This window comes from Cupriavidus pauculus, from assembly GCF_008801835.1.
Taxonomy (GTDB): Bacteria; Pseudomonadota; Gammaproteobacteria; order Burkholderiales; family Burkholderiaceae; genus Cupriavidus; species Cupriavidus pauculus.
The window spans coordinates 1-56577 of record NZ_VZOW01000036.1; the positions used below are offsets into that span (position 1 = coordinate 1).

At 62.8% G+C, this 56577-nt stretch carries 54 protein-coding genes and 2 pseudogenes (1 of these 56 only partly in view); 27 read left to right on the plus strand and 29 right to left on the minus strand.

Features of this window, described 5'->3' with window-relative positions:
- The first annotated feature begins 726 nt into the window (after positions 1-726).
- The 7 genes from F7R19_RS24695 (at position 727) to F7R19_RS24725 (ending at position 8538) form a co-directional block, all read left to right on the plus strand.
- Positions 727-924 carry a type II toxin-antitoxin system VapB family antitoxin gene (locus tag F7R19_RS24695; RefSeq protein ID WP_150982336.1) on the plus strand — a complete coding sequence of 66 codons (198 nt, stop codon included), beginning with the start codon at positions 727-729 and terminating at the stop codon, positions 922-924.
- A gap of 604 nt (positions 925-1528) precedes the next feature.
- On the plus strand, positions 1529-2383 hold the full coding sequence (locus tag F7R19_RS24700) for a hypothetical protein (RefSeq protein ID WP_150982337.1): 855 nt from the start codon (positions 1529-1531) through the stop codon (positions 2381-2383).
- Between the two features lie 401 nt (positions 2384-2784).
- Positions 2785-3840 (plus strand): hypothetical protein, encoded by a 1056-nt coding sequence (locus tag F7R19_RS24705; RefSeq protein WP_150982338.1) that lies wholly within the window; start codon positions 2785-2787, stop codon positions 3838-3840.
- Positions 3841-4153: 313 nt separating this feature from the next.
- Complete coding sequence (locus F7R19_RS24710) at positions 4154-4684, plus strand: hypothetical protein (protein WP_150982339.1); 531 nt, start codon at positions 4154-4156, stop codon at positions 4682-4684.
- Between the two features lie 366 nt (positions 4685-5050).
- Positions 5051-5953 carry an IS21 family transposase gene (gene istA, locus F7R19_RS24715; RefSeq protein ID WP_170292648.1) on the plus strand — a complete coding sequence of 301 codons (903 nt, stop codon included), beginning with the start codon at positions 5051-5053 and terminating at the stop codon, positions 5951-5953.
- Positions 5954-6064: 111 nt separating this feature from the next.
- Positions 6065-6880: an IS21-like element helper ATPase IstB gene (gene istB, locus F7R19_RS24720; RefSeq protein WP_211922787.1), complete on the plus strand. Its 816-nt coding sequence runs from the start codon at positions 6065-6067 to the stop codon at positions 6878-6880.
- Between the two features lie 1208 nt (positions 6881-8088).
- Positions 8089-8538: a hypothetical protein gene (locus F7R19_RS24725; protein ID WP_150982341.1), complete on the plus strand. Its 450-nt coding sequence runs from the start codon at positions 8089-8091 to the stop codon at positions 8536-8538.
- 103 nt (positions 8539-8641) lie between these two features.
- Here F7R19_RS24725 and F7R19_RS24730 read toward each other — a convergent pair whose 3' ends face one another.
- Positions 8642-9046: a hypothetical protein gene (locus F7R19_RS24730; RefSeq protein WP_150982342.1), complete on the minus strand. Its 405-nt coding sequence runs from the start codon at positions 9044-9046 to the stop codon at positions 8642-8644.
- Positions 9047-9527: 481 nt separating this feature from the next.
- Between F7R19_RS24730 and F7R19_RS24735 the strand changes: the two genes are divergently transcribed.
- The 3 genes from F7R19_RS24735 (at position 9528) to F7R19_RS24745 (ending at position 14445) form a co-directional block, all read left to right on the plus strand.
- Positions 9528-10058 (plus strand): DUF4760 domain-containing protein, encoded by a 531-nt coding sequence (locus tag F7R19_RS24735; protein ID WP_150982343.1) that lies wholly within the window; start codon positions 9528-9530, stop codon positions 10056-10058.
- Positions 10059-10408: 350 nt separating this feature from the next.
- Positions 10409-12433: an ATP-dependent nuclease gene (locus F7R19_RS24740; RefSeq protein WP_150982344.1), complete on the plus strand. Its 2025-nt coding sequence runs from the start codon at positions 10409-10411 to the stop codon at positions 12431-12433.
- Positions 12430-14445: a UvrD-helicase domain-containing protein gene (locus F7R19_RS24745; RefSeq protein ID WP_170292649.1), complete on the plus strand. Its 2016-nt coding sequence runs from the start codon at positions 12430-12432 to the stop codon at positions 14443-14445. The genes F7R19_RS24740 and F7R19_RS24745 overlap by 4 nt, the downstream gene beginning before the upstream one ends.
- A 421-nt stretch (positions 14446-14866) precedes the next feature.
- Here F7R19_RS24745 and F7R19_RS24750 read toward each other — a convergent pair whose 3' ends face one another.
- Positions 14867-15169 carry a helix-turn-helix domain-containing protein gene (locus F7R19_RS24750; RefSeq protein ID WP_170292650.1) on the minus strand — a complete coding sequence of 101 codons (303 nt, stop codon included), beginning with the start codon at positions 15167-15169 and terminating at the stop codon, positions 14867-14869.
- 75 nt (positions 15170-15244) lie between these two features.
- Here F7R19_RS24750 and F7R19_RS24755 point away from each other — a divergent pair, with 75 nt between their 5' ends.
- Both F7R19_RS24755 and F7R19_RS24760 read left to right on the plus strand, forming a co-directional pair.
- A complete protein-coding gene (locus F7R19_RS24755; RefSeq protein WP_150982347.1) occupies positions 15245-15691 on the plus strand; it encodes a hypothetical protein in 447 nt (148 codons plus the stop codon).
- A 152-nt stretch (positions 15692-15843) separates the two neighbouring features.
- Positions 15844-16089 (plus strand): hypothetical protein, encoded by a 246-nt coding sequence (locus tag F7R19_RS24760; RefSeq protein WP_223506019.1) that lies wholly within the window; start codon positions 15844-15846, stop codon positions 16087-16089.
- A gap of 628 nt (positions 16090-16717) precedes the next feature.
- Here the strand turns inward: F7R19_RS24760 and flgL are convergent.
- The 11 genes from flgL to flgB form a co-directional block, all read right to left on the minus strand.
- Positions 16718-17959: a flagellar hook-associated protein FlgL gene (gene flgL / locus F7R19_RS24770; RefSeq protein ID WP_150982350.1), complete on the minus strand. Its 1242-nt coding sequence runs from the start codon at positions 17957-17959 to the stop codon at positions 16718-16720.
- A 46-nt stretch (positions 17960-18005) separates the two neighbouring features.
- Positions 18006-19925: a flagellar hook-associated protein FlgK gene (flgK, locus tag F7R19_RS24775; RefSeq protein WP_061957362.1), complete on the minus strand. Its 1920-nt coding sequence runs from the start codon at positions 19923-19925 to the stop codon at positions 18006-18008.
- Positions 19926-20146: 221 nt separating this feature from the next.
- A complete protein-coding gene (gene flgJ / locus F7R19_RS24780; protein ID WP_150982351.1) occupies positions 20147-21169 on the minus strand; it encodes a flagellar assembly peptidoglycan hydrolase FlgJ in 1023 nt (340 codons plus the stop codon).
- On the minus strand, positions 21169-22365 hold the full coding sequence (locus F7R19_RS24785) for a flagellar basal body P-ring protein FlgI (protein ID WP_061957360.1): 1197 nt from the start codon (positions 22363-22365) through the stop codon (positions 21169-21171). The genes flgJ and F7R19_RS24785 overlap by 1 nt, the downstream gene beginning before the upstream one ends.
- Positions 22366-22372: 7 nt before the next feature.
- Positions 22373-23077, minus strand: a complete 705-nt coding sequence (gene flgH / locus F7R19_RS24790) for a flagellar basal body L-ring protein FlgH (RefSeq protein WP_061957359.1) — start codon at positions 23075-23077, stop codon at positions 22373-22375.
- A gap of 8 nt (positions 23078-23085) precedes the next feature.
- Entirely contained in the window at positions 23086-23871 is a 786-nt protein-coding gene (gene flgG, locus F7R19_RS24795) for a flagellar basal-body rod protein FlgG (RefSeq protein WP_150982352.1), read from the minus strand.
- Between the two features lie 54 nt (positions 23872-23925).
- Positions 23926-24669: a flagellar basal-body rod protein FlgF gene (flgF, locus tag F7R19_RS24800; RefSeq protein ID WP_061957357.1), complete on the minus strand. Its 744-nt coding sequence runs from the start codon at positions 24667-24669 to the stop codon at positions 23926-23928.
- A 25-nt stretch (positions 24670-24694) separates the two neighbouring features.
- Positions 24695-25921 (minus strand): flagellar hook protein FlgE, encoded by a 1227-nt coding sequence (flgE, locus tag F7R19_RS24805; RefSeq protein ID WP_061957356.1) that lies wholly within the window; start codon positions 25919-25921, stop codon positions 24695-24697.
- Positions 25922-26015: 94 nt separating this feature from the next.
- On the minus strand, positions 26016-26687 hold the full coding sequence (locus tag F7R19_RS24810; protein WP_150982353.1) for a flagellar hook assembly protein FlgD: 672 nt from the start codon (positions 26685-26687) through the stop codon (positions 26016-26018).
- A 51-nt stretch (positions 26688-26738) separates the two neighbouring features.
- The gene (gene flgC, locus F7R19_RS24815; RefSeq protein WP_061957354.1) at positions 26739-27146 is read right to left on the minus strand and encodes a flagellar basal body rod protein FlgC; all 408 of its coding nucleotides are present in this window, start codon (positions 27144-27146) and stop codon (positions 26739-26741) included.
- Between the two features lie 12 nt (positions 27147-27158).
- Positions 27159-27575 (minus strand): flagellar basal body rod protein FlgB, encoded by a 417-nt coding sequence (flgB, locus tag F7R19_RS24820; RefSeq protein WP_061957401.1) that lies wholly within the window; start codon positions 27573-27575, stop codon positions 27159-27161.
- Between the two features lie 402 nt (positions 27576-27977).
- Between flgB and flgA the strand changes: the two genes are divergently transcribed.
- From flgA to F7R19_RS24840, 5 genes are all read left to right on the plus strand, one after another.
- On the plus strand, positions 27978-28745 hold the full coding sequence (gene flgA, locus F7R19_RS24825; RefSeq protein ID WP_061957353.1) for a flagellar basal body P-ring formation chaperone FlgA: 768 nt from the start codon (positions 27978-27980) through the stop codon (positions 28743-28745).
- Positions 28746-28973: 228 nt separating this feature from the next.
- Positions 28974-29291: a flagellar biosynthesis anti-sigma factor FlgM gene (flgM, locus tag F7R19_RS24830; protein ID WP_061957352.1), complete on the plus strand. Its 318-nt coding sequence runs from the start codon at positions 28974-28976 to the stop codon at positions 29289-29291.
- 7 nt (positions 29292-29298) lie between these two features.
- Positions 29299-29763 (plus strand): flagella synthesis protein FlgN, encoded by a 465-nt coding sequence (locus F7R19_RS24835; protein ID WP_061957351.1) that lies wholly within the window; start codon positions 29299-29301, stop codon positions 29761-29763.
- Positions 29764-29993: 230 nt separating this feature from the next.
- Positions 29994-30164, plus strand: a complete 171-nt coding sequence (locus tag F7R19_RS29910; protein WP_061957350.1) for a hypothetical protein — start codon at positions 29994-29996, stop codon at positions 30162-30164.
- A 144-nt stretch (positions 30165-30308) separates the two neighbouring features.
- Positions 30309-31349, plus strand: coding sequence for an FUSC family protein (locus F7R19_RS24840; RefSeq protein ID WP_061957400.1), 1041 nt, complete (start codon positions 30309-30311; stop codon positions 31347-31349).
- A gap of 18 nt (positions 31350-31367) precedes the next feature.
- Here F7R19_RS24840 and F7R19_RS24845 read toward each other — a convergent pair.
- Positions 31368-32000 (minus strand): annotated as a pseudogene (locus F7R19_RS24845) (LysE family translocator).
- A gap of 196 nt (positions 32001-32196) precedes the next feature.
- On the opposite strand from F7R19_RS24845, the gene F7R19_RS24850 reads away from it, so the two are divergent.
- Together F7R19_RS24850 and F7R19_RS24855 are read left to right on the plus strand one after the other, a co-directional pair.
- Positions 32197-33096 carry a YihY/virulence factor BrkB family protein gene (locus F7R19_RS24850; protein WP_061957348.1) on the plus strand — a complete coding sequence of 300 codons (900 nt, stop codon included), beginning with the start codon at positions 32197-32199 and terminating at the stop codon, positions 33094-33096.
- 259 nt (positions 33097-33355) lie between these two features.
- Positions 33356-35599 carry an NADP-dependent isocitrate dehydrogenase gene (locus tag F7R19_RS24855; protein WP_061957347.1) on the plus strand — a complete coding sequence of 748 codons (2244 nt, stop codon included), beginning with the start codon at positions 33356-33358 and terminating at the stop codon, positions 35597-35599.
- A gap of 116 nt (positions 35600-35715) precedes the next feature.
- On the opposite strand, the gene F7R19_RS24860 is transcribed toward F7R19_RS24855, so the two are convergent.
- From F7R19_RS24860 to F7R19_RS24870, 3 genes are all read right to left on the minus strand, one after another.
- Positions 35716-36240: a carboxymuconolactone decarboxylase family protein gene (locus tag F7R19_RS24860; protein WP_150982354.1), complete on the minus strand. Its 525-nt coding sequence runs from the start codon at positions 36238-36240 to the stop codon at positions 35716-35718.
- A gap of 51 nt (positions 36241-36291) precedes the next feature.
- On the minus strand, positions 36292-37266 hold the full coding sequence (locus F7R19_RS24865) for a Bug family tripartite tricarboxylate transporter substrate binding protein (RefSeq protein WP_211922788.1): 975 nt from the start codon (positions 37264-37266) through the stop codon (positions 36292-36294).
- Positions 37267-37343: 77 nt separating this feature from the next.
- Positions 37344-38138, minus strand: a complete 795-nt coding sequence (locus F7R19_RS24870) for an SDR family NAD(P)-dependent oxidoreductase (protein WP_061957345.1) — start codon at positions 38136-38138, stop codon at positions 37344-37346.
- Between the two features lie 136 nt (positions 38139-38274).
- Between F7R19_RS24870 and F7R19_RS24875 the strand changes: the two genes are divergently transcribed.
- Complete coding sequence (locus F7R19_RS24875; protein WP_061957344.1) at positions 38275-39213, plus strand: LysR family transcriptional regulator; 939 nt, start codon at positions 38275-38277, stop codon at positions 39211-39213.
- A 41-nt stretch (positions 39214-39254) separates the two neighbouring features.
- On the opposite strand, the gene F7R19_RS24880 is transcribed toward F7R19_RS24875, so the two are convergent.
- Both F7R19_RS24880 and F7R19_RS24885 read right to left on the minus strand, forming a co-directional pair.
- Entirely contained in the window at positions 39255-39818 is a 564-nt protein-coding gene (locus F7R19_RS24880; RefSeq protein ID WP_150982355.1) for a GNAT family N-acetyltransferase, read from the minus strand.
- Positions 39815-40864, minus strand: a pseudogene (locus F7R19_RS24885) (sensor domain-containing diguanylate cyclase). Before F7R19_RS24885 ends, F7R19_RS24880 begins: the two are co-directional and overlap by 4 nt.
- A gap of 97 nt (positions 40865-40961) precedes the next feature.
- Between F7R19_RS24885 and F7R19_RS24890 the strand changes: the two are divergent.
- Positions 40962-41270: a DUF1272 domain-containing protein gene (locus F7R19_RS24890; protein WP_150982356.1), complete on the plus strand. Its 309-nt coding sequence runs from the start codon at positions 40962-40964 to the stop codon at positions 41268-41270.
- Between the two features lie 61 nt (positions 41271-41331).
- Complete coding sequence (locus F7R19_RS24895) at positions 41332-43026, plus strand: IlvD/Edd family dehydratase (protein ID WP_150982357.1); 1695 nt, start codon at positions 41332-41334, stop codon at positions 43024-43026.
- A 54-nt stretch (positions 43027-43080) separates the two neighbouring features.
- Here F7R19_RS24895 and F7R19_RS30530 read toward each other — a convergent pair whose 3' ends face one another.
- From F7R19_RS30530 to F7R19_RS24915, 4 genes are all read right to left on the minus strand, one after another.
- Positions 43081-43509 (minus strand): rubredoxin, encoded by a 429-nt coding sequence (locus F7R19_RS30530; RefSeq protein WP_150982358.1) that lies wholly within the window; start codon positions 43507-43509, stop codon positions 43081-43083.
- Positions 43510-43627: 118 nt separating this feature from the next.
- Positions 43628-44062: a VOC family protein gene (locus tag F7R19_RS24905; RefSeq protein WP_150982359.1), complete on the minus strand. Its 435-nt coding sequence runs from the start codon at positions 44060-44062 to the stop codon at positions 43628-43630.
- A complete protein-coding gene (locus F7R19_RS24910; protein WP_061958714.1) occupies positions 44059-45021 on the minus strand; it encodes an isopenicillin N synthase family dioxygenase in 963 nt (320 codons plus the stop codon). The genes F7R19_RS24905 and F7R19_RS24910 overlap by 4 nt, the downstream gene beginning before the upstream one ends.
- Positions 45022-45032: 11 nt before the next feature.
- The gene (locus tag F7R19_RS24915) at positions 45033-46070 is read right to left on the minus strand and encodes an ABC transporter substrate-binding protein (protein WP_150982360.1); all 1038 of its coding nucleotides are present in this window, start codon (positions 46068-46070) and stop codon (positions 45033-45035) included.
- Positions 46071-46299: 229 nt separating this feature from the next.
- Between F7R19_RS24915 and F7R19_RS24920 the strand changes: the two genes are divergently transcribed.
- The 5 genes from F7R19_RS24920 to F7R19_RS24940 all read left to right on the plus strand — a co-directional run bounded on the left by F7R19_RS24920 (position 46300) and on the right by F7R19_RS24940 (position 51120).
- Positions 46300-47523, plus strand: a complete 1224-nt coding sequence (locus tag F7R19_RS24920) for an NAD(P)/FAD-dependent oxidoreductase (protein ID WP_150982361.1) — start codon at positions 46300-46302, stop codon at positions 47521-47523.
- Between the two features lie 133 nt (positions 47524-47656).
- Positions 47657-48919: a flavin-dependent oxidoreductase gene (locus F7R19_RS24925; RefSeq protein ID WP_150982362.1), complete on the plus strand. Its 1263-nt coding sequence runs from the start codon at positions 47657-47659 to the stop codon at positions 48917-48919.
- A gap of 66 nt (positions 48920-48985) precedes the next feature.
- Positions 48986-50134: an ABC transporter substrate-binding protein gene (locus F7R19_RS24930; RefSeq protein WP_150982363.1), complete on the plus strand. Its 1149-nt coding sequence runs from the start codon at positions 48986-48988 to the stop codon at positions 50132-50134.
- On the plus strand, positions 50131-50616 hold the full coding sequence (locus F7R19_RS24935; RefSeq protein ID WP_061958710.1) for a DUF3237 domain-containing protein: 486 nt from the start codon (positions 50131-50133) through the stop codon (positions 50614-50616). Before F7R19_RS24930 ends, F7R19_RS24935 begins: the two co-directional genes overlap by 4 nt.
- Positions 50617-50622: 6 nt before the next feature.
- The gene (locus F7R19_RS24940; RefSeq protein WP_150982364.1) at positions 50623-51120 is read left to right on the plus strand and encodes a MarR family winged helix-turn-helix transcriptional regulator; all 498 of its coding nucleotides are present in this window, start codon (positions 50623-50625) and stop codon (positions 51118-51120) included.
- Between the two features lie 34 nt (positions 51121-51154).
- Here F7R19_RS24940 and paoC read toward each other — a convergent pair whose 3' ends face one another.
- From paoC to F7R19_RS24970, 6 genes are all read right to left on the minus strand, one after another.
- The gene (paoC, locus tag F7R19_RS24945) at positions 51155-53347 is read right to left on the minus strand and encodes an aldehyde oxidoreductase molybdenum-binding subunit PaoC (protein WP_150982365.1); all 2193 of its coding nucleotides are present in this window, start codon (positions 53345-53347) and stop codon (positions 51155-51157) included.
- Positions 53344-54303: an FAD binding domain-containing protein gene (locus F7R19_RS24950; RefSeq protein WP_061958707.1), complete on the minus strand. Its 960-nt coding sequence runs from the start codon at positions 54301-54303 to the stop codon at positions 53344-53346. The genes paoC and F7R19_RS24950 overlap by 4 nt, the downstream gene beginning before the upstream one ends.
- Positions 54300-54959, minus strand: coding sequence for an aldehyde dehydrogenase iron-sulfur subunit PaoA (gene paoA / locus F7R19_RS24955; protein ID WP_150982366.1), 660 nt, complete (start codon positions 54957-54959; stop codon positions 54300-54302). The genes F7R19_RS24950 and paoA overlap by 4 nt, the downstream gene beginning before the upstream one ends.
- Before the next feature lie 216 nt (positions 54960-55175).
- Positions 55176-55634 carry a flagellar protein FlhE gene (locus F7R19_RS24960; RefSeq protein WP_061958705.1) on the minus strand — a complete coding sequence of 153 codons (459 nt, stop codon included), beginning with the start codon at positions 55632-55634 and terminating at the stop codon, positions 55176-55178.
- Positions 55634-56350, minus strand: a complete 717-nt coding sequence (locus F7R19_RS24965) for an RNA polymerase sigma factor FliA (protein WP_061958704.1) — start codon at positions 56348-56350, stop codon at positions 55634-55636. The genes F7R19_RS24960 and F7R19_RS24965 overlap by 1 nt, the downstream gene beginning before the upstream one ends.
- Positions 56351-56459: 109 nt before the next feature.
- Positions 56460-56577, minus strand: part of the annotated coding region (locus tag F7R19_RS24970; RefSeq protein ID WP_150982367.1) for a MinD/ParA family ATP-binding protein (this coding region is incomplete at its 5' end). Its footprint extends 497 nt past the window's final position; 118 of its 615 annotated nt are in view.

The window sequence follows — 56577 nt, forward strand, 5'->3', positions numbered from 1 at the left end:
AGCCGACTCCACTCGACGCTGGGCTACGTCAGCCCCATGACGTTCGAGAAAAACTGGTCCGCAGCTCAGCAACACCGGGCTGCCTAATTCCCTCGGTTATGGGATTCGTGGAACAGGGGCAAGGTCACACAGTGTCCCGATATCTGGTATTGAGCCCGTCACGAGACGCCGACGCGACAGGGTTCGCCCAATTTTTTGCGACCAGCGGAGGCCAAATCCCACTCGCTTGGCCTCATGGCAGCTACGGCGCCGCGTTGGATTCCCCGAGAACTGTCCTCCGACACACCGTCCGGGCCAATTGAATCCGATCGTATCGATCATCGCTGAGGGCGCTCAGACGCCCGGATTGTTTGACGGCAGATTCATCTCCGACCTTCCGTCAATTCCGCGCACGACGTCGATGCCGACACTCGAATAGAACTTGGAAATATCTTCCGTGATGACGGTCCGGGCACCTGCGTGAATCTTCACACTATCCGTGTAGTCCTTTTCCGGGACGCCACCGGTCAAGTAAGGGGGATAGAGGACCTTACGTGTTCACTGATGCGTTGAAGCACCGCTTTCAGCGGCTGGCGCGTGTCATACAGAACCCCACGCGAAATGTAGGTTCTTGCTAAAAAAATTCCCGGAATGTGGTGACAAAACGCCCGCGTTCCGAATGACAAGGCGCACCATCTTAGGCATCAACAGATGCTATAAGTCACACTTGTACTTGCGGAGGCTCCCATGCGTACGACTATTGCGCTTGACGACGAACTGTTGGCCAAGGCCCAGGGCTATACGGGCTTGAAGGGGAAAACGGCAATTGTGCGCGAAGCGCTAAAGGCCTTGATCCAACGTGAAGCTGCCAAACGACTCGCGAACCTTGGCGGAAGCCAACTCGGTATCCAAGGGGCGGCGCGTCGCCGGCAGGACATCGAATGATTCTTGTCGACAGTTCAGTGTGGATTGATCACATCAACACACACCCCGTAGAAGGGCAAAGTCCCTCGGTGCAGGCGAGGGCGCGTGACGCGCGGCAGGGACGGTGCATCGGACGACGAATCGATGGCGACCATGGCAGGCACTTCGGCGGACAATGGCCGGGAAGCGCCTCTTCACTGTAGTGCGCGCCGGCATTTGAGAGCCATCAGCACACCGCCACCCGGGGATGGGCACGGCCGCCCGCGCCGCGCAGCCCAATCAGTCGGCGGCGAAGCGCCCAGACCCGAACAGGTGAAGTGGAAGAACGGAAGGGTTCCGTCAGAGGCTTCGTGCGCTGGCGAGGGAAGGAACTCGCCGACATGTCAAAACAAACGTCGCGCCTCAAGCGAATGGATGCGCCCTCAGCTGGCCTTTGATCTGTGCTGCACGAGGAACTTAGGCGGCAGCCCCCACCATCGGTGGCCCATGCATCACACGCGCTCTGGAGGCAGCCTTCGCGCCAGCGATCACCGCTCGCGTCGCCGTGCTCGAACCTCAACACTATTCGGCTGGTACGAGTTGCAAGCTCTTAAAGAGTTCGCTCGCTTGGAGTCCGGCCATACGCATGTTGCTGATGGCCATTGTCCCCCTGGCGGGCGCCAGTGCCCTCGGCGTCCTGAGCGAATATGCCACCTATAACTATGCCATTCACTATGGATTTCGCCCCGCATTTGAAGGCGTCCCGTACCTGAAGGCAACCGTCACACTAATCAGTTTTCTAATTCTATTATTCGGGGCGCTTGTTTTCACAGGCATCGTTTTTCTGATTAATTATTTTGTGACGCAATTTTCGATCGCAGAGAGGCTGGCGGACCGTATCGCCGCACGATTATTGACCTCCGACGAAGGTAAGCGGATCTTGGCGACAAATCCAGGAATTCGTACAGTGCTCCGAGTCACAGCAAACTATCTGTTGACGAAACCATCCCGGGCAATTTCCGGTGTTTTCTGGGGCTATTGGGCAATCGCAACCTCTTCCTTTTACTTGCTGATTTCCCACTCCAACCCAGAAATGGAGATCGAAAATAGGATAATAATTAGTATTTGTCTCGCTCTCTTTGTATTCGCTGTAGTGTCTTGCCTTATCTGGGAGAAATTGATCTGGTTGTATGCCACCATGGGTGCAGTCACCACGGTTGTCGCGACCGTCGTCCTCATGTTCAACGCCCCGGTGTATGCTGAGTTCCTCAGGTTGGTCGGGTACGGTGGGGGCATACCAATACAGATCTCCGAAAAGATGGAAGGCGACACGAGATCTCTCATACACGGATATCTCATGCTCAGAACCACCGACTCCCTTCTGCTGTACAACAGCAATACCAACCTCATATCGGAGTACTCCCGATCCGCGGCGACAGAAGTCGCTCACGCCGCTGGGGGACTGCGCCGCTTGCCATTCGCCTTGCCGCAGGCCCAGTAGTCGTCGGAGGCACATGCCACCTGTGCCTCCGACCGTGCCCTCCATACCGCCATCTGTCGCGCGCTGTGTAATCTTCAAACTTTTCCCGGACCCTCACGGCGCTTGCCAGTTCCAGGTAGGAGGCGGGAGGCGCTATGGTTAGTGGGATCAGGCGGTGTGGCCAGTCATAAATCGAAACGGAAACAAGCACGCCATTCCACTTGGAATTCCAGTGCGCGCCCCGGCCAGCCCAGCCCACCATCCATCGGGCAGACTGATCCGAAGAAGGGTAACTCCACAACTCACCCCTAAGAGTTCACCGGCATTTTACCGATATACAGGTGGGCACGATCCCCCGAAAGGTTCGCGGAAATATGGCTACGATCTGCGAACCAATCAACACGACTGTCGGAGAACCTAAGATGAGCTACAAGAGAACAATGTCGGTTGCCGCCATCGCGCTAGCTATGATGGCCACTTGTCAAGCGCATGGCGCGGAACCAGCGGATGGCCAGGCTGAATGTAACGCATTTCCCGCGATTAACGGAACCGACATAACGGCCGGAGGCAGCGTCGCAATAGGCGGTTTCGGCAAACTAGCAGGTGGAGAGATAAAAGGGGACTTCAGTAAGAAGGACAAGCGGCTCCTTCCAGACGCCCCCGATACCAACCGAACTGCAGCTGTCATGGCACTCCTGGCCTACCACTGTCGGAGCGCGAAAGGACTCTCAGCGCCAGAGCGCGAGCGTCAGGACAGAATATTTTACGAGATGGTGCAGGCGCTGTATGGGCAAGCTACTGAACGCAAGTTAGTACGCCCCAAGGAAACGCCGCGAGCGTTAAACGTGCCGGAAAGAGCCAAAGACGACAAGGCAGTCGTTCCGCCATCCGTTAAGCAGGCTTCTGCACTACTTCGCGACGCAGCGCAAACGTACAAGAGCGCGCTTAAGCCGCCGTATCAGGCTGCATTGGGAGGGTCCTACATCCCCCTGATGCCGTATGAATTAATGACTGACAGTTTCATGCTGTCAAAGGCGTCCCAACAAGACTTAATGGAACCAGTTCCCAATGTCATAACCGTCCCAGAAGACGCCACTATCTCACTTGGCTACGGTATGTGTCAGGGTATTCGGCATGGAGACGAGCAGGTCGATAGCGCCATGACACGCTATAGCGCCAAGATTCCAGAATCACTGTACTCGGATATCGGCAAGATTCGCGCCACAACTGTTTACCGCTATTTCAGTGGTTTCGCAGCCGGAAGCAAGTGTGATGTGTTTCTCGGGAAGATAAGGAATCGGTTGGATGCAAAGCGGGGCCTCACCTCAGAGGGTCAAATCGTCGCTCTCCACCCGATTCCAGTGCGCCTACCAAGTTTTTCTGCCGATGACTATCGCGAGTACATTGGTGCCGTCCAGGCACTCGATCGCAACGCAACATTGGGGTCTGGTGACGGCGGAACAAGAAAACGAGAATGACGTCGAAGCCTTCGCTGACACTGGCCACGTCGGATGAAGTGGGTGCAGAGTTTTTACCCTTCCCTAGACGGAGCGCTGAGCAAAAAAATAAAGTTCTTACGAAACCTCTGGCTGACCTTTGATCTGTGTGTGCCGCATGAGGAATTTAGGCGGCAGTTCCCACCATCGGCCACAGGCCCAACTTCTGCCTGAGCATCAAAAAAACTATCTCGCACAAAAGGTACTCAAACGCCACACTTCCATGGTTGCCGGAATTGCTGATCACCCGTAAATTGGCTGCGAATCGATAAAGGCACACCGTGCAGGAGCAAAAATGGAAGATGTCGCCGGCAAGCAACCGAAACCGTTGTTTGTGGATGGGGTTTGGCGCCCGATGTCCGAGGAGCCAGTTCACAACGGCCTGTATGAACTTGAAGCCGCACAGCCTGCCCCAGGCGAGGCTGCCAAACTTCAGTTGGTCAAGTGGAAGAACGGGAAATGGAAGGGTTCCATCAAAAGCTTCGTGCGTTGGCGTGGCCGGGAACTCGCGGAAATGTCGAAACACACGTCTCGCCGCACGCGAATGGAGGCATTCCGCCTGGAGAAGCGGAATACGCACGAGCCGGCAGCTCAGGCTGCCTGGATTCTGGCCAGGCGTGCTATCTCGCTAGGCCTGGATTCGGCAGCGGCGTATCGGTACTACCTCATTGCGCACGGCATAGCGGGCAAGACCCTCAAGCGAGCAGATTTGGAATGGGTCGCACAGTTCAGCCAGCAAAACGGGGGGCGTGCACACACACAGAAGGAACTGGCCGATCGGTTCTTCGCCGAACGCAACGGCCGCCCCTCGGTCGTCACCACCTGATTTGACAAGGCTTGATCAACAACGTAGCAGCGGGTGGGCTTCTTCAATCGTTCCTGCGAACGCTTAAGAAGCTCCTCGACATCAAGCGCCAGAAGACCCCAAGACATCTTGGAGTCCTCCGCGGTCAGCCCAAGCTACCGCCTGATGGCACATGTAGCTGGATCACCCTAGTCCAGTACCAGACCCAGACCCGAATCAGGCGCCGGTCACTCGTGCACATCACCTCCCTCTTCATCGCTGGATTCACCGAGCTGTGGGCAGCGGACGTAAATTGCACAGAACTGGCGGACGAAATTTGCACGCTCGGGCAAGGTGGCAGCTCCGAAAGAGCCTTTGGAGCCGCCTATGTACGGGAGGGAACAACGCGTGTTGCTACGTCACTATCTGGAGCAAGGCCTGTCCAAAACGGAGATCGCGCGGCAACTGGGCGTGAGCCTGCGCACCCTCTACTACTGGATTGACACAGGACAACTCGATCGCGCACGGGATAACGAGTCACTGCGGTACCGGTGTCGTCCACCGGTCCCACACAAGATTGATAAGTTCCGCGGCATTATCACGGCACGCCTGGCGGAATACCCGAGGCTGATCGCGATGCGGCTGTTCGAGGAGATCTGCGCTGCCGGCTACAAGGGCGGCTATTCGCAGGTCAAGGAGTTCGTGCGACAAATTCGCCCAGGTGCGGTCCCAGAGCCAGTCGTGCGTTTGGAGACGCCGCCTGGACGGCAGGCGCAAGTTGAGTTCGCCGAGTTTCGGCTGCCATGGGGCAAGCGGTACGCCTTGTTCGTGGTGCTGAGCTATTCGCGACGCATGTGGCTTCAGTTTTACCCGCGTCAAAGCATGGAGGTGCTCATGCAAGGCCTGGAAGAGGCCTTTGCCTTCCATGGTGGCGTTCCCTTGGAGCTACTGTTCGATCAAATGAAGGCCGTTGTGGTCGACGATCAGCGTGGTGCCGGCGGCAGGGTGCTGGAAAACGTCGAGTTCTCGCGCTTTGCTCGCCGTTGGGACTTTCGCATCCGCGCTTGTCGCCCGTACCGGGCTCGGACCAAAGGCAAGGTGGAGCGGCCTATCAGATATGTCCGACAGAGCTTCTTCTACGGTCGGGAATTCCTCAATGATGCGGATCTGAATACCCAGGCGTTGTCGTGGGTCATGCGCCAAGCCAACCAGGGCAAACATCGGACCACTGGAGAGGCGCCCGATGCCCGCTTTCTACGCGACGAGTTGGCCTTACTTCAGCCGTTAGCACGAGCACCGTATAGAGGCTAGAGGCGTGGCAACCCTGTCAGACAGCCCGACTTGCCGGATACCGGCCGCGGCCTTGCCCAGGGTGGAGAGGCGCTCGCTGAGCGAATACGGCAGACTGGCGGGAGACCAACGATGAGCGCCGCCCGATCACCCCGCGAGGCCATCCGCGATATGCTGGCGGATCTTAAGATGCCAGGTTCGCTCGAGGCGATCGACCAGATCCTCAGCGCGGTCGACAGCGGTCAACTAACGGCGTCTGAAGCAATTCAGCGCCTCCTCGGAGCGCAGATAAAGCTGCGTAACAACCGCCGTCTGATGGCGGCAATGCACTCTTCCCGGCTTCCAGCTATCAAGACCCTGGAGGATTTCGATTTCGCCTTTCAGCCATCGATCAAGCGCGAACAAATCGAGAGCTTGCACGAGCTCGGCTTTGTCGAGCGCAAGGAGAACGTCGTCCTGCTCGGCCCGCCTGGCGTTGGCAAAAGCCACCTCGCGATCAGCCTGGCCGTCGCAGCAGCCAAGCGGGGCCGCCGCGTCTACTACGGGACCTTGATCGACTTGATTTCGTCACTTGAGGAAGCGCAGGCGACGGGACAACTGCTTCGTCGTCTCACGGTGCTAACCCATCCAGCCTTGCTAGTCGTCGACGAGATTGGCTACCTGCCGATCACCCACGGCGGCGCTGTGCTTTTTTTCCAGCTTATCAGCCGACGCTATGAACACGCTTCTACCGTACTGACTTCCAACAAGGGATTCGAAGAATGGGGAGCTGTCTTCGGGGATGAAGTGATGGCTGCCACGCTCATCGACCGAGTGCTCCATCACTGCCATCTCGTGAACATCAAGGGGAACAGCTATCGCATGCGTGAGCACGCAGAACTCTCGCGGGAGCTTAACCGTGAGTCACGCGCCCGACGCACACGCGCGGAAACAACGAGCACCGCATAGTCCCGAATTCGTTTGAACTGCTATCGCCTCGAATCGGCGGTTACCGACCCTTAGCGGACCATCGCGTTTCCCAAAAGCGGACGATCCCGCGTTACCTCCGTCCATTGCCAAGAAATTTCTTGAAAGCCCGTGCGTCTTTATATGCGCTCGATCGTATAAGGCTCGATCTCACACCCCCATCCACCGAAGTGCCCGCATCCACCCGGCCCTCGTGGGCCGTAGGCGATTCCAGTAATTCTGACGCGCTTCCCGTTCCATCGCGAAAGTGCCTGCTCGTTCGGTCGCATACTTCCTGACCCAAACGTGATCCAGACGCTCGACTGGTAGAGCGGCGGTCTCGAACTCGAACGTAAGCAACCCGACAACTTCGACAGGCTTGCCGTGAAGGTCATGAATACTATCGACTAGCTTGTTCACGCTGAGCGATGTGCTTTCCATCATTGGAATCTCATCATGGCGTTCAGCACCGGCCGGTATGAGCCGGTGCTTACGGTAGTGTTAGTGTGCCAAGGTGCCATGAAACAGGAGGTAAGAATCGACCCGTTGTAGTCCTTCGATATCCCGAACTTACCGCCCGAAAGCGGACGTCACACTATCTACGCCTGGCGGCGCGTTGCATAGCGTCCACTGCAGTCCAAAATGACGGTGAAGTGCCTTCGTCCAATGGTCCGGAATCGATCAGCGCTCTCGAAATAGTTGCGATCTCGCGCTCTTGCGCGATCTCGGTCGAAAGTGTGCTGGCCGCTTCCATACGAACGGCAATCATCTCGAGCCAATCTGAGCTCCGTCCCGGGCCTAGGACGTGCCGTCTGATTTCCTGCGCACCTTGCGTGAGAAGTGTCCGGTAGATTGTCATCTAGTGCCCTCGATTTTTAGCATATATTGTCAACTGTCGTCGGCTTAGTAAGTGTGCTTCGCCGGTTAGGCAGTTTAATCTTTACCAGCCCACCCGAAAGCTGTCGCTCGTCCGCAACCGCAATTAGCCGAACGCGACCAGTGGTTTTCGGCACGCCAACGCCGAGCCCTCAACGCCGCAGTTCTAAGAACATCAAGGATGCCCCACCAAGGTTCCTTTTCGGGATCGGGCATCGGGTTGTGGCGGTTGTACTGCCGTTAGTCGATGGAGAGCGCCCCCGACGCACGGAAATAAAGCGTTCTAGCTTGATATTATGCGCTGAGATTCCGCCGCAACTTCTACAACCTGCACCATGAAGAGAATTGAGCTGCCACGCATTTCCGAGCGCATTCGAGGCTTCACTTTGCCAGTGGGCAACGTGCTGCACGTCTTCGACTATGACGAAGTGTTTAGGATCGATCTCCAGAAGCATTCTGTCGAGGTTCTCGCGCTCGATCCGTATGCGTTTGATGCAGAGCATCCAGAGGCGCTCGGGGTTTCCGAGAATCAACCGCTGCTTCGCACAGGTAGTTTCGAAATTTCGTACTCCTTCGCCCCCGATAAGAGCTCTCAAACTGTAAAAGTCATCGCAAAGAACGAGATCCACGAACTGTCATTCCCGACCTTATCCGGCGACTGGTTCATCGCGACCCTGACCGCCGACGAGCGATACCTTCTCATGGCAGAGCCCTATCTTTTGGCGATCTACGCCTTGAATTCGGATATCCTCGACCAATTGTCGATAGTGTCGGAACCCTGTTAGCACGCTGTGTTGCGTGCAATCTAGACGTAAATGTCGAGTGACCGCTTCTGGCCGGACTCGGACGGGTATTCATCGCCAGGCAAAGTTGTTTCTGTCCGCCTGGTTACGGTCGTGAAGCTGCACGCCACACCAATATAGGCTCTTCGAATGCTGCATTGGCATGCGCATGCCTGATCGACGAGGCAACGTCAAAGCCCGGTAAGACCGACTCCAAACGGGCGAGAACGACGGCCGCCCCTATCTCTCGGCCCAAGAAGCCTACGGAATCTGTACTCTTTCCTCGTAGCAGCCAGCAGTCATCAGCCGGAGCGACGTCGTAAAGCGGTGCGATGGATATTTCGGTGATGTCTTTCCAGGCAAGCTTCTTCGCTTTCCGGCGACCCCTGCCGACGTAGACAAATTGCTCGTCAGATCGTACCGCCTCCAGCCTGGAACTTCGATGCAGCCACCAAGTAAGGGCGCAGACAAAGGCGGCAGCGCCGATCAACGCAATGCTCAGGGCAGTCATGAATTTGTGTGAAAGTTCTGACTGGAATTGTCCACAAAGTAGGGCCGGATGTCGATTGGCCGCTTCTGGCCGGTCTCGGCCTACAGCGCGACGGCCTACAGCGCGACGGCCTTCATGGCCGGCCGGCTCTGACCGACCCTAAGCGGTCAATGGGGAAAAAGGATTCAGCGTCGATGATGCCTGATGTTTCTGCTAAATTCTGCAGTCCAATCTTGGAGCGGCAACGGTGCTATGAATCGTGAGCGTGTTAGAAGACCTGCCGGTGACGAACACCGGCTCTCGATGTCGCGAAAGGTCGCCGTGTTCCTCATTGGTGGCACGATGTGCCTCAGCGCTTCAGCGAGAGCGGGAGGCGAGGACAGGCGTTACGAGACCGTCCGGCTTGCCTTGGTGCATGACCTGGAGACGTGGCACTGCAGTATGCGAATGAGTCTTAAGGTCACCGTTGAGAACGCTAACCGCCTTAGTTCGCGCGGCCACCATGCCGGCAATCTTCCTCACTATCGGATTTCTCGCGGGTCTTCTTTGGTTTGCCGCACGCCTTTACAGTGCTGCTGGTACTGAGCAGTTCTGGTCCGCAGCGAGTGCCGTCGGAACAATTGCGGGATCACTAATTGCTGGTTTCAGCTTCGCGGTCGCAGCCTTTAGTTTTCGGTCTCAATCAAAGCAGAACCGAATCTCGCTGGCGACCGATATGCTGATGAAGCTGACGGACGATTTCGAAGGTCGGAGAATGCACAGGGCACGGGGCATGGCCTCGGAGTTTTTGCTTAACAAGAGTGACCAATCGAACGCCAGCGTAGACGCGGTCCTCGACTTCTTTGAACAAGTGGCCTTGCTCGAGAAGCGTGGCGCAATCGACATCGAGTTTGTTTGGCACGCGTTCTACTACTGGTTGTTCCACTACTATTATTTGACACAGCACTACCGTGCGGCGGCTCGTTCAGATGACCCTACTGTGTGGAGCGATCTGCAGATCGCTATATCAACGCGTAATGGATCAGCAACATAAGGCAAATGGCAATGCTGGACGGACGCCTACACCGCGAGAGGTGCAAGAGTTCATCGCCGACGAGATGAAGCTTCGACCGAATGGCGCGTCTAATTTGCCCGGTTAGTATCGCCATCGTAGCATTCGGCGCGAGGTCGATGCCGGTCTCCGCCAGCTCGAGAGTTCGGTCCGCTGTGCCAGGCCGTCCGTGGACAGTTGGTGTACGCGAATAGGGCCCCTACTGCAGAACGATGGCGAGGCATTCAGCAATGGATTAAATTTCCCTGAATCCACCAGTTGATCATCTGGACGCCCCCCTAATATTGCTCTGACGAGTGGGGCGCCCCGCGACCAAAAGTCCGAATCGCAAAATGTATCTGTCTGAAATCCGTATCGAGAATTTCCGCCAGTTTGACGCGGCTGAGCCCCGTTTCTCTATCGAATTCCAACCAGGCGTGACCGCCCTAATCGGGGAGAATGATGCGGGCAAGACCACCGTCATCGACGCGATCCGGTACGCTCTGACCACACGTGACATGGAGTATCTTCGACTTGCTCCCGAGGATTTCCATATTGACGCGAACGGGCAGCCTGCAACAGACATCACGATCCGGTGCAGGCTCGCGGCGCTGACGGCGCCCGAGAAAGGTGCCTTTGCGGAATACCTCACCTACGAGGCGGAATCAGTTGCGCTCTACGTCGTTTGGACGGCGCGCCGCAACGGCGAGCCTTTTGGTAGTCGTCGCTGGCTGGATGTTGCCGTGCGTAGCGGCCCAGACGGAACGGGCCCAAGCCTGGATGCTGGCGCACGACAACTGCTCGCCTCGGCCTATCTGCGCCCACTGCGGGACGCGGAACGCGAGATGTCGCCCGGGCGGGGCTCTCGCCTGTCTCAGATCCTGAGCAATTTCGCAGAAATCCGCAGCGGAGCGTCATTTGACGGCGCAGCACCGCCCGCCACGACGGCCGAAGCGCAATCGCTGAGCATTGTTGGGCTTTCGGATTACCTCCGTCACTTAGTCAATCTGCACCCAGGTGTCACAACCGCGCAGACACTGATCAACGACAACTATCTGGCCCCTCTCTCACTCACGGGCGAACATCTGCAAAGCAGCATTAGCTTTGCCGAGAGCGGCAGTGAAGCGGCACGCCTGCGCCAAATCCTCGAGCGGCTGGAACTCTCGCTACTGCAGGGCCCTGACGGCCGCTCGCGCGGGTCATACGGACTGGGTTCCAACAACTTGCTATATATGGCCTGCGAGTTGCTTCTCCTTGGTCAGGAGGGCGACGGCCTGCCGCTGCTCATGATCGAGGAGCCGGAGGCTCATCTTCACCCGCAGCGTCAGCTCCGATTGGTGGAGTTTCTCGAGGCCTCGACACAGCCGGCAGATGATTCCAGCCGCCGGCCCGTACAGGTGATCGTGACCAGCCACAGTCCCAACTTGAGTTCCAAGATCCCGTTGAAGAACCTGGTGCTGTTGCACGGCAAGCGCGCGTTCTCCCTTGCGCAAGGGAAGACCAAACTCACTGCGGGCGATTATCGGTTCCTGCAACGCTTCCTTGACGTCACCAAAGCCAATCTGTTTTTCGCACGCGGCCTGCTTATTGTGGAGGGGGATGGCGAAGCGATACTCTTGCCAACGCTCGCCGCGTTGTTGGGCCGGGACCTCACACAGCATGGTGTGTCCGTGGTGAATGTCGGTGGAACGGGCCTGCGACGCTACGCACGGATTCTTCAACGAGAAGATGCCACCAGAGGCCTGCTTCCGCTGCCGGCGGCTTGCCTGGCGGATATGGATGTAATGCCGGACTGTGCACCCGCTATCCTTGGCCTGGTAGAGAATGATGCCGACCCGAAATGGACGAGTTCTCGCCGGCAGTGGCGAGCGAAAAGGGATTTTGGAGCCAACCTAGCGGATCAACAGACTGCACTTGAAGCAAAGCGCGCCAAGCTCTGCGGTGGCGACGGACAAAACGTGCGTACCTTCGTCGCCGATGAATGGACGCTCGAGTACGATCTGGCCTACGCGGGGCTCGCGGAGGAAGTCTACGTCGCGGCGAAGCTCGCGGCCAACGATGATCCGCTGAACGAGGCAAAGAAGCTCTACGAGGACGTGCTTACCGAAGCCGGCGTCGAATTTGCCGGACTCACAACCCTCGCGGCCGGCGACCAGGCCAGACTTTGCGCCCATGTCTACGAGATGTTCAGCAGCAAGCGTGCTTCCAAGGCGATCGCGGCACAGTATCTGGCCGAGCTACTGGATTCGCGAACGACCCGAGGAAAGATTGATCGAGCATGGCTCGCGGCGCGTACGCCCGCCTATGTCATGGCCGCCATTCAGTATGCCACCACCCCGCTCCCGCAGCCTCGCCCCGCAGCTGGAACCATCGCATGAACACACCCGCGGATCTGATCTCCCCCGTCACAGACGCGGACATCGACTGGGTAAGCCAGTTGATGAAGCTCCGCCCGCTGGACCAATCGCGTCGCACCTTTCTGACCGCCCTGACCACCCAAGACGTCTCCGCCTGCCCGGGTAGCGGCAAGACCACCATCACCGTCGCGAAGTTGGCGATCCTGGCGCGGAAATGGAGCCGGAATGCACGAGGCATTTGTGTTCTCTCTCATACCAACGTGGCGCGGGAGGAGATCGAGCATCGGCTCGGCGGCAGTGCGGTTGGCAAGCAATTACTGAGTTACCCGCATTTCATTGGCACGATCCATGGCTTCATTAGTCGGTTCCTGGCCATGCCTTGGCTGTTCTCGAATGGGTGCAGCCTCACGGCAATCGATGATGACCTCACCGCCCGGGTACGTCGGCGTGTGCTTGGCGAAAAGGATTTCGGGCGCCTCAATTTCTATCTGGAACAGAAAAACCAGCGATTTGCCGATCTCAGACTGGGTTCGGCGAACTTTCAAACTCCGATTGCGGATGGGGCATTCCCAAGTGGTCCACAGAGCGAGATGTACCAGCTCGCAGCGCGCGCAATGCGTCATGCGGCCGAGCAGGGATACTTCTGCTATGACGAGATCTTCGTGTTGGCCGAGGCCATGCTGGCGCAGCAGCCAGAATTGCCGGCGATTCTTCAGCAACGCTTTCCGTTTGTGTTCGTGGACGAAATGCAGGACACGACCGAGCAGCAGAATCACTTCCTAGGCCGGCTTTTCCCCCGGAACATCGAGTCGGTCTGCATTCAGCGGATCGGCGACCCCAACCAGGCGATATTCGAAGGTGGCGTCAAGCCAATCGCCGAGGCGTTTCCGGAACCTCAACGATGCATTGTCATTGCCGACAGCTTCCGCCTGCCTGCCTCTATTGCCGGCTTGGCGAGTCCGTTCGCGTACGTGCCCGTTCCACCGCAAGGGTTGATCGGGATAGGCAGCCCCGACACCCCTCGCGGCGCATCCCCGCACACAGTCTTTGTGTTTCCGGACAATGATCCGTCCATGGTCCTGAACGCTTACGGTCAGCATGTATTGGGCACGCTTGCCGATGCGCAGCTCGGCCCGGGCTCGGTAAGGGCTGTCGGCGCGGTGCATAAGGCCTTTGATGACATCCCACCAGGGCACAAGCACTTTCCCAAGACGGTCTCCCACTACTGGGCAGACTATCGATCTCAAAGCGCTCACCTCAGACATCGTCCGCGGACCCTCATCGAGTACGTGCGACTCGCGCAAGTCTCGGCGAAAGGAGGCGTCCCGCTGTCGCAGTGTGTGGATACCATCGCGTTCGGCATCGGTCAGCTTGCAAATCTCATGGCCGGGACGGCGAGAATCCCAACGCGGGCGCGCCAGCATCTCTACACTGAGCGCCTGCTTCAAGATACCCCCGCAGCGCTGTCCACCTATCGCGGCGTGATCACACGATTTTTGATCGACCGAGAGTCTTTGACCGAGCCTGCGTGGACCAAGTTGTCGTCCAGCATTCAGGCACTCGGCGCGACGTTGGGCCAGGTGAGCGACGCCGGCGCGCCTGTGGCCAATTTTATTGCCTGGCAGAATGACCAGTCCGATCCATCAGTTGGAGGCGCCCCCACCAACTCCGAGACATGTCCACCGAACTGCGTTCGCTACAGCGAGAATGGGAGGAGCGTGGACATTCATCTGAGTTCCATTCACGTAGTCAAGGGCCAGACGCACGCGGCCACGCTGATACTGGAAACATATAATCGCGCCCACATACTTGACAGCCTAATGCCCTGGCTTCTGGGCAAGCATTCCAACGGAAAGAAGTGTGCCACGGACACGGCAGCGCAACGCCTGATGCAGGTTTACGTTGCCATGACCCGCCCGACCCACCTCCTTTGCCTTGCTATGCGCAGCAGCTCCCTTGGCGCTGGCGCCGACCGCGAGCGCCGCCAAGACGCACTTCGCCAGCGCGGCTGGAGTATCCAGTTGCTTCAATAGTCCACACTGGGCATCGCGCGAGGCAGCCCGTCCCTTCATCGTTGGCTCGCCTCAACGTGGGAACGCTCGGCCACGCGCGTCGCACGTGCCTTGCAACGCCCACCCCGCCGCATGTTCCAGTTCGGCGCCTGGACACAATTGGAATTGCTGAGGACTACGAGCCTGTCCTCCCGGCCCCAATCACATCGCCTCCACCACTGGTATGTCAGGGTCCGTCATGACAGGAACAATCGGTCGCCGCAGCCACTCGGCCAGTCAAACCTTTTCTAGAAGCGCCCTCTGGCTACATCCGCGCTGGCAGGCATTCCTGAATCTGGAATCGCTTGGAAATTTCTACGGGTTGCATGATTTCCGGTTGCTCACGATAGGTACTCAATGGACTGGGGGCTGGAAGCTCCGGTAGCAAGCGGAGCATCTCGATTCAGTCTCGCGCTTCTGCCTCGACCTTCGACAGTTCTTCAAGTTGCGATTCGACCTGCGCCAAGATGGCCTGTCGCTCAGATCGCGTGCATGATTTCAAGTAAGTGAGCGCCAACAACGAAAGAGGGTGCACGTTGAGCGCATTGGCAAGAGAATCAATTTTGTCGAGCGTCGGACTCTTCAGTCCGCGCTCCAGACTACTGATATAAGTTCGACTGGAAGCCACGTCCAGCGCCTCTTGTGGAACCTTACGGAGTCGCCGCACAGTGCGCAGTGCATCACCAAAATTCTCTCTGAGCGTCATGGGAAGAGCAAAAGCAAATCCCACAATCTCGTCTCGATGAACACTATAGAGCTACAATCTATAGTGTTCATTCATATGGAGAAGATTGTGTTTTTAACGCAGGAAGCGTGGCGTCATCCCAACCCCTCATTGCAAGCGCTGGTCGCGCCCGCCCAAGCCTGGCAATGCGTTAGCGTTGACGAAATGCGCCCCAGTCTTCTGTTGGAGGTGAAACACCTCGACCCCAGCGAACTGCCAAATTGGATCCTGTCCTCGTCAATGGAGGACTTGGTCGATATGCTCACCCATGCACCAGAGCGCATCGGCGCCGTTCAAGCACTGGTGCCAGGTAGTCTGAATAAAACTGGCAGTTGGCATTTGGAGCCGGTAGTTGGCATTGACGAATGGGTTCTGGGAAATCGCATCGGGCTTGAATGCCATACGGAATCGGGCGAGCGATACGCATTTGTGCCGAGGCCAGCGAACTCGCATACGCGCCGTCAATGGAAGCTTCCGTCCGGTGCGATCAAAGCGATGGCATGACAACCTGAGCGGCCGCCTTGCCCCGCTACCTGCCAACCGGCGTGACTGGACATCAATACACTGCACCCGTTAGCGCATACAGCCTCGCGTAGCTTAGCAACCGTTGTTGGGCAACGATGCAGCTTTGCAAACAAAATGGGAGTATCCAACACATGCGGATGGTGTTCCTGCTGGATCAGGAAGCAAGCCTGCTACTTCAGCGCTGCGTACCTATTGGCAAGGATCACCTTGGCGAATTTGTCGCGATTGCCTCCATTCCGCAACCGTACAACAAAGAACTACTGCAGTTGATTCAGCGGGAGATGGTCCCAGTCTTTCGCCACCACTCGGCTGGTGACTGCATATATCCCTGGGATTGGTACGCGTGGCTGGAGGGGGCACTCTTTTGTCCATTTTGAACGCGAGAGAATCTACCACTGCTGATATGGCTAACACTAGCAAGCCGAGTAAAAAGCTGCGGGCAGAGGTTGTTGCCATGCAAAAGCGAAGTGTTCAGGTTTTGCTGACCCGCTTCGAGAGTTCGGGCAACGTCAAGTCGCACAAGCCTGTACGCAGTGCCTACACGGGAAAACTCCGTGTATCACTGACGGAGTTCTACGCGACCGTTGAACCTTGACCACTGCAGCCAGCATATGGCAAAAGATCCGTGACGTGCGCCCGTCACAGCTCAAGCGCTGGAGCGTCGAAACCGCCACAACTCATTGCGATCGCAATTCGCCGGCAGCGACGACGATAGGAATTTAAAGCGGCGAGTGACCGACACGCCCAACACCGTTCCCAACATCATCGGATCGTGATGAGGCCAGGCAAACATCGCAACCTGTGCCAAAAATGAAAGATAATTTTTTTGGCGCTCTTGCCACTATCGCTGGCATATCGGGCCGCGAGCAAAATTGCAGAAAGTCGGTACGGACGGCCTGCCACAAGGCTTTCCGGGCAATGGGGAGCCGGGCGTACCAACTTTAGTCTCACCGCGTACCAACTCTAATCTCGCGTACCAAACGGCTCCAGAGCCGTCCGTACTGCTTAACGCAAATACTGGAACAGATTCATCCCCTGCACTTGCATGAACGATTGCTGCGCGCCCTGCAGCGCGGTCTGGCGCTGGTAGTACTCGGTGATGGCCGAGGCGTAGTCCAGGTCTTGCAGGCCGGACAGTGTCTGCGCGTTGGTCAGGTCACGGTTGGAGCCGATCGTGTCGAGCGCGTCGATTTCGTCCATGCGCGAGCCTACCGACGAGCGCACGGTCAGCACGTTGTCCAGCGAATTGCTGAACTGGCGGATGCCGGTGGCGATGACGTTCTGCAGGTTAGCCGTGACGGTGTCCTGCGACGCGCCGGTATTGATCGGCTGCTTGAGGGCGTCGATGATGCCTTTCAGGTTGGCAAACATGTCCGCGCCCGCCTGTTGCGCGGGATCGGCCGAGAACGAATCGCCGTCGGCCGGCGTGCCCTTGATCGAGAACGATACGCCGCCAATGTTGATGGCCGCGCCATCGGTGTAGTTGGTGGGCGTGCCGATTGCCGCGCCGCCGTTGGACATGTCAGCCACGACGTATTGCTTCGCGCCCGTCGTGACGTCGGTCTGGAACGTCACGCGCAGCGAATGCCCGTACAGTGCGTTGGTCGGATCGGTGACCGAGACGGTGCCGAAGGTGCCCGTGCCCTGGTTGTTGGCGTTGCCCTTGACCACATAGCCCGAATTGTTGGTCACGGACTGGAACACTTCCGCGCCGGTATTGCCGGCGGCCATCTGGCGCGCCACATCGACCTGCAGCAGTTGATGGCCGGTGTCGCCCTGATAGGTCAGGTTGCCCGCGGCATCGGTCACGAACGGCGCCGAGCCGGTCTTCAGTCCGCCGAACAGGTAGTTGCCGTTGCCGTCGTCGGCATTGGCCAGTCCCAGCAACTGGTCGTACTGGCCTTGCAGCGCGGTGGCCAGCGAAGCACGGTCGTTGTCGCTCAGCGTGCCGTTGCCGGCGTTCACCAGCAGCGTCTGGATGTTCTGCACCGTGGTAGTCACCGTCGACAGCGTGTTCTCGGTGATCCCCAGCGACGCGGTGGCCTGCTTGCGCGATGCGGTGTACTGGCCGTTCACCGCGCTGGCCTGGGAAACGGCGAGCGCGCGCGTGGCCGCGACGGGATCGTCCGACGGCGTCAGCACGCGGCGGCCCGTGCCCAGCTGCTGCTGCACGTGCAGCAGGCTGGCCTGCTGGTTGTTCATCGAGGCAAGGCCCTGGTGATACAGGGTGGAGGTGGCGACGCGCATGGCGTGATTCCTTCTTGTCCGGTGTGGTTGTCTGGGATTGCCGCGATCAGCCGATGCTGATGAGCGTGTCGAAGATCGAGCTGGCCGTCTGGATGACCTTGGCGTTGGCCTGGTACAGCTGCTGGAATTTCAGCAAGTTGACGGTTTCCTCGTCCATGTTCACACCGGACACCGATTGCTGCGCCGTGTAGATCTGGTTCGTGATGCTGTCCTGCGACGTCGACGCGATGCTGATCGACTTGGCTTTGCTGCCGACATCGTTCACCAGCTGCGCGTACGCATCGTTGAAGCTCGACGTGCCGTTGATGGTCTTGGCGGTCTGCAGCTTGGCCAGCGCCAGCGCATTGCCGTTGTCGGCCACCGAACCGGTATTGTTGGCCAGCGTGAACGTGTCGCCATTCTTCGGCGTGCCGGTGAAGCTGAACGTCATGCCGTTGATCGTGTAGTCGACCCCATTGGCCGTGGCGGTCGCCGTGGGCTGGGTGGCCAGCGGCGTGCCGGTGGCGTCGGAGAACACGTAGGTCGAGGTGGTGGAATCGTACTTGGCCGTCAGATTGCCGGCCAGCAGCGAGAAGCCGGGCGCCACGTTGGTGAGCTTGGCCGCGCCCGTGCCGCTGTTCTGCGTGCTGGCATCCACGCGCGCCGGCGATGCGGCGGCGATCTTGGCCGGGTCGGTGATCAACGAGCCGAAACCCGCCGCGGCGTTGCGGGTGGGCTGGATATCGAACGATTCGTTCGGATTCAGCGCCTTGTCGACGCTGACCGAAAAGCCGTCGGCCGCCATCACCAGCGGCACCGGCGCGGTCGCGCCGGCCTGGGTGGCCACGACCGTGTTGTCGGACTTGCGCGTCAGCGTGTAGTTGGTGCCGTCGAACTTGAGCGTGTAGTCGCTGGTGGTCAGGTTGCCGGCCGCGGTGATCGTCGCCGTGGCCACGGCGCCCGACGTATTCTTGCTGTTGGCATAGACGGTGGCCTTGCCCAGCGAGAACACATCCGTGCCGATGGCGCCGTTCAGGTCGATGCCGAGCTTGTGCTGGTCGTTGAAGCTCTCGCCGATGGCCAGCGACAGGCGACCGATCGCGTTCTGCGCGCTATCGAGCGTTTCGCTGCGGAAACGCAGCATGCCGCCGATCGATCCGCCCGTCACGGCACCCGGCTCCGATTCCACCACATTGCCGTTGGGCAGCGTGTAGGCGATCGTGGTGCGACTCGGATCCGACGACGACGGCACGGCCTTGACGTCGTACGAATCGCTGCCCATCACCAGCGGCTGGCCATTGCCAACGAACACGTTGTACGTGCCGCCATCCTGCACCACCACTTTCGCACCGACCAGTTCGGTCAGCTTGGACACCGCCTGGTCGCGCTGGTCCAGCAGGTCGTTCGGTGCCTGCCCGCCCGATGCCGCGGTCATGCGCGTGATTTCCTGGTTCAGCTTGGCGATCTGCTTGGTGTAGTCGTTCACCTGCGTGATCGACGACTGCAACTGCGTGTTGATGCCGTCCTGCAACTGCTTCAAGTAATCGCTCGATGACTGCACCTGGCCGGCCAGCGCCTGCGCGGCGGAGATCATGCCCTGGCGCGCGGCGGGGTCGGCCGGCGTGTCCGACACGGCCTGCACGGCGGCGAAGAACTTCTGCATCAGCGGTGCCAGGCCGCCCTTTTGGTCAGCCAGCAGGTTGTCGATCTGCGCGATCTGGTCCGAGTACGTCGACAGTTCCGCGCTGCTCGACGTCGCGCCGCGCAGCTGTCCCGTCAGGAAGCTGTCATAGACGCGCTGCACGGTGATCGTGTTGGAGCCCTGGCCGTAGAACCCCGCGCTGGTGGCCAAACCGCCAGCCGACGCAATGATCGTGTTCTGGCGCGTATAGCCCGCGGTGGCGGCATTGCTGAAGTTATGGCCGACCGTGGTGAGCGCGTTCTGCGCCACGTTCAGGCCCGACAGACCGATATTAAACAGAGACATGTTTGTCTGACTCCGGATCGAATGGCAAGCCAGCGGCACACGGCCGACGGCGGTGGATGTGTTGGATAACGGCCGGAACGTGGCGCGACTTTAGCGCCGCAATCCCTGCAAATTCACCGGGCTTGTAAGCGAACACTCTCGCGCCAGGCCGCAGCACAAACGCAAACAGCGTGGCCGTTGAGGGCCACGCCTGGGTCGATCCGGAGCGCGCTCGCGCCGCGTCAGGTCGACACTTTTTTCATGATCCGCACCAGCTTCTCGCCATATGCGGGATCGGTCGCGTATCCGGCGCGCTGCAGGCCGTGGGCGGCTTCCTCCGCGTTCGATGCCGTCACCACGTTGGCGTAGCGCGGGTTGTTGCTGATCAGGCGCGCGTAGTCGTTGCACGCCTCTTCGTACGATCCATAGGCGCGGAACTTCGCGCGCACCTTTTGCGGCTGGCCGTCGACGTACTCGGTGGTCAGGATCTCGGTGGTCGGGCCCTTCCAGTTGGCGCCGGCCTTGATGCCGAACACGTTGAAGGTGGTCGAGCCATCGGGATTGCGGATTTCGCGGCGACCCCAGCCCGATTCCAGCGCGGCCTGGCCGACGATCAGCTTGGCCGGCACGCCGGAGGCGCGCGACGCCGCCATCGCCGGTTCGGCCATGCGGTTGACGAAATTGCTGATGTGCTCGGGCGAATCGTCGGGCAACTGGCCCAGTTGCGACTGCCCGGCGCCCTGCCAGTCGGCCTGGTTCTGATACTGGCGCACGCCGGCCGTGGGGTTCCACGCGCTGCCCGGCAACGTCGTGCCGATCGGCGGCGGACCGTCGGCGTCGGTGGCGCCGCGGCTGTCCAGCAGTTGCGCCATCTGCGCGTCGCGCACGCTGGCGCCGGTGATGCCTCCCGCGGCGGCCGTACCCTGCGGCAATGGCGTGCCCGTGGCGCGCGCGAGCTGGCGGATCATCACGTCGGCGAGGCCAATGCCGCGCGACGAAAGCTGCTGCGACAGCTGCTGGTCCATCATCGACATGTAGAGCTTGGTCTGCTCGTTGTCGAACAGGCCGTCGGACGGCGTGGCGTCGCGCATGCTCTTGAGCACCATCTGCGTGAAGACCGCCTCGAACTGCTTGGCGGCGGCCTGCAACGTAGTGTTGTTGTTGCCGGCGCGCGCCTGGCCCTTCAGCGCCTCGAAACCCTGCGTATCCAGCGCAAAGCGCTGCGATACGTCGGCCTGCGCGCTGACAGTCGTACCGGCCGTCATCAGATGATCTCCAGTTCGGCGCGCAGCGCACCGGCGGCGCGCATCGCCTCCAGAATGGTCTGCAGGTCGGCCGGCGTGGCACCCAGTGCGTTCAGGCCCTTGACCACCGCGGCCAGCGATGCGCCCGCCTTGACGATCTGCAGCGATCCGCCATCGCGCTTGAGGTCGATCTGCGACACCGGTGCCACCACGGTCTGCCCCTGGCTGAACGGCGCGGGCTGGCTGATCACCGGCTGCGTATTGATGACCACCGACAGGTTGCCATGCGCAATCGCGCAATCCTCCACGGTCACGGCCTGGTTCATCACGATCGATCCGGTGCGCGCATTCAGGATGACCTTGGCGGCGGCCTTGGCGCGCGTGACGTCGATATTCTCGATGCGCGCGATGAAACCGACGCGGGCCTGCGGCGCCTGCGGCGTGCGCACCTGCACCACGCGCCCGTCCATCGCCGCGGCAGTGCCGGGGCCCAGGTTGCGGTTGATCGCTTCAACGACGCGCTCGGCGGTGCCGAAATCCGTGTCCTTCAGTTCCAGGTTCATGTAGCCGCCGTCGGGCTGGAAGGCCGCCACGGCGCGCTCGACGATCGCGCCATTGGCAATGCGCCCGACCGCAAGCTGGTTGATCTGTACCTTGCTGCCGTTGGCCGACGCGCCCGCACCGCCCACCAGCATGTTGCCCTGCGCGATCGCGTAGACCTGCCCGTCGGCGCCCTTGAGCGGCGTCATCAGCAACGTGCCGCCGCGCAGGCTCTTGGCATTGCCCATCGACGACACCACCACGTCGATCTGGCTGCCCGGCTGCGCGTAGGGCGGCAGCGTGGCGGTGACCATCACGGCCGCCACGTTCTTGAGCTGCATGTTCTTGCCGGCCGGCAGCGTCACGCCCAGTTGCGAGAGCATGTTGCTCAAGCTCTGCGTGGTGAACGGCGTCTGCATGGTCTGGTCGCCTGTGTTGTCCAGACCTACGACCAGGCCGTAACCGACCAGCGGGTTGTCGCGCATGCCCTGGAACGTCGCCAGGTTTTTCAGGCGCTCGGCGTGCGCCGCTCCGGCGCCAAGCGCCAGGCACAGCGCGGCCAGCATCGACAGCAGCGCACGGGCAAAAGAGACCGCGCGACCTGAGCGGGAACGGGGGCCGGGCGGGGTGCCAATAAACGAGCCTGGCTTGTGGAAAGGCATCGGAGGCAGAAACATGGCGGGATCAGAACGGTAAGACATTGAGGAAGAAGCGCTGCAGCCAGCCCATGTTCTGCGCTTCGTCGATATACCCCTTGGCGGTGTATTCGATGCGCGCGTCCGCCACCTGCGTGGACGGCACTGCGTTGTCGCCAGTGATCGTGCGCGGATTGACCACGCCCGAGAAGCGAATGAATTCCGCACCCTGGTTGATGGCCATCTGCTTTTCTCCGGACACCACCAGGTTGCCGTTGGGCAGCACCTCCAGCACCGTGACGGTGATGGTGCCGTTGAAGGTGTTGGCCGCCGTGGCGCCACCGCCGGCCTTCAGCGAATTGGCACCGTTCACGTCGGCATTCTGGCTGCTGCTGAACAGTCCGCCCAGCGCGCGCGGCACCGCGGTGAACGACAGCGTGGTGCTGCCGGTGCGGCTGGCGTTGGTGGCGGAATTCTTGCTCGCGTTGACGTTTTCGCTGATCACGATGGTCAGGATGTCGCCAACGTTGCGTGGCCGCCGATCCTCGAACAGCGGATTGCCCGCGTACGAGGATGCATAGATGGAACCGGTGGCGGGGCCCATCGGGCGCGGTTCGGCGCGCGCCGTGGTGGGCAGTTGCACGAGCGGCTCCTTGGGCATCATCGCACAACCGCCCGTGGCCAACGCGGCCAGGCCGACGATGGCGTAGAGGACGAACGCACCGATGCGATACTGCGTGGCGGCCATGATCATTCCCGTTCTTAACCCATCTGGGTCAGACGTTGCAGCATCTGGTCGGACGTCTGCACCGCCTTGCTGTTGATTTCGTAAGCGCGCTGGGTCTGGATCATGCTGACCAGTTCTTCCACCACGTTCACGTTCGACGCTTCCACGTAGTTGTTCTGCAGCGTGCCCGCGCCGTTCAGGCCCGGCACCGTGGTGTTGGGCGCGCCCGAGGCGTCGGTCTGCACGTACAGGTTCTCGCCCAGGCTTTCCAGGCCGGCCGGGTTCGGGAACGTGGCCAGCTGGATCTGGCCGACCGTGGCGGCGTTGGTCGAGCCCGGCTGCATTACGGTCACCGTGCCGTCGCGCGCGATGTTCACCGACGTGTAGTTGGCCGGCAGCGTGATGGCCGGGTTGATCACGAAGCCGCTCGACGTCACGAGCTGGCCGTTCGGATCGACCTGGAACGAGCCGTCGCGCGTGTACGACGTGGTGCCGTCCGGCATCGTCACCTGGAAAAAGCCCTGGCCGATGATCGCCACGTCCTTGGCATTGCCGGTTTGCTGCGGATTGCCTTGCGTGTGGATGCGTTCGGTCGCCACGGGGCGCACGCCGGTACCCAGCTGCATGCCCGACGGCAGCACGGTCTGGTCCGACGACAGCGCGCCGGGCTGGCGGATGGTCTGGTACATCAGTTCCTCGAACACCGCGCGGCTGCGCTTGAAGCCCGTGGTCGACACGTTGGCCAGGTTGTTCGAGATCACGTCCATCTGCGTCTGCTGCGCATCGAGGCCGGTCTTGGCAATCCAGAGAGAGCGGATCATGGTGTTCCTAGTTCGCTTGTTCGTAATGCGTGCGTGCCGTTGCCGCGCGCGTCGTCAGTTGTTCGATAGCAGCGCGTTGGCGCGCTGGTCGTTGGTGTCGGCGCCGGAGATCATCTTCATCTGCATCTCGAAGCGGCGCGCGTTGGCAATCATGTCGACCATGGCTTCCACCGGGTTGACGTTGCTGCCTTCGATTGCGCCGGAGATCACGCGCACATTGGGGTCCTGCTGCAGCGGATCCACGCCGGGACGCAGGCGGAAATAGCCGTCGTCGCCACGCGCCAGCCCTTCGGGCGGCGGCGTGACTACGCGCAGCTTGCCAACCTGCGCCAGGCCGTTAGCGGCCTCGCCCGGGCCGCGCGCCACGACGCTGCCATCCGAGCCGATCGACACCGTCGATCCGGGCGGCACGGCGATCGGACCGCCATCGCCCATCACCGGGCGACCGGCAGAAGTCTGCAGCTGGCCGTCGGCCGACACCTGCAGCGAACCCGCGCGGGTGTAGGCCTCCGAGCCGTCCGGCATCTGCACCGCCAGCCAGCCGTTGCCCTGCAGGGCGACGTCGAGATCGCGCCCGGTGTAGGTCAGCGGGCCGGCCTTCATGTCGGCGCCCGGCGTCGACGCGAGCGTGAAGGCGCGCGTCTGCGTTTCCTGGCCCTGCACCGGCACGGCGCGATACAGGTTCACCTGCGCCTTGAATGCGGGCGTGGATGCGTTGGCCAGGTTGTTCGATACCGCGGCCTGTTGGTCGAGTATCTGCTTGGCGCCCGACAGGGCGGTGTAGATCATGCGGTCCATGGCGCTTTCAGTTCAGTGCCATCGATCAGATGTTCACCAGGGTCTGCAGGACGGTGTCCTGCGCCTTGATGGTCTGCGCGTTGGCCTGGTAGTTGCGCTGCGCGACGATCAGGTTGACCAGCTGGCCCGACAGGTCGACGTTCGATTCTTCCACCGCGTTGGACTTCAGCGTGCCCATCGCGCCGCCGGCCACGCCGAGCAGTTCCTGGCCCGATGCACCCGTGGCGGACCACACGTTGTCGCCCTGCGGCTTCAGGCCTTCGACGTTGCCGAACGACGCCATCGCGATCTGGCCCAGCGACAGCGTCTGCTCGTTCGAGTACGACCCAAGGATCGTGCCGTCTTCCTGCACCGCGTAGCCCACCAGCGCGCCGGAGGCGAAGCCGTTCTGCACGATGCTCTTCGGATCGTTGTCCGAGCCGAACTGCGTCGAGCCGGTGAGGTTCACGGCGGCGGTCATCGCGGCGGCGCCGTTGGCGGCCGGCAGCGTCACGGTGGGATTGGCGGGCGTGGTGCCCGTCATCGTGCCATTGGCGTTGAACGAAATGGTGATCGTGCTGAGGATATTTCCCGCGGCATCGGTCACGTTCATGTTCCAGTCGTTGCCGCCGCCGGCGTTGGTGGTGCCGGTCTTGCCGAAATATGCGGTCAGCTGCTGCTTGTTGCCCAGCGAGTCATACACGGTCATGGCCGTGCTGTAGCTGAACATCGTCGAATCGGGCACGGTCGGCGGAACGGTGGCCGGATTGCTGGCAAACGCGTTGGCCGGCACGGCGCTGCGCGAATCGAGCTGGAACTGCGCGGCGATATTCGTGGTGGCCTTCGGCGGCATCTGCGCGTTGCTGATCGTGATCGGCTGCGGTGCCACGCCGCCGGCCGTCGAGCCCGGCGGATAACCGGTGACCTGCAGGCCCGTGGCGTTGACCAGGCGGCCGTCGTCAAGGCGCTGGAATTGGCCGTTGCGCGAGTAGTAGACCTGTCCGTCGGTGTTGGTCAGGCGGAAGAAGCCATTGCCGTTGCTGATGGCCACGTCCATGCTGCGGCCCGAGGTCGAGATATTGCCGTTGGTGAACGACTGCACCACCGCGTTCACGCGCGTGCCCAGGCCGATCTTCGAGCCTGCATAGACGTCCGCGAATTGCGCGGTCGATTGCTTGAAGCCAACCGTGTTGGCGTTGGCGATGTTGTTGCCGATCACGTCCAGGTTGGACGCCGCGGCGTTCAGGCCGCTTACCCCTTGACCAAAACCCATGATTTTCCCCTATGGAAGGCTGTCGTTCGTGAAATGCCCGCGCGTATGCCGGACCGGGTCATGCAATGAATGCGTTCTTGGTTGACGCTGGAAATCAGGAAATGCGGCGCACGTCGTCGACGTTGGCGGTCTGGCCGTTGCCCAGATCCACCAGCACGCCGCTGCTGTCGCCGCTGATGGCCTGCACCTTGCCGTACACCAACGCAACCGGCGTGACGTCCTTGCCGTTGGCCGTGGCGGCAACCTTGAAGCTGTAGTCGCCGTCGGCCACCGGGGCGCCCTGATCGTTCTTGCCGTCCCACGCGATGTCGTGCACGCCGGCGGTCTGGCCCTTCATGTCGATCGTGCGCACCACGTTGCCGGCCTTGTCGAGCACCTGCACCGACACCGCGTCGGCAGTCGACGGGATATCCACGCCGATCTTGCCGGGCACGCCGCCGGACACGCTCACGGCCGAGCCCGGCACCATCACCGTCTTGCCGATCAGGCTGGCCGAATCCATCGCGCGGCTGGCGGCGGTCTGCGTCAGCAGCTGGTTCAGCGTCTCGTTCATCGTCTGCAGGCCGCTCACGGTGCTGATCTGCGCCAGTTGCGACGTCAGCTGCGAGTTGTCGAGCGGGTTGAGCGGGTCCTGGTTGTTCATCTGCGTGACCAGCATCGTCAGGAAGTTGTTCTGCAGGTCGGCGGCGCTGGCGCTGCCGCTTTGCAGGGCCTGGTTGACGGCCGACGACGAAGTGCTGTTGCCTACGGAAGAAGTGGTTGCCATGGTGTTGTACCGTCCGGATGGACGTTCGGTGGATTCGAAAAAAGTTGGGCGTCACTGACCGATGGTCAGCGTCTTCAGCATCATGTTCTTGGCGGTGTTGAGCACCTCCACATTGGCCTGATACGAACGCGACGCCGAGATCATGTTGACCATCTCTTCCACCGGGTTCACGTTGGGCATCGTCACGTAGCCGTTGGCGTCGGCCAGCGGATGCGACGGGTTGTGGACCATGCGCGCCGGCGCGTTGTCTTCCATCACGCCGGCCACCTGCACGCCGCCCACATCGGTCTGACCGGGCGTGGGGGCCATTTCAAAAATCACCTGCTTGGCGCGATACGGCTGGCCGTTGGGCGCCACGGCGCTGTCCGCGTTGGCCAGGTTCGACGCGGTCACGTTCATGCGCTGCGACTGCGCGGCCATGGCCGAGCCGGCCACGTCGAAGATATTCATGGAACCCATCGCGTCTCTCCGTTAGTTCTGGATCGCGGACAGCATCGTCCTGATCTTGGCGCTCATCACGGTCAGGCCCGCTTCGTAGTGCACCGTGTTGTCGGCAAAGGCCACGCGCTCGGTGTCCATTTCCACGGTGTTGCCGTCGATGCTCGACTGCAGCGGAATGCGGTATTCCAGATCGCGCTCGCTGTTGCTGATGGCGGGCGCCTGGGCCGGCAGGTGACGGGCGGACGTGGTGGACAGCGACACGCCGTCGCGCTGCTGATTGCCGCGCTCCACCGACTGCGCCAGCGTGCTGGCGAAATCGAAATCGCGCGCCTTGTAGCCCGGCGTATCCGCATGGGCGATGTTCGAGGCAATCACCGATTGCCGCTGGGTCCGCAGGCTTAGTGCTTCCTGCTGGAAGCGGAACGCCGCATCGAGTCTGTCCATGATGTCTGCCTTTCCTGCAATGGCTTCATTTCGGGGAGAGATCTGCCGTAGACCTGGGTATACGCCCAAGCCGGGCTTCTTCAGGGTTGCCATCTTATGGGCCGTCCTGTCACGCCAATCGCGCGAATAACGACGAGAAACCCGCGCATTTCCGGCTCGGTCTCTCGCGCGAGGCTGCCTACAATGGCTCCCACTGACTGATATCGAAGCAGTGCGGATTGCGGCGCCAGGCCCCATCGCGCAAGGCGTCGGCGGTTGGTGCGAGGCTCGGCCGCGTCACGGTGGGCGACACGCCTCGCGGCACTTTCACGGATGTTCAACTGTTGTGCGACGGCATCGCCGCGCGGGCAAATCCGCATCGGTTGCACGCAAGCCGTGCCGTCTCATCCTCGCTGGGATGACCCTATGACTTTCTATCGCCAGGCCGCCGCGCTGATGGCGCTGGCCGGCATTGCGCTGGCGCAGCCCGCAGCAGCCGCCCCCGCCCAGGTCACGCCGGTGGCGCCGCCGGGCGCCGCCGCCTATCCACAAGCAACGCAGGCCGCCGCCACGCCGTTCGTCGACGATCCGGCCCGCGTGGCTGTCGAGCAGTTCCTGCTGCGCCAGTCCAATGGCTTGCCGGGCAAGGTCAGCGTGCAAGTGGTGCCGCCTTCGGGCGGACGCGCGCCCGAGTGCGTGAATCCCGAACCATTTCTTCCGGCCGGCGCCGCGCCGTACGGGCGCGTCAATGTCGGCGTGCGCTGCGGCGGCGATCGTCCGTGGACGCGCTACGTGCAGGCGCGCGTGTCGGTGCTGACTGACTATTACGTGGCTGCGCGCGCGATGGGGCCGGGCGAAGCCATCACCGCCGCCGATCTGGAAATGCGCCAGGGCGACCTGGGCGCGCTGCCGCGTGCGGTGGTCACCGATCCGGCGCAGGTCGAGGGCAGTGTCGCCGCCAACCGGATCGCAGCCGGATCGCCGCTGCGCACCGACCTGCTGCGGCGCCCGATCGCGGTCAAGTCCGGCCAGACCGTCAACGTCACCGTGGAAGGCGATTCGTTCCAGCTGACCAGCGAAGGCAAGGTCCTGAGCGACGCCGCCACGGGCAACGCGGTGCAGGTGCGGCTGCGCAACGGACAGGTGGTAAGCGGCCTGGTGCGCAGCGGCGACACCGTGGTGTTGCAGCAATAAACCGCGAAATTGTCGAGAAAATCACTTTTTGCAGTACCGGTAAGTTAGTCGTCACACGTGCTGGGACCCGCGACCGGGCAGGAAAGCGTCGTAGTCTCAACCGGCACAGGCGGACCGTGCGAAAATGCGGGCGGCCTGAGTCGGGAAGCGGCCGGAAATCGAGGGAAAGCACCTAAAGTTTCTGGCCGCCGGTCCGATAAGTCAGAGGAACCCAGCAAGGATTTCACCGTGAAGATCAACAATTCCACTCCGTCCCGGCCCGCCGATTCCGCGGCTACCGAAGGCAATGCCCGCGCGGCGGCCAGCGGCACCGCAGCGACGGACCCCTCCAGCCTGACCGGCGTGCGCGTCAGCCCGCTAGCCGCACAGGTGCGCGAAATTGGTGCGCGCCTGCTGCAGGACAGCGATAGCGACATCGACGCCGCCAAGGTGGAAGAGGTGCGTCAGGCAATTGCGGAAGGCCGGATCAAGATCGATCCCAGCAAGATCGCCGATGGCCTGCTCGCCTCTTTGCACGAGCTGAGCCAGGCGCCAAGCCAATCCTGACCCTGACATGAGCCAAGCAGCCCTGATCCAGTCCCTGTCGCAAGAAGCCACCGCCATCGCGGCTTTCGGCCGTGCCCTTGCAGATGAGCGTGAAGCCATCAAGCGGCAGGATTTCCAGGCGTTGAGCGCCCTGCTCAACACCAAGATGGAACTGGCCCAGGCGCTGACGCGCGCCACCGCCGCACGCGAGGCGCAGATGATCGCGCTTGGCCTGCGCATCGGCGACGGCGGCCTGCTGCTGGGCCGCGAAGTCCACGCCGACGTGGCCGAGGCATGGCGCAAGGTGGTGTTCTTTGCCAGCAAGGCGCGCGACGCCAACGAGCTGAACGGCGCCATCGTCAACGCGCATCTCGAATTCACGCAGGAAGCCATCCAGGTGCTGCGCCAGGGCGGTCTCACGCCCAACGAAATGTACGGCCGCGACGGCCGTGCGCAGGCGCCGGCCGGCGGCGTCAGCCTGGCGGCTGGCTGAGCACGCTACCTGGGCGCGCGCCGCGATGCACGCGTCCCGCCCGTCCGGAGCGCTTTCGTTCCGGATCGGATGCACGACTGCCAACTGCGTCAGCGTCTGCCTACGCGAGGCTCGGCCATCGCCCGATCCCGCGCGGCGGTCATCCTTCCTACATTGACAGTGAGCCACACGCTGCATGCGCGGCGATGTGATGTCCGTATAACTCACTTCATGTCCAGGAGGTATCCGCCATGTCGTTCGCGCTCTATCTGATCGGGCTGCTGTTGCTGGTGGGCGGCATTGCCTGGGGTCTGTCCATTGCCGGACTCGCGCCGGTCTATATCGGCATCGCCTGCGTGATCGTGCTCGGCATCGGCATCATGTCGGCCGTGTCGCGCACGCGCACCAAAGATCCTTCCTGATCGCCGCGCAGGGTTGCCGTGCAGACCCCGCCACTGCCACCGGGCGCCGCGCCGCTGCGCGGCTCGCCAAATGTAAACATTGCGGAACATGCGGCGCGTTCCCTACACTCGAAGCGTTCAGATCTCCGTACGGTGATCGCCGCCATGTTCGAGGCACTGCGAAAAACAACCAGCGCGCTGTTAGACCCCGACCGACGATTCCGGCAAGCCCGCATCTTCCACGCCACGCGCGTGGCGCTGGCCTTGCTGGCCTCCATTGCGCTCACCACGGGCATCGACATCCCGCATGGGGAATGGGCCACCATTACCGTGCTGGTGGTGATCGGCGGCCTGCAGCATCACGGCAATATCCGTCGGCGCGCCGCGGAGCGCGGGGCGGGCACCTTGATCGGCGCGCTGATCGGCTTCGTTCTGATCCTGCAGGAAACATGGTTCGGCCTGCCGATGCTGACCTGGGGCCTGCTCGCGCTGGTCTGCGGCTACTGCGCGTATCACGCGGTCGGCAAGGGGGGATATCTCGCGCTGCTGGCTGCGATCACCGTCGTCATTACGGCCGGCCACGGCAATCAGGATGTCTACGACGCGCTGTGGCGCACGATCGATGTGCTGATCGGCACCATGATCGCGCTGGCGTTCTCCTTCGCGCTACCCGCCTATGCGTCGTACTCGTGGCGCTTCAAGTTGGCCAGCCTGCTGCGCGCCTGCGCGGCAGTGCACGCGAAAATCGAGCGCGGCGAGCGCGACGGGAAGGTGCGCCAGCAGGACATGATGAAGCTGTCCGCCACGCTGGTGCAGTTGCGCAGCCTGATCCCTTCCGTGTCCAAGGAGACCAAGGTGCCGGTGGACGATCTGGAGGATGTGCAACACAGCGCGCGGGTCTGCATCAGCGCGCTGGAAATGCTGGCGGCGATCGATCCCGACCTGGTGGGCGATATCGGCGACGAGGAGCGCAATATCCGCGACCTGTTGCTGGAAATGGCGGCCGCGCTTGAATCCGGCGATGAAACGCTGGTGCATCAGCATCCGTCGTTGCCGTCGCCGCATCCCGACGATCCCACCATCGGATCCAGCTCGCATGCTTTCCTGACGCTGCAGCTGTGCGCCGAAATCAGTCATCTGCGCGAGCATCTGTCGCAGATGGCCGCGCAGACGCGCTTTCCCTACGGCATGTCGCGGCCGGTGTGAGCGGTTGGGACTCGGCGATTATTTTCGGTCCGTCAGGGCGATGCGCAATGCCAGCACGCCCAGCACGCTGCCCATGACATAGCGCTGCGCGCGCAGCCAGCGCTCGCTGCGCGACAGAAACGCGGTGATGCCCGACGCGCCGAGCACCAGCACGCAATTGACCGCGCCGCTGACGCCGATTTACACCGCGCCCAGCTGCAGGCTTTGCATCAGCACCGAACCGTTTTCCGGGTGCAGAAATTGCGGGAAGAACGACAGGTAAAACATCGCCACCTTGGGATTGAGCAGGTTGGTGACAAACCCCATGCTGAACAGCTTGCGCGGAGGATCGACGGGCAGCGCACGGGCCTGGAACGGTGCCGCGCCACCGGGACGCACGGCTTGCCATGCCAGCCACAGCAGATACGCCGCGCCGGCCAGCCGGATCGCATCGAACGCAAAGGGCACCGCCATCAGCAGCGCCGTCAGGCCCAGCGCCGCGGCCATCAGGTGAACCACAAATCCAAGCAGCACGCCCGACAGCGAGATCAGCCCCGCGGCACGACCCTGGCACAGCGCGCGCGACACGCAATAGAGCATGTTGGGACCGGGCGTCAGCACAAGGATCAGGCAGGCCAGGGAGAAGAACGCAAGTTCGTGCCAGTTGAGCATGATGGAATGGGGGCGATGTCGATGGCGATGGGCGAGGGCGTCGGCGATGGGCGCACAGCGGAGAGTGATTATAGGCAGGGCTGCGTCGCTTGCGCTGGCCGCCATGCGGCCGATCTGTCAGACAAAGCCCGCTTGCCATGTGCGGGGCGGTCATCCACATTGGATCCAGATCCGTTTCCGGCGTTTGCCCGCAGCCATGCCGCTTTCCGATACCCGCATACGGCTGGTGCTGCGGCACCCCGTCAGATTCATGCTCCGCACGGTCCGGCATTTCCGCGCCAACCAGGGATTATTGCTGGCCGGCGCCGTGGCGTATTACGCGTTGCTGTCGATCGTGCCGCTGCTGATTCTGATGCTGATCGGCCTGTCGCACGTGGTGGATCCGGCCGAGTTGCTGGAAACGCTCGAGCGCTATCTCGAATGGCTGCTGCCCGGCCAGGCCCGCGCGCTGGTGATCGAACTGGCGCGCTTCGTCAGCAACCGCGGCGTGATCGGCTGGGTGCTCGGCATCACCATGATCTTTTTCAGCTCGCTGGCCTTCACGGTGCTGGAAAACGCCATGTCGGTCATCTTTGTGCATCGCGTGGCGATCCGGCGCCGGCACTTCCTGGTGTCGGCGATCCTGCCGTACTGCTACATCGTCGTGCTCAGTCTCGGATTGCTGGTGGTCACGCTGGTGGCCGGCGGCCTGCAGACCATCGGCGAGCGCCATGTGGAAGTGCTCGGCCATAACTGGTCGCTGGACCGGCTGTCGGGTTGGCTGCTCTATCTGCTCGGCTTTATCGGCGAAATCCTGCTGCTGACTTCGATCTACATGGTCATGCCAGTGGGCCGCCTGTCGATCCGCCATGCGCTGGTCGGCGCGGTCTTTGCCGCCGTGCTGTGGGAAATCTCGCGCCATGTGCTGGTTTGGTACTTTTCCACGCTTTCCCAAGTGGGACGCGTGTACGGGTCGCTGACCACCGCCATCGTGGTGCTGCTGAGTCTGGAAATCGGCGCCACGCTGCTGCTGTTTGGCGCGCAGATCATTGCCGAATTCGAGCGCGGCGACCGCCCGCCGCCGGCGCCAGCCCGCCGGGACGCGTTCCATACCTGACTGATCCACTCATGAATCGGAATTCAGCTGAATTTTGAGGCCGAGAAATTTACGCGCAGTTGAGTGTCGTTATGCAATTTTAGCGTCATGATATCGAAAAATACCCGTTCGGGTGGATGAATCCCATTGCATACATTGCCCGCATTTCACATACAGGATCGCACCTCCGCCATGCAAAATCAGGCAAAATTGATGTCTTGCCTCGAACCGCGACCCGGGCGGGGCATTTTCCAAACCCGAATACGATGCGAGAAATGCAATGAGTAACCAGCAGCCCACCATCATCTACACCCTTACCGACGAAGCTCCGCTGCTGGCCACCAGTGCCTTCCTGCCCATCATCCGCACGTTTACGAAGCCGGCGGGCGTCAATGTCGTGACCAGCGACATCTCCGTGGCAGGCCGTATCCTGGGCGAATTCCCCGAGTTCCTGACCGAAGAACAGCGCGTGCCGGACAACCTGGCCGAGCTGGGCAAGCTCACGCAGGACCCGGACACCAACATCATCAAGCTGCCGAACATCAGCGCGTCGGTGTTCCAGCTGGTCAGCGCGATCAAGGAACTGCAGTCGAAGGGCTACAAGATCCCCGACTATCCGGAAGATCCGAAGACCGAAGAAGAAAAGGCGATCCAGAAGCGCTATTCGAAGTGCCTGGGCAGCGCCGTGAACCCGGTCCTGCGCGAAGGCAACTCCGATCGCCGCGCGCCGGCCGCCGTGAAGAACTACGCGCGCAAACATCCGCACAGCATGGGCGAATGGAGCATGGCCTCGCGCACGCACGTGGCGCACATGAAGCACGGCGACTTCTATCACGGCGAGAAGTCGATCACGCTGGACCGCGCGCGCGAAGTGCGCATGGAACTGGTCACCAAGAGCGGCAAGACCATCGTGCTGAAGCCCAAGGTCGCGCTGCAGGACGGCGAGATCATCGACAGCATGTTCATGAGCAAGAAGGCCCTGCTGGCCTTCTATGAAGAACAGATGGAAGACGCGCGCAAGACCGGCGTGATGCTGAGCCTGCACGTCAAGGCGACCATGATGAAGGTGTCGCACCCGATCGTGTTCGGCCATGCCGTCAAGGTGTTCTACAAGGATGCCTTCGCCAAGCACGCGAAGCTGTTCGACGAACTGGGCGTAAACGTCAACAACGGCCTGGTCGACCTGTACACGAAGATCGAGGCGCTGCCGGAATCGAAGCGCGAGGAAGTCATCCGCGACATGCACGCCTGCCACGAGCATCGCCCGGAACTGGCGATGGTGGACTCGGCCAAGGGCATCTCGAACCTGCACGCGCCGAACGACGTGATCGTCGATGCGTCGATGCCGGCCATGATCCGTATCGGCGGCAAGATGTGGGGCGCCGACGGCCGCACCAAGGACACCAAGTGCCTGATCCCGGAATCGACCTTCGCCCGCATCTATCAGGAAATCATCAACTTCTGCAAGACCAACGGCGCGTTCGATCCGGTGACGATGGGCACCGTGCCCAACGTGGGCCTGATGGCGCAGAAGGCTGAAGAATACGGCTCGCACGACAAGACCTTTGAAATCCCTGAAGACGGCGAAGCCCGCATCGTCGACAACGCCACCAATGAAGTGCTGACGGCGCTGACGCAGCAGGTCGAGCAAGGCGATATCTGGCGCATGTGCCAGGTCAAGGACGCACCGATCCGCGACTGGGTGAAGCTGGCCGTCACGCGCGCGCGCAATTCGGGCATGCCGGCCGTGTTCTGGCTGGACCCGTACCGTCCGCACGAGGCCGAGCTGATCAAGAAGGTGGAAACGTACCTGAAGGATTACGACACCAACGGCCTGGACATCCAGATCATGTCGCAGGTTCGCGCCATGCGTTACACGCTGGAACGCGTGATCCGCGGCCTGGACACCATCTCGGTCACCGGCAACATCCTGCGCGACTACCTGACCGACCTGTTCCCGATCATGGAACTGGGCACCAGCGCCAAGATGCTGTCGATCGTGCCGCTGATGGCTGGTGGCGGCATGTACGAAACCGGCGCGGGCGGTTCCGCACCGAAGCACGTGGCACAGTTGGTGGAAGAAAACCACCTGCGCTGGGATTCGCTTGGTGAATTCCTGGCGCTGGCCGTGTCGCTGGAAGAACTGGGCATCAAGACCGGCAACAACGCCGCCAAGGTGCTGGCCAAAACGCTGGACGCGGCCACCGGCAAGCTGCTGGACAACGCCAAGAGCCCGTCGCCCAAGACCGGCCAGCTCGACAACCGCGGCAGCCAGTTCTACCTGGCCATGTACTGGGCCCAGGAACTGGCCGCGCAGACCGACGACGCCAATCTGGCGAAGACTTTCGCACCGCTGGCCAAGACGCTGACGGAAAACGAAAAGACCATCGTTGGCGAGCTGTCGGACGTGCAAGGCAAGCCGGTCGATATCGGCGGCTACTACCAGCCGGACGCCGCCAAGCTGGAAGCCGTGATGCGCCCGAGCAAGACGCTGAACGCGGCACTGGAATCGGTAAGCGCCTGAGGCCGGATCCGTCCGGCTGCGGCCTGACGGAGAGGAGCCAGACCGAATGAACACGCCCCGGCGCGATTGTGCGCCGGGGCGTTTTTCATGGGCGATTCGGTAATGGCCGGCGGGGACTAGCGCGCGTCGTGCGAATGCACCTGCAGCGCTTCGAGAAAGCGCGACACCATGTTGTAGGCCGCGACCGTGGCCGTCAGCTCGATGATGTGGCGATGCGAGAAGCGCTCGCGGATCGCCTCGAACACCGGCGCATCGACCTGGATATTGCGCGTCATGGCATCCGTATAGGCCAGCACCGCGCGTTCGGTGTCGTCGAACAACGCACTGTCCTGCCATGCCGGCAACGCATCGAGCTGCGCCTGCGTCATGCCTTCCTTGAGCGCGATCGGCGCATGCTGGTCGGCCTCGTACGGCGCGCCATTCAGGATGGCCACGCGCATGATCACCAGTTCGCGCAATGCGCCGGGCAAGGTGGATTTCTGGCGAATCGCCGTCAGGTACGTAAGCCAGCCTTCGGCCACGGGCGGCGCGTGCAGCAGCATCTGGTAGAGATGCAGCACGTTGCCGCGCTCGGCGGTAATGCGGTCCGCCAGCGGGCGCACGGCCGGATCGGACAGGTCTGCGTAAGGAATGTTTGCCATCGTGGATGTCCTTTTATTCAGCGGCTGTGATTGAGCTGCGATGGGCGTCGACTATTCGGCGGCGATCACGCGGCGCTTGACCAGATCGGACATCACGTCCGAATCCTTCCTGACACGCGCGGTGAATGCCTCGGGGCTATTGTTGACGATATCGAACGCGTTTTCCGCAAAGCGGCGCGCGACTTCGGGATCATGCATCACGTCCCGCGTCGCGCTCAAGATCTTCTCGCGCACCTCCTGCGGCAAACCCTTGGGCGCCACCAGGCCGATCCACGTCGGATACTCGAAGCCGGGAATCGATTCGCTCATGGTCGGCACATCGGGCAGTTGCGCCGAACGCTTCGGCGAGCTGACGGCCAGCGCGCGGATCTTGCCCGCCTGGATATGCGGCAGCATCACCGACAGCCCTGCGAACGCATACTGGATATGCCCGCCCAGCAGATCGGTCAGCAGTGGCGCCGCGCCCTTGTAGGGGATATGCGTGGTGGCGAGCTGCCTGGCCAGACTGAGCTGCGCGCTGTTCACGTGACCGGCCGATGCCGTGCCCGCCGATCCATACGACGTTGCCGGATGCGCCTTCAGATACGCCACCAGTTGATCGAGATTCTTCACCGGCATGTCGCTGCGCACGACCAGCACCTGCGGCGTCGTCACCAGCAGGCTCAGATAGTCGAACGAGCCGAACGTGTCGAAGCGCAGGTTCTTCACCGTGAAGTGATTCACCGCCTGCGAGTCGAGCGCCAGCATCAGGGTGTAACCGTCGGGCTTGGCGCGCGCCAGATCGGCTGCACCAAGCGAGCCGCTCGCCCCGGGCTTGTTCTCGATCACCACGCTCTGGCCCAACTGCTTGCCTAGCGCACCGGAAATCGTGCGCGCGGTCTGGTCCACCGCGCCGCCGGGCGCAAACGGCACGATCAGGCGAATGGGCTGGTTCGGATACGGCTGCTGCGCCAGCGCGGGCGCGCCGCCCAGCATCGTTGCGACCAGTGCGGCCGCACCGAGCAGGCATCGGGAAATGCGTGTCATCGTTTGTCTCCTTTCGTTATGAATGCCGGGCGCACTCTGCGGCGCGTTCCGGCCAGCCGGCGGCAGCGCCGGTCCGGTCAGCGCGTGGCGGCAACCAGACCGCCGTCGACCACGATCTCGGTGCCGGTCACGTAGCGGCTTTCATCGGCGGCCAGAAACAGCACGGCGTGCGCGGTGTCCCAGCCATCGCCCATGCGCTTCATCGGCACTTGGTTGTTGCGATGCGCGATAAAGCCGTCGGTGTCGCCTTGCGCATACTTGGCCGCCAGGCCTTCGATCAACGGCGTGTGCATCAGCCCCGGCACCACGCAGTTCAGACGAATGTTGTCCGGCGCGTGAATCACGGCCGTGGTGCGCGTGAAATGCATCAGCCCGGCCTTGGCCGCGGCATACGCCACCTGCGGCTTGCCGACGTAGCGCAGACCCGCCACCGACGCCACGTTGACGACCGACCCACCGCCCTGCCGCTGCATGATCGGCAGCACATGCTTGCAGCCCAGAAACGCGCCTTTCAGGTTGACCTGCATTTGCGCGTCCCACACGGCCTCTTCCATATCGACCGGGCCGCCGGGCTGCGACAGCCCGACGTTGTTGACCAGGATGTCGATGCGGCCATGTCGCGCCATGCATGCCTGTACCGCGCGCGCCACCTGCTCGGACTTGGTGCTGTCGCACGCCATCACGTCCGCGTCGAATCCTTCGGCCACGATCAGGTCGCGCGTTTCATTGGCGTGATCGAGATGCAGATCGGTGCCGAACACGCTGGCGCCCTGCCGTGCCATCAATACCGCCGTGGCGCGCCCGTTGCCCCAGCCCTTGGCCACTGCGCCGCAGCCCATCACCAGCGCCACCTTGCCCTTGAGATCCAGCATCGCGTCTCCGTGTTGCCGGCAACGGGGCCGCTTTCGCCCGCCTGCCCGCCGTTATCGTGAAATTTGCCGGCCCATTCTAGGCAAGCTACATTTATCCCGGAAATTCCATTTATCGATAAATTGATAGGTCACGAGAATGAATGTCACGCCGCGTCAGCTCAGGATCTTTCTATCGCTGGCTCAATCCCTGAACTTCAGCCGCACCGCCGAGCAGTTCTTTGTCACGCAGCCGTCGTTGAGCAAGGCCGTCAAGGATCTGGAGGAGGAACTGGGCGTGCCGCTTTTCGAGCGCTCGACGCGCAGCGTGCGGCTGACGCTTGCCGGAGAACAACTCGTGCCCATGGCGCGGCGCATCGTGGGCGAATTCGATACCGGCCTGAAGCATATGCAGAGCCGTGCCGAGCAGGAAGCGCATCGGCTTGCCGTGGCGGCGTTGCCATCGCTCGCCAACGTGTTGTTGCCCGGCGTGTGCGCGGCGCTGGAACAACGCTATGCGCAGCCGCATATCGCCGTGCACGATTGCGCGGATCAGGCGGCGGTGGGTCGCGTGGTCAACTATCAGGTCGATTTCGCGCTCGCGTCGGCGTCGCCATCGAATCCCGAACTGCACTACGAGGAAATCCTGCGCGACCGCTTTGTGCTGCTGGCGCCGAGCGCTTGGGGCCGAAAGCGCCTCGGCGCGCGTGTGGCGATGGACGATCTGAACGATCTGCCGCTGATCAGCATGACCGACGCGAGCACGGCGATGAAGTACATGAGCGCGGCATTCCTGCAGCGCGGGGTGGTGTTCCGCCCCAAGCTTCAGCTCGACCAGATCGGCACTATCGCCGGCTTTGTCAAACAGGGGCTGGGCATCGCGGTGCTGCCTTATCTGGGCATCATGCCGCTGCTTTCGCTCAAGGGTATGCGCGTGGCGGAGATCGTCGATGGACCCGTGCGCTCGGTGGGCATCGTCAGCCGCAAGGCCTCCGCGCCATCGCCAATCGCCGCGCAGGCGATGATCGAAATCCGCGCGGTGGCCGACCGGCTGAAGCAGCAGTCACCGGAGTGGATCTGGCCGCCAGCCGCGGCATGACGGCGCACGCGGCCGGTGGGTGCTGGGCCTGTCATCGCGCCTCATTGTCGATGACGCGCAGTCCAGGCGTCTTTCGACAGTCGATACAGCACATGGCGCGTCAGCGGATGGCCGGGCGGCAGCGCCGGATGATCGAAATCGTCGGACGGCGCATGGTGCATGCCGATGCGTTCCATCACGCGCTCGCTGCGCGTGTTGACGGCCGCTCTGAACGAGACCACTTCGTCGAGACCCAGCGACTCGAATGCGAACGCGAGCACGCTGCGCGCCGCTTCCGTGGCAAATCCCTGGCCCCAATGCGCGGCGGCGAGCCGCCAGCCAATTTCCACGCATGGGCCAAAACACGGCTGCCACTGCGGGATCGACAAGCCGGTAAAGCCGATAAAGTCCGCCGTATCGGCGCGTTCCACCGCCCACAAGCCAAACCCATGCGCCATGTGATGCGCGACGATGCGGTCAAACAACGCATCGCTCTGGGCTGCGTTCAGGGTCGATGGAAAGTACGCCATTACCTGCGCGTCGGCATTCAGCGCGCGCAGCGGTTGGCGGTCCGCCGCGCGCCACGCACGCAGGCGCAGGCGGGCGGTGGCCGCGGGACATGTCATCGCGAATGCACCCGGAACGCATCACCCTGCATGCCGGACCGATCCACCGCTGCGATGCGATTGCGGCCGTTGTCCTTGGCGTGATAGAGCTGCGCATCGATCAGGTTTAGAAACGCAGTGGCATCGGTGCGATCGTCGGGCAGCACCGTGCCCACGCCAAAGCTCGCCGTCACGCGCTGATCGTATGGCGAGCGCATATGCGGGATCGATGCGCCGGCGATGGCATTGCGGCAGCGTTCCGCAATCGCCACGGCGGCATCGGCATCGGTATTGGCCAGCACCATGGCAAATTCCTCGCCGCCGAAGCGCCCGAGGAAATGGTCGGGGCCAACTGCATCGCGCAGGATGCCGGCAACCTGCTTCAGGCAGGCGTCGCCCTGCACGTGGCCATAGTAGTCGTTGTAGGACTTGAAAAAATCGATGTCCGTGATGATCAGCGACAGCGGCGCGCCGCTGGCCGCGCCCGCCGTCCATTCCCGCGCCAGGACGTTGTCGAACATGCGGCGGTTGCCCACGCCGGTCAATCCATCGGTGAACGACAGGCGTTCCAGTTCATGCTGCAACTGCGCGAGCTTTTCCTCGTTGCGCTTGCGTTCGCTGATATCGAACATGAAGCCGATCAGCGCCTGCACTTCGCCGTTCTCGTTGCGCTCCACGTGCACTACGTCACGCAGCCAGACTTAGCCGCCGTCGCGCGTCAGCGCCCGATAGTCGGCTTCATGATCGGTGCCCGCCTGCGACTGCGCCACGCAGAAATTGACCACCGCCTCGCGATCGTCGGGATGCATGCGGTCGGCCCAGTCGTGCACGGTCTTCCACGTCGACGGCGCCCATCCCAGCAACGCTTCGATCTGCGGACCGATATAGCTGAACGTCATCGTGGCCCAGTCGATTTTCCATGGAATCGCCTTGGTCGATTCGAGCAGCGTGCGATAGACGGCGCTGTCGTCTTCGCCTAGCGCATGCCCCGGCGGCGCCAGCGTTTCTTCGTGGCGCAGGAAGGCGGCTTTCAGCGTGCTGTCGGCAGGATCTGTGCGGTCGGTCATGTCGTTGGATGGCTGGAGGGCGGTGCAGAAAATGGAATCGCGCGGGCGAATGACGGCTATGATGGCACGAACCCCACCCCCCCAAAAGGAGAGATTCATGCTGGAGCTTCGTCCGTCGTGCGAACACTGCAACCTGCAATTGCCGCCCGCTTCCACGGCGGCGCGCATCTGCAGCTTTGAATGCACCTTTTGCGCGGATTGCGTGGACAACGTGCTGGCCAACGTCTGCCCCAACTGCGGCGGCGGATTTGTCGCACGGCCGATCCGTCCGGCGCGGGACTGGAAGAATGGCAACAACGTCGCCAATAATCCACCGTCGAGCACCATCAAGCACCGGCCGGTCGATCCCGAAGCCCACGCGCGCGATGCCGCCGACATCCGCGGCATCGCGCCGGAGAACCGCTGACGCGCCAGCGCGCCCGCATCGCTCATCCCACAAATCCCATAAATCCCGCAGGAGAATCGCCATGTCGGAGCCGCTCGGTCTGGACAACGGTTTGACCAACTACGGCGACCGCGATTTCGCACGCTATCTGCGCCGCTCGATGGCGCACTCGATGGGCATTTCCAGCGAGCTGCTGTCGCGTCCCGTCGTCGGGATCGCCGCGTCGCCGAGCGATTTCAATAATTGCCACCGCTATATGCCGCAGCTGGTGGAGGCGGTGTCGCGCGGCGTGCTGGCCGCGGGCGGCCTGCCCCGCGCATTCCCCACCATTTCGCTGGGCGAGGTGTTCCTCAACCCCACCAGCATGGTCTATCGCAACCTGATGTCGATGGACGTGGAAGAAATGGTGCGCGCGCAGCCGATGGATGCCGTCGTGCTGATTGGCGGTTGCGACAAGACGGTGCCGGCGCAATTGATGGGGGCTGCATCGGCGGGACGGCCGGCGATCCAACTCGTGACCGGCCCGATGTCCACCGGCCGCTATCGGGGTGAACGGCTGGGCGCCTGCACCGACTGCCGGCGCTTCTGGGCCAAATATCGCGCCGGAGAAGTCGATCAGCAGGAAATCCAGGTCGTCGAAACGCGGCTGGCTACGACCGCCGGCACTTGCGCGGTGATGGGCACGGCCAGCACGATGGCATGCATCGCCGAGGCGCTGGGCATTGCGCTGCCAGGCACCGCGGCGATTCCCGCCGTCGATTCGCAGCGCCTGGTTGCAGCCGAGGAAACCGGCAAGGCAGCCGTGCGGCTGGCGCATCGGCCGATCTATCCGGCGCAGATCATCACCGAGCAATCGGTGGAAAACGCCTTCCGCGTGCTGATGGCGCTGGGCGGATCCACCAACGCGATCATCCATCTGACCGCCATCGCAGGCCGGCTTGGCATCCGCATCGACGCCCGGCGCCTGAACGAGATTTCCGACGAAACGCCGGTGCTGGTCGATCTGAAGCCTGTTGGCGAAGGCTATATGGAGGACTTTCACGCTGCCGGCGGCATGGGCGCCGTGCTGCGCGAGCTGCGGCCGCTGCTGCACCTCGATTGCCTGACCATCGACGGCACCACGCTGCGCGAACGCCTGGACGCGCCGGCCGGATGGATCGACCGCAAGGTGATTCGGGCGTTCGACGCGCCCGTGTCGCCGGTGGGCGGCCTGATCGCGCTGAAGGGCAGCCTGGCGCCCGACGGCGCCATCTTCAAGCGCGCGGCGGCCACGCCCGCGTTGTTCGAGAAAGAAGGACGCGCGGTGGTATTTGACGGGTTGGAGGATCTGGCGCAACGCATCGACGATCCCGCGCTGGACGTCACCGCCGACGACATCCTGGTGCTCAAGAATGCAGGCCCGCTGGCGGCGGGTATGCCGGAGGCCGGCTACCTGCCGATCCCGGCCAAACTGGCGCGCGCGGGCGTCAAGGACATGGTGCGCATTTCCGATGCCCGCATGAGTGGCACCGCGTACGGCACGATCGTGCTGCACGTATCGCCCGAAACCGCGGCAGGCGGCCCGCTGGCGGCGGTCCGCAACGGCGACCGTATCCGCCTGTCGGTACAAAACAAGTCGATCGACCTGCTGGTGCCCGAAGACGAAATCGCGCGCAGATTGTCCACATTCGAGAAACCCGCACCGCGCTCGGGCGGCTATCGTGGTCTTTATGACCGCACCGTGATGCAGGCGCCCGAAGGCTGCGACCTGGACTTTCTGGCGGGACCGCGCGGTTGAGATGCGGGATAGGCAGGTAAAGAAAAACGACGCCGGCGCGTCGTTTTTTTTGCTTCAGAACTCGACCATCGCGAAGTCTTCCTTGCCGACATCGCATTCGGGGCAGCGCCAGTCGTCGGGGATGTCTTCCCAGCGCGTGCCGGGCGCGATGCCGTCTTCGGGCCAGCCGGTGGCTTCGTCGTAGACCCAGCCGCAGATGATGCAGACCCACTGCCGGTATTCGGGCGGCGATGCTGGCGACTGCGCCGTGGGCGCGTCGGCGGAGTGCCGTGCCGCGTTGGCGTCGTCGCCGGCGGGGCCCTCAAGGCTGAACACCAGCGGCGCATCGGTGCCTTGCGTAGCCTGGGCCAGATGGTTCTGCAAGCGTTCGAGCAACGCCCGCGCTTCGTCGATGGAAAGGTCCACCCAATACGGATCGCCAGCGCCATCGTTCAGGCGTTGTGGGGGAAACTGAATTTCTACGGAGGTGCCTTTCTTGTACATGCGGGGGCGGAATTGATCACAAACAGCCACCCATATGATGTCCTTTTCCCGATTATCAAGACCGCAGCACTGCGGGCACAAGACTGCACCGCGCGACGCCGGCGCCGATCCAGCGCCATCACTGGGGCAGCGACAGGCTGCCCGGCGCCACCCCCGCTGGCAAGGCTGCGCACGCCACGCGGAACACATTGCCTTCCGGATCCTGCAGCACCGTTTGCCATTGCCCGTAGTAGGTAGCAAACGGCGGCTTGATGACGTCTCCCGACGATTGCGCAACGTACGCTGCGGCGGCATCGACAGCGCCTGGCGTATCGACCATAAAGGTGGCGTACGCCACCACCGGAAGCCGTGCATCCTGCGCGGGCTGGCGCTCGCCGATGCCAAGCAGTGCGTAGGCGGGCGCTGCGTTGAAGCCAAACCGGAAATCGGCCGTTTCCAGTGCGCAATAAATCGGCGAGCGACTTTGCGCCGCTTCGGGCAGATCAAGCAGGTTGCGGTAGAAATCGAATTGCGCGTCGATATCGCGGCACAACAGGTTGAACCACAGCTTCATGCCGACGCCTCCGCCACGTACGTCTTGCGGTACATCTCCGTCAGATGCTCGCCTGCCGTGCAGGGCGCGTAACGCGGCGCCTCGCCCTCCGGCACGGTGCCGGGCACCGGTTCGATGCGGGCAAAGTAATCCGGTTCGTAGAAGAAGGGAATCGAATAGCGCGGCGCCCCGCCCGAATGCACGTTGCGCACGCGATGCGGATTGGAGTGGTAGCGGCCGTTGGTCCAGCGCGGCACCATGTCGCCAAGGTTCACTACGAAGCAGTCTGCCATCGGCGTGGCCGGCACCCACTCGCCTTCCGGCGTGCAGACCTCCAGACCGCCATGCGCGTCCTGCGCGAGGATCGTGATCGCGCCCCAGTCGGTATGGGCGCCGGCACCGAACGTCCGCGCATCGGCGTTGGCCGGATGCGCGGGATAGCGGATCATGCGCAGCGTCACCATCGGATTTTCGCTGGTGTGATCGAAATAGTTTTCGGGCAGCGACAGCGATAGCGCCATCAGCTGCATCAGCCTGCGCGACAGCACGAGCATCGCGTCGATATACGTCTGGCACTGCGCCGGCGCCTGCGGCAATTCAATCGGCCACTGGTTGTGACCATAGGTCTGGTAACCCGCCACCACATAGGGATGGTCGTCGGGATATGCCATGCCGCAATAGAAGCTCTCCTTCAGATCGGGGCGCGCCGCGGCGTCGAGTCGCTGGTCGCCCAGGTTCTCGAAGCCGCGCATCGTCGGGGAATTTCCCATCGCCAACGCCTGCCGCGTGCTGGCGGGAAGATCGAGCAGCGCCTGTGCCAGGGCAAACTGACGTGCCACCAGATCGCGCGGCACGCCGTGATGGCGGACATAGAAGAAGCCGGACGCCATGGCGGCGGCGCGAAATGCCTGCGCCACTTCGGCGCTACGCGGCGCACCGGGCGTGAGCGCATCGGTCAGATCGATAACGGGAATCGACATTGCGGCTCCTGTCACGCCTTGAGCTTGCGGTCGGCCAGCGCCGGCAGGAACTGGTCGGTCCAGATGTCGGCCACGGTCATGCCGGGCTTGATGCCGAACGCGCCAACCGTTTCGTCGACGGTTGCCTGCAAGCGCGCCTGCGTGGCAGCGCCCCAGCCGTCGCGCTGCGTATCGGCGGTGCGCATCGTGCCGTCGACGATCAGCTTCAGGCGCTCCAGTTCCAGCGTCTGGTCCGCCAGCGGCTCGCGCGTCTTCACCGCTGCGGCGCCGGCCTTCGGATCGGCCATCGCTTCGATCCAGCCGCGCGTGGAAGCTTTGACGAACGCCTTCATCGCCTCCGGCTGCTCGGCCATCGTCTTGCGATTGGCGACCAGGCCATTGCCGTACGACTTCATGCCGTAGTCGGAAAAGCGGAACACAGTGAGCTTCTCCGGGCCCATGCCGCGCGCCTTCAGATTCAGCAGGCCCGTGAAGTAGAAATACGCGGCGGCGTCGAAATCGCCTTTGACAAAGCGCGTATCGCCGATGTCGGGCGTCACGCTTTCCCATTTCACCGAAGACGGGTCGAAGCCCTGCGCCTTGGCGAACACCGGGAACAGCTTGCGCGATGCGTTGAACGGCTGCCCCAGGATGGTCTTGCCGGCGAGATCGCCAGGCTTTGCAATGCCGCCGCCCTTGCGCACGATTACCGCGTTGGGATTCAGGTCGTACTGGATGGCCACGGCCTTGAGCGCCGCGGCAGGATTGGCCGCATTGAATTCGATCATCGCGGCCAGATCGGCGGACGCGCAATCGTAGGCGCCGCCCGCCACCAGACTGATGGCCGACGCCGACCCGTTGCCGGTATCGATCACTACGTCGAGCCCCGCGTCCTTGTAGTAGCCGCGCTGCAGGGCCAGCAGGAATCCCGCACCGGAAGCTTCCACCTTCCAGCCGAGGTTGAACTTGAATTTCTGCAGCGAACCGGTGGCGCGCACGATGGCAGGTGCGGCGAACAGCGAAGCGAAGGCGGTGGCGCCCGTGGCGCGGAGAAAGGAACGGCGGCGCATGATGGAAAACTCCGGAAACAGGTGTGGGGACACTTGGCGAGCAATTTCCGGGCGGCGCAGGCCGCTGAACGCTTCTACTCTCCGTCCATGGCTCAGCAGGTTCCGTGCCATGGGTCCACCCGGAAAATCTGTCGCGCATGCACCGTGATGCAGCGCGATGGTGCGCGGCGTGCGCCACGACGGCGCAGACGCTTGCCCGGCGATGCGTTCGGCAGTAACTTGTGCGGCCATGACCACACACGTCCCATCTTCCCCATCCGCAGGCCCGCGCGTTGCCGTGATCGGCGCAGGAATCGTTGGCAGCTGCATTGCGCTGGCGCTGCGCAAACGCGACGCGCAAGTAACGCTGATCGATCGCGAAGGTCCGGCCAGCGGCTGCAGCTACGGCAATTCCGGCGCGATCAGCGTGAGTTCCGTCGCGCCGCTGGCCATGCCCGGCATACTGGCCAGCGTGCCGAAGATGCTGATCGATCCGGAAAGCCCGCTGCATTTGCGGGCGGCGTATCTGCCCGCCGCCGCGTCGTGGCTGACGCGTTTCGTGTTGTCGGCCACGCCCGCCCGCGTGGAGCGCGCCGCCGCCGCATTAGCCGCGCTGCATGCGGGCGCCATCGACAAGCACCGCGCGCTGGCGCAAGAAGTGGGCGTGCCCGAACTGTTCCTGCAGCGCGGGCACCTTCATCTTTACACCGACGCCGCTGCGTTCGATGACGATGCACAGGCGTGGCGCCTGCGCGAGCGCTTTGGCTTCCGCTACGAAGTGCTCGACCGCGCAGGCATCGAAGCACTCGAGCCGCACGTTGCCGCCCGCTACCGGGCCGGCGTGATGCTGGCCGACCACGCCACCATCCTGAATCCCGCGCGCTACACGCAGGCAATTGCCGCCGCATTTGTGCAGCGTGGCGGCACGCTGCTGCGCGACGAGATCCAGCGCCTGCAGCGCAGTGGCGACCAATGGTCCTTGCAGGGCGCCAGCCAGCGCTACAGCTTCGATCATGTGGTGGTGGCAGCCGGCGCATGGTCGCGCGCCCTGCTCAGTCCGCTTGGCGTATCGCTGGCGCTGGAAAGCCAGCGCGGCTACCACGTGCAATTCACCGGCGCGCACGACGTGGTATCGCGCACGGTGGTGCTAACCGACCGCAAGATCTTCGTCACGCCGATGGAGGATGGACTGCGCGTCGGTGGCACCGTGGAGATCGCCGGTTTGCAGCGCCCGCCCGACCCTGCCCGCGCCGCAATGCTCGAACGGATTGCACGCGAGACCTTCCGCGGCTTGGAAGATCGCCCCGTGACCACTTGGATGGGTCATCGCCCGTGCATGCCCAACTCCGTTCCCGTGATCGGCGCCGCCCCTGGACAGCGGGGCCTGTGGCTGGCAGTGGGCCACGGTCATCTTGGACTCACCGATTCGGTCAACACCGCTGATTTGATTGCCGACGCGCTGCTGGGCGCCTGAGGCGCGCGCCGTCCGACAGTCAGGGAAATCGCTAACTTTCCGCGCCCAAAATTAGTTATACAGTAGAACAATCGACAGCAGGCGCCGCGGAACGTGCATCCCGTTTTGCGAGAGCGATGCGCGGGGGAGACATATGAAGATTGCGATTGCTGGCGGCGGCATCGGCGGGCTGACGCTCGCCTTGCTTTGCCATCGGAACGGATTCGACGTCGAGGTGTGGGAGGCCAGCGAGACGCTGCGTCCGCTTGGCGTAGGCATCAACCTGCTGCCTCACGCCGTGAAGGAACTATCGGCGCTGGGCCTGCAGGACGCGCTGGCCGCGATGGCCATCGAGACCTCGTCGCTGTCCTACTTCAACAAGTTCGGGCAACAAATCTGGCATGAACCGCGCGGCCGCGCGGCCGGGTATGACTGGCCGCAGTTCTCGGTGCATCGCGGCGAATTCCAGATGTTGCTGTATCGGACCGCGGTGGCGCGGCTGGGCGCCGACCGCATCCATACCGGCCACGCGCTGGAATCGATCGAAAGCACTGGCGAGAAATCCGGCGAGCCGACACAGTTCACGTTGCGGCGCCGCAGCGACAACGTCCTGGTGCAGGCGCATGCCGATGTGCTGGTAGGCGCCGACGGCATCCATTCCGCCGTGCGGCGGCACTTCTATCCGAGTGGCGACGCCCCGCGCTTTTCGCGGCGGCTGTTGTGGCGCGCGACCAGCGATGCCGCTCCCTATCTCGATGGACGCTCGATGTTCATGGCGGGCCATCAGGACCAAAAGTTCGTGGCGTATCCGATCTCCGAACCGATGCGTGCGCAGGGCCGCTCTCGCATCAACTGGATTGCCGAGCTGCGTGTGCCCGAAGACTACCCGGAAGCGCCGCCGCGCAGCGACTGGAACCGCCAGGTCGACAAGTCGGTGTTTCGGGCTGCGTTCGCAGACTGGCGCTGGAAATGGATCGATATCCCCGCATTGATCGACAGCGCCGAAGCGATCTATGAATTCCCGATGGTCGACAAGGACCCGCTGCCGCGCTGGACGTTCGGGCGCGTGACGCTGCTGGGCGACGCCGCGCATCCGATGTACCCGATCGGATCGAACGGCAGTGCGCAGGCGATCGTCGATGCACGCTATTTGTCGGACTGCCTCTGCAATGAACGCGATATCAATTACGCGCTGCGCGAATATGAGGCCGAACGATTGCCGCGCACGGCGGGCATCGTGCTGCGCAATCGCATGAACGGACCGGAACAGGTCATGCAACTGGCCGAAGTCCGCGCGCCGCAGGGCTTTGCCAGAATTGACGATGTCATTGCGCGCAGCGAGCTCGAAGCGATTGCGCAGCGCTACAAGACCCTGGCTGGTTTTGGCCAGCAGCAGTTGCAGGCGGCCAAGACCTGAGCCACAAAAAACCATATCCGCAATCCGATTGCGGCATCGAAGAATCAGAACAGAACGGAGGAGACAATGCTGACCCCATCGCGCAGGACCCTTGCCCACGCCGCTCTCGCGGCACTCTCACTGGCCAGCGCCGTCGCACAGGCCGACGTCACGGTGGGCGTCAGCATTGCATCGACCGGACCCTCCGCATCGCTGGGCATCCCGCAGAAGAACACCATGCCGTTTCTGCCCGAAACGATTGCGGGCGAGAAGATTCACTACATCGTGATGGACGATGGATCGGACCCGACACAAGGCACCAAGATTGCGCGCCGCTTTGTCACCGACGACAAGGTCGACATCATCCTTGGGTCATCGGCGGTGGCCCCTTCGATTGCGATTTCCGAGGTAGCCGATGAAAGTCAGACCGTGCAGTTGGCCTTCTCGCCGATCGAACTCAAGCCGGGTCGCGGCGCGTGGACGTATCGGCTGGCGCAGCCGGTGAAACTGATGGCCGAAGCCGTGGCGGAAAAGGCCAAGGCCAATGGCGTGAAGTCGGTGGCCTTTATCGGCTTTGCAGACGCCTATGGCGAAACGTGGCTCAAGGAATTCACCGCGGCCGCGCAGACCCACGGCATCAAGGTGACGGCCGCCGAGCGCTACGCGCGATCCGATACCAGCGTCACCGCGCAAGCATTGAAGCTGATCGCCGCGCGCGCCGACGCGGTGCTGATCGCCGGCGCCGGCACGGGTGCGGCCTTGCCGCACACCACGCTGCGCGAGCGCGGCTACACCGGGCCGATCTATCAGACGCATGGCGCAGCCACGCGCGATCTGATCCGCATCGGCGGCAAGGCGGTCAACGGCGCGATTCTGCCGGCTGGCCCGGTCATCGTGGCCGAGCAATTGCCATCGAGCGATCCCGTGAAGAAGCCCGGCATGGACTATGTGACCCGCTATGAAAAACAATACGGGCCTGAAACGCGCACGCAGTTTGGCGCGCATCCCTACGACGCCGGCCTGGTGCTGCAGCGTATCGTGCCGGTGGCGCTGAAAAAGGCCAAGCCCGGTACGCCAGAGTTTCGCAAGGCGCTCAAGGACGCACTGGAAAGCGAACGCGACATCGTCGTTTCGCATGGAGTGCTGAACTACACGGCACAGGATCACTTCGGTTTTGACAAACGCGGACGCGTCATGCTGACGATCGACAACGGCAACTGGAAGCTGCTCAAATGAAGCCCGGCATTGCAACGCCCACGCTGGAGCCGCTGGCCGACATCAGCGTGCAAGTGGCAGCGCCCACCGAAGTGGGCGTGACGGCGCTGGGCCAGCGACGGCTGATTTCGATCCTCTCTGGCACGGTGCAAGGTGCGCGCCTGAATGGGCGCATCCTGCCCGGCGGTGCGGACTTCCAGTTGATCCGGCACGACAGCGGCGACGGCGTGACCACTGCCGATATCGAGGCCCGTTATGTGATCGAGACCGACGACGGCGCGCGCATTTATGTCGTCAACGCTGGCGTGCGGAGCGGCACGGCGTCCGTGATTGCACGGCTTAACCGAGGCGAAACGGTGGACCCCACGGACATCTACTTCCGCACGGCGCCCCGCTTCGAAACCGCCGCGCCGCAGTACCGCTGGCTGATGCAGCACCTGTTCGTCGCATCGGGGGCACGCCATCCCGATCGCGTCGATCTGCGCGTCTTCCTGGTGCGGTAGCCGACCATGGCATCTTCCCGGCAAACGCGCGATCCGCTCGCTCCCGACCCGGACGGCGGCCACTTCGAACCGCATGTGCCGCATGTCGACTACGGCGTGCTCGACTCGCTGATCGGATACGCCATTCGACGCGCACAGATCCGCATCTACGAAGATTTCGTGGCGTCGCTGGCGCCGTGGAACATTACGCCGCCGCGCTTTTCGGCGCTGCAGATCATCGCGCGCAACCCGGACCTGAAACTGACCGACCTCGCCCAGATCCTCGGCATCGCCCGGTCCGGGGCCGTGCTGCTGGTGGACGCACTCGAATCGATGTCGTTGGTGCAACGGGTGCCCTCGCCCACCGATCGACGCGCCTACGGTCTGGCGCTCACAGACATCGGCCGCCAGACGCTCAGCGAAGTCACGCGGACCGTCTGCGAGCACGACGCCCGCATCGCCGCCGGGCTGACCGATCAGGAACAGCAGATGCTTCGCGCCATGCTGGAGAAGCTGGGACGATAGGAAATCCCTGTCGCCCCAGACATTCCCCGGCCAGTCACCCCACCGTCGGCATCTGCGCCAACATCTTGTCCAGTGTCAGCGGGTAGTCGCGTACGCGTATGCCGGTAGCGTGGTACACCGCGTTGGCTACAGCCGCGGCAACGCCGCAGATGCCGAGTTCGCCCACGCCCTTGGCCTTCATCGGCGACGAGATCGGATCGGTTTCGTCGAGGAAGATCACGTCCTGATGCGGAATATCGGCGTGCACGGGCACCTCGTAGCTGGCCAGGTCGTGATTGACGAAATAGCCAATGCGCTTGTCGACATGCAGCGCTTCCATCAGCGCGGCGCCCACGCCCATTGTCATGGCGCCGATGACCTGGCTGCGCGCCGACTTTGGATTGAGGATGCGGCCGGCCGCGCAAACGGCCAGCATGCGCTGCACGCGCACTTCAGCGGTAGCGGCGTCCACGGCCACTTCGACGAAATGCCCGCCGAACGTCGATTGCTGGTACTTCTTGTCGAGATCGCCGTACTCCATTGCGTCCTCGGCGCTTGCGCCCGCGAACTGCGTCAACGGCACGCCGCGGCCACCCGCGCGGATCTGGCCGTTTTCGAACACCGCCTCGTCGGCGCTGAAGCCCGCGCGTTCGGCCACCGTCTGGCGCAGTTTCACGCAAGCCGCATAGACGCCGGCGGTGGAACTGTTGCCGCCCCACTGCCCGCCCGATCCGCACGACACCGGATACTGCGAATCGCCGAGTCTGGCCACCACGCGTTCCAGCGGCACGCCCAACATCTCCGCCGCGGTCTGCGCGATGACGGTATAGCTGCCCGTGCCGATGTCGGTCATGTCGGTTTCGACGATCACCATGCCATTCGGATCGATGCTGACGCGTGCGCCCGATTTGGTCAGCAGGTTATTGCGGAACGCAGAAGCCACGCCCATGCCGATCAGCCATTGCCCCTGGCGCATGGACGCCGGCTTCGGATTGCGGCGTTGCCAGCCAAACCGTTCCGCGCCCAGGCGCAGGCATTCCACAAAGCGACGCTGCGAAAACGGCCTCTGCGGCTTTTCCGGGTCCACTTGCGTATCGTTGAGAATGCGGAACTGCACCGGATCCATGCCCAGTTTCTCGGCCATTTCGTCGATGGCGATTTCCAGCGCCATCAAACCCGGCGCCTCACCGGGCGCGCGCATGGCGTTGCCTTCGGGAAGGTCGAGCGTCGCGAGCCGCATCGACGTCATGCGATTGGCGCCGGCGTAGAGCAACCGCGTCTGCATCACGGCGGTTTCCGGCTGGCCGCCTTCCTGATCGCCGGACCAGCTTTCATGACCGATGGCCGTGATCTTGCCGTCGCGCGTGGCGCCGATGCGGATGCGCTGGATCGTCGCGGGTCGATGCGTAGTGTTGTTCGGAATCACCGGCCGGGTCAGCGCCACCTTCACCGGCCTGCGCACCTGACGCGCGCCGAGCACGGCAAGCAGCGCCTCGGCGCGCAGGAACAGCTTGCCGCCAAAGCCGCCGCCGATAAATGGCGACACGATGCGGATATTTTCCTTGGGCACGCCAAGCGTCTTCGCCATGTCTTCGCGCGCCCAATCGACCATCTGATTCGACGTCCAGATCGTTACCTTGTCGCCATCCCACGCCGCCATCGACGCGTGGGGCTCCATCATCGAATGCGACTGATCGGGTGTGGTGTAGCGCGCGTCGAGCTGAACCGGCGCCGCCGCAAATGCCCCGGCAAAGTCGCCCACCGCGGTGTCCGGCTCCGACTCCTTCTTCGGCTTCTCGGCCCAGCAGCATGCGTCCTCGAGGTCGAAGCGGCCTTTTTCCGCGGCGTAATCGACGTGAATCAGCATCGCGGCCGCGCGCGCCTGCTCGAATGTCTCCGCGATCACCAGTGCGATCGCCTGGTGATAGTGCTGGATATCGGGCCCGCCCAGCAGCCTGGCGGTGTTGCGCTCGCCCTTGCCCAGCTTGCCCGCGTTGTCGGCCGTCACGATGCCCAGCACGCCCGGAGCGCGGCGCGCGTCGTCGAGCCGCATCGACGTGATGCGGCCGCGTCCCATGGCCGCGCCAACGACATAGCCGTAGGCCGGATTGGACGCTATGTCGTGACGCTCGTAAGCGTAGGGCGCGGTGCCGGTGGTCTTGCGTGCGCCGTCGATGCGGTCGACGGGATGACCGACTACGCGCAGTTGGTCGATCGGATTGGTCGTGGCAGGAGTATCGAATTTCATCGTGTGCCCTCCTTGGCCTGCATCAGCACCGCGGCCACGGTACGCCGCGCCAGTTGCACCTTGAATGCGTTGTCGGCCGTCGGCGTGGCACCGTCCAGCAAGCGCTGCGTCACGGCCGTGGCGCCGTGCGGCATCTCCGCATCGGCCGCCGGTACACGCCACGGCTTGTGCGCCACGCCCCCCAGCGCCACGCGGCCCGTGCCGTCGCGCTGCACGATGGCCGCCACGGACACCAGCGCAAACGCATACGACGCGCGATCGCGCACCTTGCGGTAGATCTGCACACCGCCCACCGGCGGCGGCAACGTGACGGCCGTGATCAACTCGCCGCGTTCGAGCGCGGTTTCGATATGCGGCGTATTGCCGGGCAAGCGATGAAAATCGGCAATGGGAATCACGCGCCTTGCGCCGTCGGGGCGCACCGTCTCCACGCTGGCGTCGAGCACGCGCATGGCCACTGCCATGTCGCTCGGATGCGTGGCGATGCATGCGCTGCTGCTGCCGATCACCGCCAACTGCCGGCTGACGCCGCCAATCGCCGCGCATCCGCTGCCCGGTTGGCGCTTGTTGCAGGCCTGATTGGTGTCGTAGAAATAAGGGCAGCGCGTACGCTGCAGCAGGTTGCCGGCGGTGGTTGCGCGATTGCGCAACTGGCCCGATGCACCGGCCAGCAGCGCGCGCGCAAGCACACCGTAGTCGCGGCGCACGCGCGTGTCCGCCGCCAGATCGGTATTGCGCACCAATGCACCAACGCGCAGGCCACCCTCGGCCGTGGGCTCGATCTTGTCGAGCGCCAGTCCATTCACGTCGATCAGGTGGGTGGGCGATTCGATGCCAAGCTTCATCAGATCCAGCAGATTGGTGCCGCCCGCGATAAACCGCGCGCCGGGCGTCTGCAGGGCTGCCGCGGCGGCATCGGCCGGCGACGTGGCGCGCGCGTAGGAGAATGGATTCATGACTGGCCCCCTGCAACTTCGGTAATCGCCTCGACAATGTTCGAATACGCGCCGCAGCGGCAGATATTGCCGCTCATGCGCTCGCGCACTTCATCTGCCGACAGCAGCGGACGTGCGTTGAGATCGGCGCTGACGTGGCTAGGGATGCCGGCGCGGATTTCATCGAGCACGGCCACGGCCGAGCAGATCTGGCCCGGCGTGCAATAGCCGCACTGGTAGCCATCGTGCTTAACGAACGCGACCTGCATGGGATGCATGCGATTGGGCGTGCCGAGGCCTTCGACCGTGGTGATCTTTGCGCCTTCGTGCATGACGGCAAGGGTCAGGCATGAATTGATGCGCCGGCCGTCGACGATCACCGTGCACGCGCCGCATTGGCCGTGATCGCAGCCCTTCTTGGTGCCGGTGAGATGCAGATGCTCGCGCAGTGCGTCGAGCAGCGTGGTACGGGTATCGAGCTCGAGCGCGCGCGCCTGGCCATTGACGATGAATGACACCTTCGAAGCCACGGGCTTCAGTGCGGCTGGCGAGCGCGGCGCGGGCGCCGTTGCGGCAGCCGTAGCGGCGCCGGCCGGCGCTGCCGCAGCCGTGATCGATGCCGCACCGGCCACCACAAATTCACGGCGCGAAAGCTTGATGTCGCGGAAGTCTTCCATGTTGTTGGATCCTTTCTGGCTGACAGCGGATGGCAACGTGGCGGGACTTGCACGTAGAAATTACATGCCGGCATGCGACATGGCGGACGCAAGGTCCGCGCAAATATGCACGATAGGACGAATACGGCGCACGCCGCACGTTGCCTGGCGGGATGGCGCACAAACCATGCCACCGGGCGGTGGCTTTGCGCCGTGGCAACGCGTTGATTTCAGGTCTTAGCGGTAACTGACAGTCACCTCGTTGCTGCGGCCTTGCAGCATCGGCATGAGGCCGCCCTGGCCCGGCACGCGATAGGCGAAGACGAATCCCTTGGTCGCGTCGTCGCCAACAAAGGCATCGGTCTTGCCCTCGGCGCCGGGCAGCAGAACGCATCGATCCGCATTGCACAGATACGCTTGCAGATCGACCGGCGGGGTACGGGTGAAGCTATAGCGCCAGCGCACCGAGGTGATCCGTCCCGTCGCCTGCGGCATCGTAGCGGCGGGCAACACCGGTAAAGACAGTGTGCGCTGCCCCCGGTTTGCGATCTGCGGCGCCCCGGCGGATGCGGTCCACGCATAGCGCGAACCCGTGATCTCGTAGGTCGCCTTCATGAAGACCGGCGCGGACGTCTGCGCGGCAGACCAGCCCGGGCCAAACGCGCACAGCGCGGCGATCACGATGGCGCGCTGCATTACAGCATCCCGCGCAGCTGGTTGCGCAGGCGCGCGATCGCCTGGCTGCGAATCTGGCACACGCGCGACTCCGTCACTTCCAGCACCGCGCCGATTTCGCGCAGGTTCAGTTCCTGGTCGTAGCACAGCGACAACACCAGCTTTTCGCGTTCGGGCAATTTGTCGATGGCGCGGATCAGCGCATCGCGCATGCCCGATTCCATCAATACGGTCAGCGGATTCGCATCGTCGGTGACACCCAGATGCCGATCGAGAAAATCCTCCTCGCCGGACCGCTCGAAGTCTTCGTAGTGCAGCAACTGGCAGCCATAGACCTCGTTAAGCAGCTCCTGGTATTCGTCGAGCGCCATGTCGAGCTCCTTGGCCACCTCGGAGTCGATCGGCGTGCGGCCGAGCTTCTGCTCGAGCTGACGTTGGGTACGCTCGATCTTGCGCGTGAACTGCCGCAGGCTGCGCGACTGCCAGTCGTTGGCGCGCACTTCGTCCAGCATCGCGCCGCGGATGCGCTGGCTGGCGTAGGTCTCGAACCGCGCGCCGTGGTTGTCTTCATAGCGCTTGGCGGCGTCGAGCAGGCCGATCATGCCAGCCTGGATCAGGTCGTCGATCTGCACGCTGGCGGGCAGTTTTGCCGCCAGTTGCAGCGCGATGCGCCGTACCAGTGGTGCGTGGGATTTGACCACATCCGCCTGCTCGAGCTTTCCCTGAATCGTGTACATGGGTGGAACTCTCGGTAAATACTTTCTGAGTGGGCCAGTGCCGCGGAGACTGCAATCGGCGACTGGCAGGCTGAGTTTCCGGTCCGGTCGAGACTTCTTGTTCTTTGCTTCATGCGGGAACGGCCGAAGCCATCCCACGGGGCGATGCTGTCTGTCGCAACGGCCATGCGCCAACACTGCTGGCGATGTGCCGCAACGCGCCGGTGGCCGCGGCGGCGGGATACGCC

Bases quoted from the DNA above. Each gene is read 5' to 3' on its own strand.
- F7R19_RS24695 (WP_150982336.1), top strand. From the start codon at position 727: ATGCGTACGACTATTGCGCTTGACGACGAACTGTTGGCCAAGGCCCAG.
- F7R19_RS24700 (WP_150982337.1), top strand. From the start codon at position 1,529: ATGTTGCTGATGGCCATTGTCCCCCTGGCGGGCGCCAGTGCCCTCGGC.
- F7R19_RS24705 (WP_150982338.1), top strand. From the start codon at position 2,785: ATGAGCTACAAGAGAACAATGTCGGTTGCCGCCATCGCGCTAGCTATG.
- F7R19_RS24710 (WP_150982339.1), top strand. From the start codon at position 4,154: ATGGAAGATGTCGCCGGCAAGCAACCGAAACCGTTGTTTGTGGATGGG.
- istB (WP_211922787.1), top strand. From the start codon at position 6,065: ATGAGCGCCGCCCGATCACCCCGCGAGGCCATCCGCGATATGCTGGCG.
- F7R19_RS24725 (WP_150982341.1), top strand. From the start codon at position 8,089: ATGAAGAGAATTGAGCTGCCACGCATTTCCGAGCGCATTCGAGGCTTC.
- F7R19_RS24730 (WP_150982342.1), bottom strand. From the start codon at position 9,046: ATGACTGCCCTGAGCATTGCGTTGATCGGCGCTGCCGCCTTTGTCTGC.
- F7R19_RS24735 (WP_150982343.1), top strand. From the start codon at position 9,528: ATGCCGGCAATCTTCCTCACTATCGGATTTCTCGCGGGTCTTCTTTGG.
- F7R19_RS24740 (WP_150982344.1), top strand. From the start codon at position 10,409: ATGTATCTGTCTGAAATCCGTATCGAGAATTTCCGCCAGTTTGACGCG.
- F7R19_RS24745 (WP_170292649.1), top strand. From the start codon at position 12,430: ATGAACACACCCGCGGATCTGATCTCCCCCGTCACAGACGCGGACATC.
- F7R19_RS24750 (WP_170292650.1), bottom strand. From the start codon at position 15,169: ATGACGCTCAGAGAGAATTTTGGTGATGCACTGCGCACTGTGCGGCGA.
- F7R19_RS24755 (WP_150982347.1), top strand. From the start codon at position 15,245: ATGGAGAAGATTGTGTTTTTAACGCAGGAAGCGTGGCGTCATCCCAAC.
- F7R19_RS24760 (WP_223506019.1), top strand. From the start codon at position 15,844: ATGCGGATGGTGTTCCTGCTGGATCAGGAAGCAAGCCTGCTACTTCAG.
- flgL (WP_150982350.1), bottom strand. From the start codon at position 17,959: ATGCGCGTCGCCACCTCCACCCTGTATCACCAGGGCCTTGCCTCGATG.
- flgK (WP_061957362.1), bottom strand. From the start codon at position 19,925: ATGTCTCTGTTTAATATCGGTCTGTCGGGCCTGAACGTGGCGCAGAAC.
- flgJ (WP_150982351.1), bottom strand. From the start codon at position 21,169: ATGACGGCCGGTACGACTGTCAGCGCGCAGGCCGACGTATCGCAGCGC.
- F7R19_RS24785 (WP_061957360.1), bottom strand. From the start codon at position 22,365: ATGTTTCTGCCTCCGATGCCTTTCCACAAGCCAGGCTCGTTTATTGGC.
- flgH (WP_061957359.1), bottom strand. From the start codon at position 23,077: ATGATCATGGCCGCCACGCAGTATCGCATCGGTGCGTTCGTCCTCTAC.
- flgG (WP_150982352.1), bottom strand. From the start codon at position 23,871: ATGATCCGCTCTCTCTGGATTGCCAAGACCGGCCTCGATGCGCAGCAG.
- flgF (WP_061957357.1), bottom strand. From the start codon at position 24,669: ATGGACCGCATGATCTACACCGCCCTGTCGGGCGCCAAGCAGATACTC.
- flgE (WP_061957356.1), bottom strand. From the start codon at position 25,921: ATGGGTTTTGGTCAAGGGGTAAGCGGCCTGAACGCCGCGGCGTCCAAC.
- F7R19_RS24810 (WP_150982353.1), bottom strand. From the start codon at position 26,687: ATGGCAACCACTTCTTCCGTAGGCAACAGCACTTCGTCGTCGGCCGTC.
- flgC (WP_061957354.1), bottom strand. From the start codon at position 27,146: ATGGGTTCCATGAATATCTTCGACGTGGCCGGCTCGGCCATGGCCGCG.
- flgA (WP_061957353.1), top strand. From the start codon at position 27,978: ATGACTTTCTATCGCCAGGCCGCCGCGCTGATGGCGCTGGCCGGCATT.
- F7R19_RS24835 (WP_061957351.1), top strand. From the start codon at position 29,299: ATGAGCCAAGCAGCCCTGATCCAGTCCCTGTCGCAAGAAGCCACCGCC.
- F7R19_RS29910 (WP_061957350.1), top strand. From the start codon at position 29,994: ATGTCGTTCGCGCTCTATCTGATCGGGCTGCTGTTGCTGGTGGGCGGC.
- F7R19_RS24840 (WP_061957400.1), top strand. From the start codon at position 30,309: ATGTTCGAGGCACTGCGAAAAACAACCAGCGCGCTGTTAGACCCCGAC.
- F7R19_RS24850 (WP_061957348.1), top strand. From the start codon at position 32,197: ATGCCGCTTTCCGATACCCGCATACGGCTGGTGCTGCGGCACCCCGTC.
- F7R19_RS24855 (WP_061957347.1), top strand. From the start codon at position 33,356: ATGAGTAACCAGCAGCCCACCATCATCTACACCCTTACCGACGAAGCT.
- F7R19_RS24860 (WP_150982354.1), bottom strand. From the start codon at position 36,240: ATGGCAAACATTCCTTACGCAGACCTGTCCGATCCGGCCGTGCGCCCG.
- F7R19_RS24865 (WP_211922788.1), bottom strand. From the start codon at position 37,266: ATGACACGCATTTCCCGATGCCTGCTCGGTGCGGCCGCACTGGTCGCA.
- F7R19_RS24870 (WP_061957345.1), bottom strand. From the start codon at position 38,138: ATGCTGGATCTCAAGGGCAAGGTGGCGCTGGTGATGGGCTGCGGCGCA.
- F7R19_RS24875 (WP_061957344.1), top strand. From the start codon at position 38,275: ATGAATGTCACGCCGCGTCAGCTCAGGATCTTTCTATCGCTGGCTCAA.
- F7R19_RS24880 (WP_150982355.1), bottom strand. From the start codon at position 39,818: ATGACATGTCCCGCGGCCACCGCCCGCCTGCGCCTGCGTGCGTGGCGC.
- F7R19_RS24890 (WP_150982356.1), top strand. From the start codon at position 40,962: ATGCTGGAGCTTCGTCCGTCGTGCGAACACTGCAACCTGCAATTGCCG.
- F7R19_RS24895 (WP_150982357.1), top strand. From the start codon at position 41,332: ATGTCGGAGCCGCTCGGTCTGGACAACGGTTTGACCAACTACGGCGAC.
- F7R19_RS30530 (WP_150982358.1), bottom strand. From the start codon at position 43,509: ATGTACAAGAAAGGCACCTCCGTAGAAATTCAGTTTCCCCCACAACGC.
- F7R19_RS24905 (WP_150982359.1), bottom strand. From the start codon at position 44,062: ATGAAGCTGTGGTTCAACCTGTTGTGCCGCGATATCGACGCGCAATTC.
- F7R19_RS24910 (WP_061958714.1), bottom strand. From the start codon at position 45,021: ATGTCGATTCCCGTTATCGATCTGACCGATGCGCTCACGCCCGGTGCG.
- F7R19_RS24915 (WP_150982360.1), bottom strand. From the start codon at position 46,070: ATGCGCCGCCGTTCCTTTCTCCGCGCCACGGGCGCCACCGCCTTCGCT.
- F7R19_RS24920 (WP_150982361.1), top strand. From the start codon at position 46,300: ATGACCACACACGTCCCATCTTCCCCATCCGCAGGCCCGCGCGTTGCC.
- F7R19_RS24925 (WP_150982362.1), top strand. From the start codon at position 47,657: ATGAAGATTGCGATTGCTGGCGGCGGCATCGGCGGGCTGACGCTCGCC.
- F7R19_RS24930 (WP_150982363.1), top strand. From the start codon at position 48,986: ATGCTGACCCCATCGCGCAGGACCCTTGCCCACGCCGCTCTCGCGGCA.
- F7R19_RS24935 (WP_061958710.1), top strand. From the start codon at position 50,131: ATGAAGCCCGGCATTGCAACGCCCACGCTGGAGCCGCTGGCCGACATC.
- F7R19_RS24940 (WP_150982364.1), top strand. From the start codon at position 50,623: ATGGCATCTTCCCGGCAAACGCGCGATCCGCTCGCTCCCGACCCGGAC.
- paoC (WP_150982365.1), bottom strand. From the start codon at position 53,347: ATGAAATTCGATACTCCTGCCACGACCAATCCGATCGACCAACTGCGC.
- F7R19_RS24950 (WP_061958707.1), bottom strand. From the start codon at position 54,303: ATGAATCCATTCTCCTACGCGCGCGCCACGTCGCCGGCCGATGCCGCC.
- paoA (WP_150982366.1), bottom strand. From the start codon at position 54,959: ATGGAAGACTTCCGCGACATCAAGCTTTCGCGCCGTGAATTTGTGGTG.
- F7R19_RS24960 (WP_061958705.1), bottom strand. From the start codon at position 55,634: ATGCAGCGCGCCATCGTGATCGCCGCGCTGTGCGCGTTTGGCCCGGGC.
- F7R19_RS24965 (WP_061958704.1), bottom strand. From the start codon at position 56,350: ATGTACACGATTCAGGGAAAGCTCGAGCAGGCGGATGTGGTCAAATCC.